This is a genomic window from Streptomyces zingiberis, assembly GCF_012034935.1.
GTDB classification, from domain to species: Bacteria; Actinomycetota; Actinomycetes; order Streptomycetales; family Streptomycetaceae; genus Streptomyces; species Streptomyces zingiberis.
The window spans coordinates 57672-115342 of record NZ_JAATEN010000020.1 but is presented as its reverse complement, the minus strand read 5'-3'; the positions used below and the strand labels follow the sequence as shown (position 1 = coordinate 115342).

The window sequence follows — 57671 nt, the reverse complement described above, 5'->3', positions numbered from 1 at the left end:
TTCCGCCCCGGTGGTGGCGTCGGTGAGGACGTGGAGTTCGCTCGGCGTGCCGTCCTCCTGGTGCCCGCCGGTGACGGTCTCCCAGGCGAGGACGGGCTCGCCGGACCCGGCCCAGACCACCTTGCGCGGGGTCTCCCCGGCGGTGACCCGGGGCCCGGCCTCCCGCTCGGCGGTGGTGAGCGCCTGTTTCCGGGCGGTGGCGGCGGTGATCCGGGCGCGGGTGGTCGCCACGGTGACGGTGTGGCGGGTGGCCCGGGTGACGCCCTCGTGGCGGCCGTCCGCGGCGCGGTGGACGACGAGATCGCCGCCGAGGACGGGCAGGCCGTCGTAGGTGCGCTCGTAGCGGGTGTGCGTGGTGCCGTCACGGTCGCGGGTGACGTCCCGGGCGGCCAGCCGCTCGCGCGCGCCGAGGCCGAGAACCTCGGCGGTGCGGTCGCGGGTGGAGTCGGCCTCGCGGAGCAGCCCGGCCCGTTCACCCGGGGTGAGGGGGGCCGGGAGGGCGCCCCGGCCGGGGCGGGGCGGTGGCGCGGCGGAGGCCGGACCGGCCGCCTGGAGGCCGCCGCCGAGCAGCGCGGCGGTGACGATCAGCACCCCGGCGGCGGTTCCCCGGCGGGCGGGGCGCCCGGGGGGACGGCCGGTGGCGCGGGGGACGGAGCCGGCTGCGGCTCCGCGGAGGGAACCGCGGAGGGAACCGGAGGTGAAGCGGTGCAGGGAACGGCGTAGGGAACGGTGCGCGGACCGGCGTGCGGAACGGGGGTCGGGTCTCACACGGACTCCTTCGGCTGCGGCCGCCCCCGGGGTGCGGGGCGGCCGGGGAACCGGCGTGACGGGGTGGACCTGCCGGTGGGGACACGGCGGTACGCGACGGTGCGTACCGCCTCGGTGGGGAGGGGCCCGGGGCGGGCGGGGCCGGAGCGGGGAGGCGGGGAGGGGCGCCGAGCGGGCTGCTGACAGGTTCCCAGCCGGGGGTGCGCCTGTCAGGGTCGCGTCAAGTAAATGGCCGAATCCCGTCCGGAGAACGGGTACCCTCCTGCCGTTTATCGGACGGCCGGTGGGTCGCGGACGGCGCGGGGCAGCCGGGCGGGGCCGGGCCGGACCGCCACCGCCGGATGCGCCGGGGGACGGGCCGGCCCGGCCGTCACAGCACGCCGAGTTCCCTCATCCGTCCCGCGAACGACGGGGCGTCACGGCCTGACCAGCGCGGATCGTAGTAGGGGTACGTCTCCTGGTCGTAGACGAAATCCTGGCCGAGGAACTGCGCGATGTACCGGCGCGCCGCCGCGCGTTCCTCCGGGCCTTCCGGGACGGCGACGAACGACGTGGTCCAGCTGAACCGCGCGCGGCCGTGGACGCTGCCGTGCCAGATGTGCGGGTCGAAGACGACCACGTCGCGGGGTCCGAGCGAGGGGACGAAGCCGGGCCAGCGGCGTTCCTCGCCGAGTTCGTGGAACTCCCCGTCGACGGCCATCTCCTCCCGGTAGCCGGCCAGTCGCTCCGCGAGGTCTCCCCGGTGGGAGCCGGGGAGGAACTGGAGCGTGCCGTCGGCCGCGCACAACTCGTCCCGGTAGACGACACACTTGACCGCCCGCAGGTGCGGCTCGGCGGTGTCCTGGTGCCAGGGCGAGGCGTTGCTGAGGTAGGTCCCCTTCGGGGGTTTGACGAGCGCGTCGGCGCCCAGCAGCTGTTCGGCGATGTCCCGCAGCGGAGACGCGTTGACGAGCGCGCAGCTCACGGGCGTCGTCACGGGGTTCATCAAGGGCAGGAAGTAACTCGTGACCCCGTCCACGGGGGCGCCGGTCCGCGCCGCGGGCTCCGGTTCCCGGCACACCTGGGGGTACTGGCCGGTGAGGCTCTCCACCACCTCGCGGAAGAGCCGGCCCGACTGCTCGGGCGTGAAGAAGCCCCGCACGACGACGAAGCCGAACGAGTCGAAGAACGCGGTCTGTTCGGAATCCAGCAGGCCCATGACGCGATGGCACTCCCCTCACACCAGTGCTCGGACTGCGGTTCGGCTGCCGAACCGCGAGGATCAGAGCTTCTCGACGATCAGCTGGTAGTCGCGGTGGATCTCGCGGAACCGCCCGGGAACGGTCCGCAGGAAGGTCTCGATGCCCAGCCTCGGGCGTTCGCTCTCGGTCTCCATCAGGTTCCAGTCGTAGTCGTCGAAGATGACCAGGCCGCCGGGGTCCACCAGTGACCAGGCCAGCGCCGCGTCGCGGTAGACGTCGGCGGCGTGGTGGCTGCCGTCCACGTAGACGACCTCGAAGCGGCGGGCGGCGATGCCCAGGAGCGGCAGCACACTCCCCGACGTTCCCCTGATCTTCTCCAACCGGTGTGCGAACCCCGCCGTGTTGGCGTCGAAGCGCCGCTCCACGTCGCCGACCGAGGGGGCCAGCGAGGCGTTCTCGTGGTGCTCGACGCTGCCCTCGAAGGTGTCGACGCACGTCAGCGAGGACTCCGCGAGGAAGTGGAGGAAGAAGAGCGCGGAACGCCCCTCCCAGGAGCCGATCTCCAGCACCCGCACGGGCCGGTGGCGGTAGGCGCCGAGGACGTCCGTCCAGACGGGAAAGTGGCTCGTCGTCCAGTCGGAGGAGAACACGCAGCCCTCGTACCAGCGGGCGATGTCGGCCTCGGTCACCGCCGCGGAGGTCCGTTCCGTCATGCTCCCCCTTTTCGTCGGATTACCCGGCATGTGCCTCGCGTTCCCTCGCTCCGCCGCGCGCTTTCCCCTCCATGCCCCCTCGCGGTCCCCCTCGCGGATTCCTCGGATTTCGCCCGCCTTTCCCGCTCAGCCGGCCGGGGACCGGCGGAACCACTCGATGGTGCGGCGCAGTCCGTCCGTGACGCCCACCGCCGGGGACCAGCCGAGTTCCCGGCGCGCCTTGGCGATGTCGGGGCGCCGGCAACGGGGGTCGTCGACGGGGAGATCGATGAATCTGAGAGGGGAGGAGGAGCCGGCGAGCGACTTCACCCGCCGGGCCAGGGTGTCGATGCGGTACTCCTCCGGGTTGCCGAGGTTCACCGGGCCGACGAGGGGGGAGCGGAGCATGGCGGCGATCCCCTCGACCAGGTCGTCGACGTAGCAGAAGGACCGGGTCTGACTGCCGTCGCCGGCGATGGTGATCGGGGTTCCGGCCAGGGCCTGGGTGATGAACGTGGGAACGGCCCGGCCGTCGCCGTGCCGCATCCGCGGGCCGTAGGTGTTGAAGATGCGCACGATGGCGACGTCGACGCCGTGGTGCTGGTGGTAGGCCATGGCCAGCGCCTCGGAGAAGCGCTTGGACTCGTCGTAGACGCTCCGTGGCCCGATCGGGTTGACGCAGCCCCAGTAGCTCTCCGGCTGCGGGTGGATCTGCGGATCGCCGTACACCTCGCTGGTGGAGGCGAGCAGCAGCCGCGCGCCCTTGCGGCGCGCCAGCTCCAGGGTGTTCCAGGTGCCCTGGGAACCGACGCGCATGGTGGCCAGCGGCCTGCTCAGATAGTCGGCGGGGGAGGCGGGCGAGGCCAGGTGCAGCACGGCGTCGACCGGCCCCTCCACGTCGCACTCCTCGGAGACGTCCGTCGTCCGCAGCGAGAGCCTGCCGTGGTCGGCGAACTCCAGGTTCCGCTTGGAGCCCGAGGAGAAGTCGTCCAGGCAGACCACCTCGGCGCCCGCGTGGAGAAAATACTCGACCAGGTGGGAGCCGACGAATCCGGCGCCGCCCGTGATGACGACGCGTCCGGGCACGGTCCCCGGGGGGCGGGGTACGTCCGTTGCCGCCACGTTCCCTCCTCAGCGAGTTTCCGACGATGCCCGTGCCACCGGGGGGTGGCCCGGCGCGGACCGGGAGGGCAGGCCCGGGCCGTGGCCGACCGTGGCCCGGACCAGCAGGTGGTCCATCCCGTCGGGGAACGACCGGTCCTCGACGCGGACGTGCTCGAAGCCGGCCAGCGCCAGCGCCGCCGTGACCTCCCGCGCGCGCCGGGGGTAGAGCCGGAGCCGGCGGAACCAGGTGCGGACCAGGCTGCCCGTGGCGTCCAGCTCCTCGTACCGGAAGATGCAGGCGAGCACCCCGGTCTCCGGCGTGTAGCGGGACTGTTCGCTGACGTACAGGGAGTGGTCGCCCAGATAGTCGTGGATGTCGTGCGCCCGGGTGAGCGCGCCCGTCGCCCCGGCGAGCGAGCCGAGATATCCGACGTCGAAGCGCGCCACGTCCAGCAGGATCTCCGTCTCCGGCTTGCTGATCCGCCGGCAGTTGGCGAACAGCTCGTCCAGCAGCGTGTCGTCCAGCAGGTGTGAGATCAGGTCGTACGGCATGACGATCGCGTCCGCCGGCCCGGTGTCCGGCAGTTCGGGCAGCGTGCACCGGTGCAGGGTGGCCCGCCCGTCCAGCTCCTCCTCGTCCAGCCGCTCCTGGAATCTGCGCAGCATCCCGGGGGAGCCGTCGACACCCACGACGCGATGGCCGAGCCGGGCGAACGGCAGCAGCACGTCGCCGATGCCGCAGCCGAGCTCCATCACGGTGGAACCGGGCGCCAGATCGCGCAGCTCGGAGAGGTACAGGGGGCCGACCCGGGGCGAGATGCCCATCTTCATCTCGTACAGCTCGGGGTCGTAGAACTCGTGCAGGCTCATCGTGGGCACTCCCAATCTCGCGCTGATGCCGGGCAGGCCGACGGTGCGGAACGGGCCGGCGCCCTACCGCAGGGCGCCGGGGACGGACGGCGGGGCGTCGCCGAACTCGCTGCTGGACATGCCGCCCAGCCGGTACCGCAGGGTGGCCCGCCGCGTGCAGCGCACCGGCACGTCCAGCGCCACCAGCTGCTCCAGCAGGATGTCGTCCTCACCGAGGCGCTCGGCGATCTCGCGCCGGGTGCGGGGGCGGCGGAAGGCCAGCAGACCCAGCAGCCGGCGGTCGAAGAGCCACTCACCCATATCGATCATCCCGGTGGGACCGCCGGGCAGCTCGAACGTCAAGCCGTCGCGGACCACCGGGTCCTCGCCCATCACGCCCGCCGCGCACAGCTCCCGGAAGCGCCGGTCCGCGTCGGGCCCCGGTGGTAACCAGGGGAAGCGGGTCACCGGCGTCGGCCGGCCCCCGGCGTCGACGAGGGTGCGCCAGGAGTGCACCGCGGGGCTGCCGGTGCCGACCGCGAGGCGGAGCAGGCTCGACAGATGGTCCTCCTCCCACTCGTTGTCGTCGTCGAGGAACGCCACGAAGTCGCCCGTGGTCCCGCGCGCCGCCAGGTTGCGCAGCGCCGCGATGCGGTCGAACGGGTCGTCCCCCGCGGCGTCGGACCGGTCGATGCGGACCACCCGCGCGTCGAGCGTCGCGGGAACGGCGGGGGCGGGGGCCGTTCCGTCGATCCACACGGTGGTGCGGATCCGGGCGGTCACATCCTGCTTGGTGACGCTGTTCAGCGCGGCGTCGAGGGTGGGACGCGTGCCCCGGGTGATGACGACGACGTCGATCACGGGCGGCTCGGCCTCCGAGGCCGTGTCCTCCGCCGCCGGGAGCGGCCGGGCCCGCGCCGTCCCGGGCCGGCCCAGCGCGGCGGCCAGCCGCTCGACCCGCTCCGGCGGGGCGAGGAAGAGCTGGTGCGGTACGACCACACCGGTCGTGTGCCAGGCCCGGGAGTGCGGAACGGGCGGCGGGGTGTCGAGCGCGAGTGCCGCGAACTGCTTCACCGTGGCCGGCCGGTAGAGCGGCCCCTCGGGGACCGGCGGGTAGACGCGGTCCAGCGCGGCGCCCGTGCGGGCGTGCACGTCCCGGAGCACGTCCTGCGGCGGGCGCCCGTCGGGAACGCGCAGCGCCAGTCCGTAGAAGGTGCCGCCTCCGAGCACCCCCTCGTCCGCCGCGACCTCCCAGCCCTGGGCCGTCATGAGCGAACGGAAGAGCGCCGCCCGTTCGGCGCGGACCGCCGCCTGGCGGGGGAACCTGGCCAGCTGGTCGAGGAGCAGCGCGGCCGAGGTCTCCGGCAGCGCGTGGTTGGCGCCGTGGAGCAGAAACGCCGGCTCCAGCTCGCCGGCCGCCTCCGGCGCGGGTAATCGGGTCCGTCGGCGCGAGTCCATCACCAGGGAGTCCAGCCGTGCGGCGAGCTCCGGATCGTCGGTGAGGACCGCGCCGCCCTCCGCACAGGTGATGATCTTCGTGGCCTGGAGGCTCATGATCGAAATGTCGCCGAGCCCGCCGAGGCGCCGCCCGCGCGCGTCCGTGCCGAACTGGCTGTGGGACACGTCCTCGATGATCGGCACGCCGGGCCAGACGGCCCTGGCGCGGGCCACGTCGAACGCCTGGGCGTAGAGATGGATGCCCAGCACGGCGCTCGGGGCGGCGGCGAGCCCGGCCGGATCGCCGCAGGGGGAGTCCTCGTCCGCGTCGAAGTAGACGGGGCGGGCGCCCACCCGGAAGACGGCGGTCGCGCAACTCACCCACGTGGTGGCGGGCATCGCCACGGTGTCGCCCGGGCCGATGCCGAGCGCGTGCAGCGCCACGACGATGGCGCTGGAACCGTTGGTCGTCAGCACGGCGTGCGCGCGTCCGGACAGGGCGGCCAGCTCGCTCGCGGCGCGTTCGTTGTCCGAGGACCAGACGGAGCGGGCGCCGCTCACCGCCAGCCGGCCGCTGAGCAACGGACGGGCCAGCGCGCGCACCGACCGTTCGTCGGTCTCGGGCCACTCGGGCCAGGCGGCGCCGGCGTGCGGTGCGGGACTTCCTTCGACAGGCACGGTGACTCCCTCTCCTGGGTCAGGACTGGTGAGGCGGGTGCGAGACCACGGTGAGCGGCAGGGAGCGCCGCGCCGCGCCGGGGGAGGGCGGGCGCGGCGTGCCCTCACCGCTGACGGCGGGGCAGTTCGCCGGCGTCAGCCGCACCACGTGGCTCTCGTAGCCGGGATGGGTCTCGGGGTCGAAGTCCACGTACCTGTTGCGGTAGCACCAGTTGCACTCCTCGAAGCGTTCCGAGAGGCCCTCCTCCCAGGCCGCGTGCTCCGCGCGCAGCCGCCGGTAGGAGGGGCCGTTCCAGATCTCCTCGAACGAGGCGGTCCTGAGGTCGCCCAGCAGATAGCTCTCGCCGGGCTGGCCGATGAGGTGATCGCAGAAACCCACCTTGCCCGCGTAGTTGAAGTAGCAGTACATCCACGGGTGGGTGCAGGTCTTGGCGGTGTGCTCGGTGAGCGCCCACGCCTCGTCGAGCGCCGCGTCGATCCGCACCTCCGTCCCGGTCTCCTCGGCCACCCGCGCGGTCTCCGCGAGGGAGGCGGCGAGCCGGTCCCGGTGGAATCGGAGGTTGTCCGGATCGTCGTGGCCCAGCGTCACGGGGTTCAGATGGACGCGGAATCCGAGGCGCCCGGCCAGCGTGACGATCTGGCTCAGCTCCTCCAGCGCGGCCTCCTGCACGACCACGTTGAGGTGCACGTTGTCCGTGCCGACGCCGCTGGCGCGGCCCTCGTCCGCCAGGATTTCGAGATTCCGGACGATGGTCCGGAATTTCGCGCCGCTGCGGAGGGTTTCGAAGGTCTTCTCCTCGCCCGCGTCGAACGAGACGGCGATGAGGGCCCGGTTGCGGACCAGATGGCGCCACATCTCCTCGTTCGGCACGGACAGGTTCGTCACGATCCGCACGCGGCAGCCGTAACTCAGCGTCCGGTCGACGAACTCGGGAAAACGCTTGAGGATGGTGCTCTCACCCCAGCCGCGAAGATCAACGATCTCCGCCGTCGGGAACAGTTCCTCGGCGATCTCCTCGAACAGTTCGAAACTCATGTTCTTCGACCGGTCGAACGGGCCGCCGGAACGGCACATGGGGCAGGAGAAGTTGCAGTTCTCGGTGAGTTCGACGAAGAGCGCGCGCGGTCGGCTGCGGAGCCGGGTACGTCCCTCTTCGAATTCCCTGAGGTTCTGGACACGGTTTTCTTCGCGGGTGAGCATGGCTGATCCCCGACCGTCGTTGTGGCGCGGAATGGTCGAACCGGCTGTGGCGCGAGCGCCGGTCAGTGCGTGATGCCCGAGAGGTGGGTGAGCGGCCAATCGGCCGGTTCCACCGTGAACGCGCGGCTCGCCCCGGCGGCGTTCGGCCCGCCCGCCGGCCGGTCCAGCGCGGTGAAACGGAACTGGTGGAACTCGCGGCGCAGCGCGATCGTGTGCGTCCAGAAGGGGGTGCCCGCCCCCTCCAGGGCCGCCGCCAGCTCCGGGTCCGGCACGGCCGGCGGCGCGGTGGCCACGTCGCTCAGCACGATGACGCGGCGCGCGCACCGCAGCGCCTCGTCGAGGACCCGGCACGCGGTGGCCTCGGGCAGCGCCCGCCAGTAGTCGGTGAGGACGGCCACGTCCGTCTGCCCGTCCTCGAACGGCAGCCGCGTGCCCAGCAGCCGGTAGGAGCGGCCCGGGGTCTCCTCGGCGGTGGGGCCGACCGTCAGCGACGGCGCGGGCAGGGTCTCCGGCCAGGCGTCGGCCGCGCCGATCAGCAGCGTGCTCTCCGCGCCGGCCAGGATCTCCGTCGCCCGGGGCAGCACGGGCAGGTGCGCGGTGTCGGCGGCCTCGGGGGCGAGGCGGTCGCGGAACGCGGTCAGCGCGGGCAGTGCCGCGCGGGCGTTCACGATGTCGAAGCTGCACACGGCCTCCACCTCCAGCGTGGGGTGGCGGCGGAGCAGGACGAGGTCGTTGCGCCGGTCCCGCAGCAACTCCGTGTGCCGGTCGCGGGGGTGCGGCTGGTGCAGCGCGCGGGAAGCCGGCAGGAAGACCGTCGGGAGCCCGGCCAGCGACAGGCGCAGGCCCAGCTCGACGTCCTCGACGCCCTTGACGTCGAAGCTCTCGTCGAAGCCGCCGATCGCCTCGAACGCGTCACGCGGGACGCTGACGTTGCAGGTCCAGAAGAAGGCCCAGTCGCTGGGCCGGGGCTCGGCGAGCAGCTCCGTCAGCGGGTCGTGCAGCAGGCCGATGGTGGCGGCCTTCGCGAAGACCTCGTCGGCCGACTCCCAGTTCCACTCGCCGCCGATCCGCAGATCCCAGGTCTCCGGGGTGAACTCCCTGCCGTGGGTGTAACCGGAGGCCGCCACCCGCCGCTCACGTTGCGTCGCGAGGTGGACGGCCAGCATGTCGGGATGGGCGAGACAGTCGACGTCGAGGAAGACCAGGAGGTCCGCGGTGGCCAGCCGGGCCCCCTGGTTCCTGGCCCCGGAGGCGCCCGAGGCCTTTTCGTTCCTGACCACCCGGAGGTTGAGCGAGGACAGGGCGGCGGCCGATTCCCGGACGAGTGCGCGGGCGTCCTCGCGAGAGCCGTCGTCGACGACGATGACCTCGAAGTCGGTGGTGGGGAGTGTCTGCTGGGTGAGACTCCGAAGCGTTCTGATGAGTTCTTCAGGTCGGTTATGCGCAGGTAACACAACAGAAATGTCGGTCACGAGGACATGGCTTCCTGTGGGGAGTAGGAAAGCATCGAACCGTTCAAAGTCGAAAATGAGCGTAGGCATGTGTTCGTCTCTTGGTCAAGAGCGGCCCAACAAGGCCACCGACGTGACGCCTGACGCCCTTTGCCCGAGTGGACCGCGGCCGCGTCCCCTTCGGGCAAAGGGCGTCAGGCGTCAGATCTTTGTCCGAAAATCGGCCGTCCGGCGTCCGGAGCGCTGCGCAATGCGGCCCTTGCCACGGCGGGATGAACGAGGAATTGACGTGCCGATTCGCGACGTCCGGAAGGCCGGATAAACAGCTGCTGACACGCCGCTCGGGCATGACCTATGGTGACGCGAATGGTGGATTCACAGCTGAATCTCGCAATCCCCGACTCTCGTGGCCCGAAGCGCTGTCTCCTGTGGATGACCGCCCGCCAGTGGCGCCGCGTGACCCTGGACACCGTCCTGGTCAGCGGCCAGATGGCTGGCCTCGCACTGATGCCCTACCTCCTGGCGCGCACCATCGACGACGGACTCGGCGCCGGGGACTCCGCGGCCTCCGGCGTGCTGCTCGGCTGGGTGGCCGCGCTGCTGGGCGTCGGGGTGCTCAACGCGTGGCTGGGCGTCCTCCGCCACCGCACGATGACCCGCATCCGCATGGACACCATCTACCGCACCGTGCACGCCGTCGTCGCCCACGCGATGCGCCTCGGCATCGCCCTGCCGCGCCGGGTCACCGTCGGCGAGGCCGTCACCATCGGTTTCGGCGATGCCGGGGTGATCGCCACCGTACCGGCGGTCATCGGCCCCGCGATCGGCGCCGTCTGCGCGTACGGGGTGGTCGCCGGGCTGATGTGGGCCGTCTCGCCGCCGCTCGCCGTCGTCGTCCTGCTCTGCGTCCCGCTGCTGGCCCTGCTGGTCGGCCCGCTGCTGCGGCGGCTCCAGGCCGTCGAGGCGACGTACCGGGAGCGGCAGGGCGCGCTCACCGCGCGGATCGGGGACCTCGTCGGCGGGCTGCGCGTCCTCAACGGGCTCGGCGGAAAGACGGTCTTCGCCGCCCGCTACCGGGAGGATTCGCGGAGGCTGCGCGCGGAAGGCTACCGCGTCGGCGCGGTGACCAGCTGGATCGGGGCACTCGGCGTGGGCCTGCCCACGCTCTTCCTCGCCGTGGTGATGTGGCTCGCCGCGCGGATGGCGGCCCAGGGGGACATCACCGTGGGCGAGCTGGTCGCCGTGTACGGGTACGCCACCGTCCTGGTGGTTCCGGTCTCCTCGCTGATCGGCGTCGGGGAGGACTACGCGCGCGGTCTCGTCGCCGCGGGCCGGCTGGTGCGCTTCCTGCGGCCGGCCCCGGGCGGGCCGGTGCCCGGGGACCGCGACCCGGCGCCGCCCGCCGAGCCGCCCGCCGGACCCGCCGTCCTGCACGACCCGGAGTCCGGCGTCACCCTCGCCCCCGGCGCGCTGACCGCGCTGGTCAGTGCCCGTCCGGCGGAGACGGCGGCCGTCGCCGAACGCCTGGGCCGGTGCACCGCCTCCGCCGCCACCTGGGGCGGGGTCCGCCTCGACGCGATCGCGCCGGACCGGGTCCGGGAACGGATCCTGCTCGCCGACAACGAGGCCGACCTCTTCGCCGGCACGCTGGCCGACGTCGTCGCCGGCGCCCGGGACGCGGACCCGCGGGCGGTGACCGCCGCCCTCGCCGCGGCCGCGGCCCGCGACGTCGCCGACGCGCTGCCGCACGGCCTGGATTCCTGGGTCGAGCCCCAGGGCCGCAACCTCTCCGGCGGCCAGCGGCAGCGCCTCCGGCTGGCGCGGGCGCTGCGGGCCGAGCCCGAGGTGCTGCTGGCCGTCGAGCCCACCTCGGCGGTCGACGCGCACACCGAGGCCGCGATCGCCGACCGGCTGCGCGCCGCCCGCGCCGGCCGCACCACCGCCGTCACCACCTCCTCGCCGCTGCTGCTGGACCGGGCGGACACCGTGCACTTCCTGGTGGACGGCCGGGTCGCCGCCACCGGCGGCCACCGCCGCCTCCTCGCCGAACACCCCGGCTACCGCCGGCTCGTCGTCCGGGAGGCGGACGGTACGGGCGGCGGTACGGGCAGGGGCACGGGCGGCAGTGCGGGCAGGGGCACGGGCGGCAGTACCCACGCCCACGAGGCGACCGGCCCCGCCACCCCGGAGACCGTCCGATGACCGCCCCCCGGCAGCCGGGCGACGGCCGGCTGCCCGTCGCCACACCCGCGGAGGTACGCCGCGCGGCCGTCGGCCTGATCCGCCGCGACCGCGTCACGTTCACCGCCGTGATCGTGCTCAACACGCTGGCCGCCGGAGCCGGTCTCGCCGGGCCGTGGCTGCTCGGCGGCATCATCGACGAGGTCGGCTCGGGGGCCGGGCCGGCCGGCGTCGAACGGCTGGCGCTGGCCATGCCCGTCTTCGCGCTGGCGCAGATCCTCCTGGGCCGCCAGGCCCGTCACCTCGGGCACCGGTTCGGCGAACGGACCTCCGCCCACATCCGGGAGCGCTTCGTCGAACGCGTACTCGCGCTCCCCGCCTCCACCGTCGAACGGGCCGGCGTGGGCGACCTGACGACGCGCGGCACGACCGATGTGGCCGCGGTCGGCCACACCCTGCGCGACATCGGCCCCGAGATGTTCGTCGCGGCGGCCCAGGCGCTGCTCATCCTCGTCGCGGTCTTCGTCGTCCACCCGCTGCTCGGCCTGATCGGGGTGGCCGGGCTCGCGGGTATCCGGTTCGCCGTGCGCTGGTACCTGCGGCGGGCGCGCGCCGCCTATCTCGCCGAGGGCGCGGCGACCTCCGCCCTGGCGGAGCAGCTATCCGCCACCGTCGCGGGGGCCCGCACCATCGAGACGCTGTCCCTGGGCCGGCGCCGCCTGGACGTCTGCCGGGACGCCGTCGCGACGAGCCGGCGTACCCGGGAACGCACCCTCTTCCTGCGCAGCGTGCTCTTCCCCGCCGTGGACGTCTCCTACGTCCTGCCCGTCGCCGGGGTGCTGCTGCTCGGCGGCGCGCTGCACGGGCGCGGCCTGGTGAGCCTGGGCTCCGTGGTCGCCGTCGCCCTCTATCTGCGGCAGCTGGCCCAGCCGCTGGACGTGATCCTCCAGCGGCTGGAGCAGTTGCAGAGCAGCGGCGCCTCGTTCGCCAGGGTCGAAGGGGTCGGCGCCCTCCCGCCGGAGCGGCGGGGCGGGTCGCCCGTGCCCGCCGACGACCGGATCGACGTGGTCGGCGCGCGCTTCGCCTACGAGGGTGGCGGCGACGTGCTGCACGGTGTCGACCTCGCGGTGCGGCCCGGTGAACGGCTGGCCGTCGTCGGCCGTTCCGGCGCCGGGAAATCGACGCTCGGCCGGCTGCTGGCCGGCATCGACGTGCCGCGCTCGGGCACCGTCGCCGTGGGTGGGGTGCCGATCGCGGAGCTGGACCCCGGCCGGCTGCGGCGCCAGGTCGTGCTCCTCACCCAGGAGCACCACGTCTTCCTGGGCACCGTCCGGGACAACCTGCGGATCGCCGCCGAGTCCGCCGACGACGCCCGGCTGTACGCGGCTCTCGCCGCCGTCGGCGCGGACTGGGTCCGGGAGCTGCCGCACGGCCTGGACACGGGGCTGGGCGCCGGCGGGTACCGGGCCGACACCGCGCAGGCCCAGCAACTGGCCCTGGCGCGCGTGGTGCTGGCCGACCCGCACACCGTGATCCTCGACGAGGCGACCGCGCTGCTCGACCCGCACACCGCCCGCCACACCGAGCGCGCCCTCGCCGCCGTCCTGGAGGGGCGTACCGTCATCGCCATCGCGCACCGGCTGCACACCGCGCACGACGCGGACCGGGTGGTGCTGATGGAGAACGGACGGGTGGCCGAACTCGGCACCCACGCCGAGCGGATGGCCGCCGGCGGCGCCTACGCGGCGCTCTGGCACTCCTGGCACGGCGGCCCGCGTGACGCACGCGACGCACGCGACACACGGGACACGCGGGACACGCGGGACGATGTGGCCTCGCCACCGGAACCCGCGCGGCATGACCGCGTGCCACGTGACGACGCGCGACCCGTGCGCCACGACACCGCGTGCCCCGGTGCGCGATGAGCACCCCCGTACGCCTCGGAGAGCCCAGGGGCCCCGGTCCGTTCAAGTCCGGTCCGTTCAAGTCCGGCCCGTTCACAGCCCGTTCCGGCGCAGCCCGTTCCGGCACAGCCCGGCCGGGCACCGCCCGTTCCACAGAAAAGGGGAGTCACGGCCATGCGCGTGAACTTCGCGGAGTCCGCCGACCATCTCGCGGCCCTCTACGGACTCGGTCCGGGGCCCTGGACGCTGAAGTCCGTCGCGCGCGGCGCGACCGGGCGGGTGTGGCGGCTGTCGGGGGAGGGCCCGGACTGGGCGGTCAAGGAACTGCTCTTCGGTTTCGACGCCGGGCAGGTGCGTGACGAGGCGGCGCTCCGCGACGCCGCCGCGGCGCGCGGCGTCCTCGCGCCCCGCTTCCTGACGAGCCGCGACGGCAGCCACACCCCGGCGCTGCCACCGGAGTTCGGCCCCGGCCATGTGAAGCTCTACGAGTGGGTGGAGGGCGTCCCGGTGGACGCCACCGCCCCCGAGGTCCTGGACTGGGTGGGCGCCACCCTGGCCCGGATCCACCTGGCCGGGGTCGCCGCCAGGGAGGCCCCCGACGACTGGTACCAGCGGGCCCCCGAAACCGGCGACTGGACACGGCTGCTGGCCGACGCCCGCGCCGCCGGGGCCTCCTGGGCAGGGGAACTCGCGGCGTTCGTCGAGGGTGCGGTCCCCTCCCTCGCCGCGCACATCGAACCGGCCGCCGAGGACGAGCTGCTGGTCTCCCACCGCGACCTCCAGCCGCAGAACGTCCTGCGGGACGCGCGTGGCCCGGTGCTGCTCGACTGGGACGACACCGGGCCGACCACCGCCGAACGCGAGCTGGCGAGCGTGCTCCACATGTGGTCGGGCCGGCAGCGCCCGCGCGCCGACGCCGCCCGCCGGCTGTGGCGTTCCTACCGGGACGCCGGCGGGCCGGGCCGGGTGCGTGACCTGGACTCGTTCTCCGCGTTCCTCGCCGGCACCCTCAACTTCCTGTACGTGCAGGCGCGTGACGCGGTCGACCCCGGACTGGGCCGGCAGCAGCGTTCGTTCGCCGACGCCCAGGTGCCCGCGTTCCTGCCGGAGATGCCGCGCGCCGAGACCCTCTCCCGGCTCGTCGAGGCGGTCGACATCCCGTGACGGCCCGTGTCCTCCCTTGACCTCCCCTGACGCCCCCGGACACCCCCGGGTGCGCCCGCGGGCCGGCCCCGCTACGGTGCGCGGCCGGCCCGCGGGACGGTGCCCCGGCGCCGGTGCCCCGGGGCAGCGGCCCGGGGCCGGCGATCCGGCGTCAGCGATCCGGCGTCAGCGTGACCACACCGTCCGCGGCGGTCACCGGAGCGCCGTAGCCCTCGGGGCCGGCCAGCACCGCGTGCCAGGCGCCCGGCGCGTTCTCCGCGCGTATGGTGACGGTCCCGCCCTCGCGGGTGGTGCGGAAGGCCGCCTCCGGGGCGCCGTCCTCCGGACCCGGGACACGGGTCAGGACGGTCTCGCCGTCGGCCGGGGCGTGGACGCGCAGGGTCACCCCGTCGGCCCACGGGTAGGCGGGGGCGTCGTCCCGGCCGCCGAACGGGATGACGGAGCCGGGGCGCGCGAAGAGCGGCAGGCTCTCGAAGCCGTACCGCTCGCGCCGCCAGCCGGGGCCCTCGACCTGGCGGCCGGTCAGCAGATGTGTCCAGGTGCCGGCCGGCAGGTAGTACTCGACGGTGCCGTCCTCGGAGAAGACCGGCGCGACCAGCAGGTCGTCCCCGAGCATGTACTGCCGGTCCAGGGTGGCGCAGGCCGGGTCGTCCGGGAACTCCAGCACCATCGCCCGCATCACCGGGGTGCCGTGCGCGGCGGCCTGCCGGGCGGCGCGGTAGAGATAGGGCATCAGCCGGTGCTTGAGCCGGGTGAAGTCCCGGGTGACCTCGACCGCTTCGTCGCCGTAGTCCCACGGCACGCGGTAGGTGACAGAGCCGTGCAGCCGGCTGTGCGAGGACAGCAGCCCGAACTGCACCCACCGCTTGAAGACCGCGCGGTGCGGGGTGTTCTGGAACCCGCCGATGTCATGGCTCCAGAAGCCGAAGCCGGAGAGCCCGAGCGAGAGGCCGCCGCGCAGCGACTCGGCCATCGCGGAGAACGTCGAGTCGCAGTCCCCGCCCCAGTGCACGGGGAACTGCTGGCCCCCGGCGGTGGCGCAGCGCGCGAAGAGCACCGCCTCGTCGGCGCCGCGCGCCTCGGCGAGGACGTCGAAGACCACCTGGTTGTACAGCTGCGTGTAGTAGTTGTGCATCCGCTCGGGGTCGGAGCCGTCGTGCCACACCACGTCGGTCGGGATCCGCTCGCCGAAGTCGGTCTTGAAAGCGTCCACGCCCTGGTCGGTCAGCGCCCGCAGCTTCCCGGCGAACCACTCCCTGGCGTCCGGGTTGGTGAAGTCCACCAGCCCCATGCCCGCCTGCCACCTGTCCCACTGCCACACGTCGCCGTTGTCCCTGCGGACCAGGTATCCCGCGCGCATCGCCTCGGCGAAGAGCGGGGACCGCTGGCCGATGTAGGGGTTGATCCACACGGAGATCCGCAGGCCCCGCTCCCTGAGCCGGCGGAGCATCCCCTCCGGGTCCGGGAAGACCTCCGGGTCCCAGGTGAAGTCGCACCACTGGTACGCCTTCATCCAGAAGCAGTCGAAGTGGAAGACCCCGAGCGGGATGTCGCGTTCGGCCATCCCGCGCACGAAGCGGGTGACGGTGGCCTCGTCGTAGTCGGTGGTGAAGGAGGTGGACAGCCACAGTCCGAACGACCACGCGGGCGGCAGCGCCGGGCGCCCGGTCAGCGCGGTGTAGCGGTCGAGGATCTCCTTCGGCGTCGGGCCGTGGATGACCAGGTACTCCAGCGTCTGGTCCGCCACGCGGAACCGCACCTGCCCCACGTCCTGGGAGCCCACCTCGTAGCGGACCTGCCCGGGATGGTTGACGAAGACGCCGTAGCCGCGGTTGGTCAGGTAGAAGGGGACGTTCTTGTACGCCTGGTCGGTGGCCGTCCCGCCGTCCGCCTGCCAGACCTCCACCGTCTGCCCGTTCCTGGTGAACGGAGTGAAGCGCTCGCCGAGGCCGTAGACCAGCTCGCCGACGCCCAGGGAGAGCTGTGCCACCGAGTGGTGGCGCTCCCCGCCGGCCTCGGAGAAGCCGGTGCCCAGCCCTTCCGCGGCCGTCAGCCTCCGCCCGTCCGAGAGGAACTCCAGCCGCCACGGCCCCGAGGTGTCGACCCGCAGATCTAAGGAACCGCTGCTCAGCTCCACCACCGTGCCGTCGCGCCGGGTCTTCGGCACATGGCCGGGCTGCCCGGCGAGCGCGAACTCCGGACCGCGCGGCAGACGCCCGGCGTGGTGCGTCATCCGCACGGCGATCACTCCCTCGGCGGGGGAGGAGCACTCCACCGTGAGCAGCGCGGAGTCGATGGTGCTGTCCCGGCTGCCCACGTGCTGGACGGCGGAGTACAACGTCAGCCGGTCCTCGTCCACCACGGCGTCCGCGACCTCGGCCACATATACGTCGTCGGTGCGCTCGCGGAGCAGCCAGTGGCTGTCTGAGTTCTTCACGGGTTCTCCTTCTCATCGGAGCAGGGGAATCAGGGAAGCGACGCGAGAACTTCCCTGGAAGAGCCGGAGTATTATGGGACGGCGAGAGCGCCTTTCGGGCGGCGCGTGGCGTTGACCATATCTCCTGTCCGCTCCGCTGAGAAGCGGTCATTCGGGCAACTCGGGTAGGACCGGAGGGCGTTCGGCGGCGCGATAATTCTTCGCTCATCGCCGTGAGGGGCGTGTTCGGTTCCCGCGGTGGCGGACGCGGGGCGCACCGGCGAGATGTCCGGCGGAAATACCTGCCGGGTGCTGATTACCGCCGTCCCAGCCGGGTAACTTGCCAGCGAACCGCCCGGTCATGCGCCGATTCTTTTCCGGGCCCGTTCGGGGAATTCGGGCGAGGGCTTGCCGGAGCGGAATGGTCAAGGGCGCGTGCGCGTGGGCCGGCGCGGGGGTCCCGTCCCGGCCTTCGGCCGGCCGTCGCCGCGGGGCGGACGGGCCGCCGGCCGTCCCGGCCGCGGGGACCCGGTGCGTGGGGCGGGGTGCGTGGGGCGGGATGGGTGGGGCCCGGTGCCTGGGGCCCCGGTTCGTGAGGCCCTGGCGCGTGGGGCTCGCCCCGCTCCTCGGCGGCCCCACCCGGCCCGGCGGCCGGGCACCCGGCCGCCGCCCGCGTGGCCCGGGGTGCCGGTTCCGTGCCCGGGGCGCGCCGTCGCCGCTGCTCCCGCCGGGCGCGATCTGCCGGCCACGGCCACGGCCGCCGCCACGTTGTCCGGCGTGACCCCGGTAGGGGGTTCACGCCTGCCGCTGCCCCCGCCGCCCTCCTCCGCCCTCGTCGTCCGTCCGGTCCTGCCCCCGGCCCCGCACCGTCCCGTCCTGCCCGCGCCCGTGGGCCTGGGCGGGGCGTGGGGCATTTCGCCCGCCGTCATTCCGTGCCCGTGCCAGCTTTTTTCGGCCGGTATTATCCGTGGTAGGGTGAACTCCTCGGTGCTGTCGGTTTCTTCTCGGTTTGGATGGCTGTGGTTCCTGATATCAGGCTCGATGTTGCGGTAACGGACTCCATTCACCTGGAGGGTATTTCCGGAGCGGCCGAGCGGCTTCTCCAGGAGTGCCACGACATCGGGAAGCCCACCCTTCCGTCGATCTCTCTCACCTATCCCGACTCCGTCACCGCCCGCCTGGAAGGCCCCCTGCGCCCCCTGGCCGAACTCCGCCTGTACTCGGCGTTCTCGGTCGTCCTCGGCCCCTGGGAGGGGGGCGATCCCGGTCACGCCGAAGCCGTCGAGGCCCTGCGCGCCTCCCGGGCGGATGGCGTCATCGGACTTCTGGCGGAGGGGGACGAGCCGATCCGTTTTCGTATTGACGCGCTGCCCGACAGGGCCACACTCCGCAGCGCGATCGAATCCGGACTGCAATGGCGGAACGCTCCCCGCGACTGGCAGATCAATATCGTCCGCCGTGGGAAGCTGCTGCTCGCCCAGATCGGTGCGCTCTATTTCTCCCGGCGTTTCCCGGAAATGCGGCGCATTCCCGCGTCCACCAATCCGGTGGTCGCCGCCCTCCTCGTGCGGCTGCTCAAACCGCGCGACGGCGACGTCGTGTGGGACCCGTTCTGCGGCGCCGGCACCCTGCTCGTCGAGGCCGCCCACACCGGACAGGACCTGACCCTGATCGGTTCCGACGTCTCCGCCGACGCGCTCCGGGCCGCCCGGGGCAACGCCCCCCTCTTCCCCACCGGCACCCTGCTGCGCGCCGACGCCGCCGCGCTGCCCGCCCGGGACCGCGCGGTCGACCGCGTCCTGGCCAACCTCCCCTTCGGCAAGCGGGTCGGCTCGCACGCCACCAACCAGCGGCTCTACCCCCGGTTCCTCGGCGAGCTGGAGCGCGTGCTGTCCACCGAGGGCCGCGCCGTGCTGCTCACCGAGGACAAGCGGCTCCTGCGCGCCTCCGTCGAGGCCACCCGTAACGTGCGCCTGCTGCGCGAGGTCACCGTCTCCACCGGCGGCCTGCACCCCGGTGTCTTCGTGGTCGAACGCACCCGCGCCGCCCGCCGCCGGCAGAAGCCGCGCACCCGCGGCGGCTCGTAGGCACCGCCCGGTCCACCGCCGCGCCCCGGCGCCCACTGCCCCGGCGCCCACCGCCGGGGCGCCGCCGGTCAGGCCAGGCTCTCGCGCCAGGCGCGGTGCAGTTCCGCGAAGCGGCCGCCGCCCCCGATGAGGTCCTCCGGGGTGCCGTCCTCGACGACGCGCCCGCCGGACATGACCAGGACCCGGTCCGCGATCTCCACTGTGGACAGCCGGTGCGCGATCACCACCGCCGTCCGGCCGCGGAGCACCGTGTGCATGGCCCGCTGCACGGCCCGCTCGCCGGGGACGTCCAGCGAGGAGGTCGCCTCGTCCAGGATCAGTACCGCCGGGTCGGCCAGCAGCGCGCGGGCGAAGGCCACCAGTTGCCGCTGCCCGGCGGAGATCCTGCCGCCCCGCTTGCGCACATCGGTGTCGTAACCGTCGGGCAGCGCGGCGATGAAGTCGTGGGCGCCGATGGCCCGGGCGGCGCGCTCCACGTCGGCGCGGGACGCGTCCGGGCGGCCGAGGGCGATGTTCTCGGCGACCGTGCCGGAGAAGAGGAACGCCTCCTGCGTCACCATCACCACACCGCGCCGCAGCTCCGCCGCGCTCAGCTCGCGCAGGTCGACACCGTCGAGCAGAACGCGTCCTGCCGTCGGGTCGTAGAACCGGGCGAGCAGCTTCGCCAGGGTGGACTTGCCGGCGCCGGTGGTGCCGACGACGGCGGTCGTCGTGCCGGCGGCGAGGGTGAGGCCGAACGGCGGCAGCACCTCGCCACCGCCGCGGTAGGAGAAGCGCACGTCCTCGAAGACGACCTCCCGTCCGGGGTGGCCCTCCGGGCGGGCGGGCAGCTCCCGCGGCCGCTCCGGTTCCGGGACGGAGGGGCGCTGCGCCAGCAGACCGGCGATCTTCAGCAGGGAGGCCGCGGCCGACTGGTAGGAGTTGAGGAACATCCCCAGCCGGTCGATCGGGTCGTAGAGCCGCCGCAGATAGAGCACGGAGGCGGCGAGCACGCCCAGCGCCAGCCCGCCGGTGGCCACCCGGTAGGCGCCCCACAGCACGATGGCCGCCACGACGGTGTTGGCCACCAGCCGGGAGGAGACCACGTAGCGGGCCATCTCCAGGATGGCGTCCCCGTTGACCCGCTCGTGGCGCCGGTTGAGGGTGCGGAACTCCGCTTCGTTGGCGGCCTCACGGCGGAACGCCTGCACGGGGCGGATGCCGTTCATCGTCTCGGCGAACTTCACCACCACGGCGGCGATGGCGGTGGAGCGCTTGCCGTACACCAGCTCCGAACGGCGCCGGAAACGGCGGATCAGCAGATACAGCGGGTAGAAGGAGAGCACCGCGGCGGTCCCCAGGCCCCAGTCGAGCCAGAGCAGCAGCACGGCGATGTAGAACACCGACAGCGCGACGCTCAGCAGCTCCTCCAGCCCTTCGTTCAGCAGTTCCCGCAGCGACTCCACATCGGTGGTCGCGCGGGAGATCAGCCGGCCGGAGGTGTAGCGCTCGTGGAAGTCCAGGCTGAGCGCCTGCGCGTGGCGGAAGATCCGGCCCCGCAGGTCCAGCAGGACGTCCTGGCTGATCCGGGCGGAGAGCAGCACGAAGGCGTACTGGAAACCGCCGGACACCAGCGAGCACAGCAGATAGGCCAGCCCGACGGCCAGCAGCGGGCCCGTGTCCCCGGCGCGGAGCGCGGGCACGGCCCGGTCGATGGCGAGCGCGACGAGCAGGGGCCCCGCCTGCACCGCCGCCTCTTTGACGACCAGCAGGACCGCCGCCACGGCCACCCGGCCACGGCTGGGCCGCAGCAGCGAGCGGAGCAGGCTCTGCGAGGCGCCGCGGGGCGCGGGGAGGGAGTCCTGGTCGAAAGTGTCGGAGGCATCCACAGCATCGACGGCATCGGCAGCGTCGGGGGCGCCGGAAGCGTCGGAGGGCACGGAGGAACCGGAGGGCGCGGAGGAACCGGAGGGGGTGAACGGGCCGGCGGAGGCGGGCCCGCCGGGCGGAGCGGCCGCGTCGGGCGCGGCGGGTCCGCCGGACGGGCCGGGGGTGCCCGGGGCCGTGGAGTCGCCCGGGGTGGGTGCCGGGGAAACCGTTGCGGTGCCGGTGCCGGGCGCGGCGGGGGCGCCGGGGCCCGGGGTGGTGCCGTCGCCGGGACGTTCGGGTTCACCGGCGGGGCGTCCGGTGGCCGGGGCGGTCATCGCGCGCTGCCTCCTTCCGCGAGGGATGAGTCCTGAGCCGGATCGGGGGCCGGGCACGCGTCCGGGGCCGTGAGCGAGACGGCGGCCGCGTCCGGAACCGGGCCGGGGGCCGGGTGTGCATCGGGAGCCGGCGGTGCGCCGGGTTCCTGTGCCGGGTGCCGTTCGGGAGCTGACGGTGCGCCGGACATCAGCGTGCGGTACTCGGGGTTCCGGCCGAGCAGCTCCTGGTGCGTACCGACGGCGGCGATACGGCCCTCCGAGAGCAGAGCCACCCGGTCGGCGAGGAGCACCGTGGAGGGGCGGTGGGCGACGACGAGCGCGGTGGTGGTGGCCAGAACGCGCCGCAGCGCCCGCTCGACCAGCGCCTCGGTGTGGACATCCAGCGCGGAGAGCGGATCGTCCAGCACCAGGAAGCGCGGGCGGCCGACGACCGCGCGGGCCAGGGCGAGCCGCTGGCGCTGCCCGCCGGAGAGGCTCAGTCCCTGTTCGCCGACCTGGGTGCCCACCCCGTACGGCAGCTCGTGGACGAAGCCCGCCTGCGCGATCTCCAGGGCGCGGTGCAGCTCCCGCTCGCCGGTGCCCTCCGCGCCCATCAGGACGTTCTCGCCGACGGTGGCGGAGAAGAGCGTCGGGTCCTCGAAGGCGACGGCGATCAGCTCACGCAGCCGGGGACGGGAGAGGTGGGTGATGTCCGTGCCGTCGAGTGTGATGCGCCCGCGCGTCACCTCGTAGAGCCGGGGCACCAGGGCGGTGAGCGTGGTCTTGCCGCTGCCGGTGGTGCCGACGAGGGCCATCGTCTCGCCCGGGCGGATGTGCAGGTCGACCCCGCGGAGGGTGGCGGGGGCGTCCGGCGGGGTGTCCGGGTAGCGGAACTCGACCCCTTCGAAGCGGAGTCCGCCGGTGGTCGCCGGGGCGGGCGCGACGGACAGGGGGGACGGCGTGGACGGCATCGGAGCGGGGGCGGGCGGAATCGTGCCGGATGCCGGGGCGGACGGGGGCGCGGCGCCGGACGCGGGCCGGTGTGCGGACGAGGCCGGGGCGGGCGGGGAGCCCGGGGGCCGCGCTGCGGTCCCGTGCTCCGCCGGGCCCCTGGCCTCCGCCGGGCCGCCGCCCTTGACGGGGCCCCCGTTCTCCCTCCGGTCCCCGTGCGCCCCCGTGGCCCCCGGGGTCTCCTCGGGCAGCGGCGCGTCCACCACCTCGAAGTGGCGTTCCGTGGCCGTCGCGGAGTCCTGGCTCATCGCCAGCAGGAAGCCGATGGACTCCACCGGCCAGCGCAGGGCCAGCGCCGTGGAGAGGAACGCCACCAGGGTGCCGGCCGACAGGGTGCCCTCGGCGACCTGGACGGAGCCCAGCAGCAGCGCCGCGCCCAGCGCCAGTTCGGGCAGGGTCACGATGACGGTCAGCAGACCGGCGAGGAGACGCGCCTTGCGCAGTTCCGTGCCGCGCAGCCGCCGGCTCAGCTCGCGGAAGGCGCGCGCCTGGCTGCGGTGGCGGCCGAAGCCCTTGACGACGCGGATGCCGAGCACGCCCTCCTCGACGACCGTCGTCAGATCACCCACCTGGTCGCGCGCTCTGCGGGCGACCACCGAGTACCGGCTCTCGAACAGTGAGCAGAGCACGACCAGCGGCGCCACGGGGGCCAGCAGCACCAGCCCCAGCATCCACTGCTGACTCAGCAGGATCGCGCAGCCCACCAGGATCGTCACCCCGTTGACCAGCAGGAACGTCAGCGGGAAGGCGAGGAACATCCGGAGCAGCTGAAGATCGGTGGTGGCCCGGGAGAGCAGCTGGCCGGAGGGCCAGCGGTCGTGGAAGGCCACCGGCAGACGCTGAAGCCGGCTGTAGAGGGAGGCGCGCATGGCGGCCTCCACCCCGGCCAGCGGGCGGGCCACCAGCCAGCGCCGCAGCCCGAACAGCCCCGCCTCCACCACTCCGAGGAGCAGCAGCATCACCCCACCCAGCCAGACCCCGCCCGGGTCCCCGGCCGCGACCGGCCCGTCCACCATCCACTTGAGTACCAGCGGGATCACCAGTCCGGTGCAGGAGGCCACGACGGCGACACCGGCGGCCGTGAACAGCCGCGCCCGGACCGGCCGGACATACGGCCAGAGCCGCAGCAGGGTGCGGGCGGTGGATCTGCGGGGCGTGGGGGTGGTGGGAGTCGGCATCGAGGCCGAGCCTACGGGCGGGCACCGACAGGGCTCACCCCGTTTTCGGTCATGGCGGCCCTGGTAGGGCCGTCCGGGGTACCCGCGAGGCGCCGGGCACGCCCACCGGCGCCGGCACCCACCGGGGCGCTGCCGGCACGGGGTTCCGTCACCGGGGCGCTCCCGGCACGGCTCGCTTCCGTCCCCGGGGTGTTCCCGTCACGGGTCGCTTCCCTCACCGGTGGCGCCGCCGTCACCGCGCCGTCCCCGGGTCCCCGGTCCCGGCTCCGGGGAGCACGCGCAGCAGCTGCACGGAGCGGGCGGGCAGGACGAGTTCCGTGCCGGCCGGGAGGGTGCCGCCCGGTGGTTCCGCCTGCTCCTCGCGGGCGGTGTCCAGCAGGTGTTCGTACCCCTGGGCCCAGGGTGGGCCGGGGAGGGTGAACGGCAGGGGCTCGTGGTGGGCGTGGAAGACGGCGAGGAAGCTGTCGTCCGTCACGGGCCGGCCCCGTCCGTCCCGGCCGGGGATGTCCCGCCCGGAGAGGTACATGCCGAGGGTGGCGGACGGCGCGTGCCAGTCCTCCTCGGCCGTCTCGCGGCCGTCCGGGGTGAACCAGGCCAGGTCGCGGAGCCCACCGGGACGGCGCGGCCCGCCGGTGAAGTACGTGCCGGCGCGCAGCACGGGATGGCGCCGGCGGAGCGCCGTCAGCCGGGCGGTCAGCGCGTGGAGGGCGCGCCGGCCGGGGTCGGCGGTCAGGGACCAGTCGACCCAGCCGGTCTCGTTGTCCTGGCAGTAGGCGTTGTTGTTGCCGCCCTGGGTCCGGCCCATCTCGTCACCGGCGGTCAGCATCGGCACGCCGGCGGAGAGCAGCAGGGTGGACATCAGGTTGCGGAGCTGCCGGCGGCGGAGGGCGGTGACCGCCGGGTCGTCCGTCTCGCCCTCGGCGCCGCAGTTCCAGGAGCGGTTGTCGTCGGAGCCGTCGCGGTTCTCCTCGCCGTTGGCCTCGTTGTGCTTGCGCTCGTAGGAGACGAGGTCGCGCAGGGTGAAACCGTCGTGCGCGGTGACGAAGTTGACCGATGCCCAGGGGCGCCGGCCGCCGGCGGCGTAGCGGTCGCTGGAGCCGGAGAGGCGGTAGCCGAGGTCGTGGAGGCTGGGCAGCGCGCCGCGCCAGTAGTCCCGCACGGTGTCCCGGAAGCGGTCGTTCCACTCCGACCAGGGCGGGGGGAAGGCCCCGGCCCGGTAGCCGCCGGGGCCCAGGTCCCAGGGCTCGGCGATCAGTTTGACACCGCGCAGCACCGGGTCCTGGGCGACGGCCGCGAGGAACGGGGAGGCGGGGTCCGCGGGGTCTCCGGGGCCTGCGGGGTGCGCGGGCTGCGCCGGGCCGTCGTGGGCGGCGCGGGTCAGGGCGGTCGCGAGGTCGAACCGGAAGCCGTCCACGCCCATCTCCGTCACCCAGTACCGCAGGGAGTCGGTGATCAGCCGGAGCGCGGGGGGCCGCGCGGCGTGGACGGTGTTGCCGCAGCCGGTGACGTCGGCGTGGTGGCGCGGGTCGGGGCCGAGGCGGTAGTGGGCGCGGTTGTCGATGCCGCGCAGGGAGAACGTGGGCCCGAGGTGGTTCCCCTCCGCGGTGTGGTTGTACACGACGTCGAGGATCACCTCGATGCCCGCCTCGTGCAGCGCGTGGACCATCCGCCGGAACTCGTCCACCTGTTCGCCGCGGGTGCCGGACGCGGAGTAACCGGCGTGCGGCGCGAACCAGCCGATGGAGTTGTAGCCCCAGTAGTTGCGCAGCCCGCGGCGGAGCAGATGCTCCTCGTGCGCGAACTGATGGACGGGCAGCAGTTCGACGGCGGTGATGCCGAGCCCGGTCAGATGCTCGATCGCCGCGGGGTGGGCGAGCCCCGCGAAGGTGCCGCGCAGCCGCTCCGGCACCCCGGGGTGGCGCCGGGTGAAGCCCCGGACGTGCAGCTCGTAGAGGACGGTGTCGGACCAGGGGGTGCCGGGGCGGTTGGCACCGGGCCGCGCCCCGCCGGCCGGTCCGCCGGCGACGACCACTCCCTTGGGCACGTACGGCGCGGAGTCGCGGTCGTCCCGCACGGTGTCGGCCGCGTGGAGTTCGGGCCAGTCGCGGACGTGCCCGTGGACGGCGGGCGGCAGCCGGCCGTCGCCGTCCGGGGGCGGTGAACCGCCGGTGGACGGGTCGGACCCGGCGGGCGGCGGGAGGAACTCCCCGTCCACGGCCCGGGCGCAGGGGTCCAGCAGCAGCTTGGCCGGGTTCCAGCGGGCGCCGGTCCACGGGTCCCAGCGGCCGTGCACCCGGTACCCGTACCGGCTCCCCGGGAGCACGCCGGGGACGAAACCGTGCCAGGTGCCGTCGGTGAACTCGGGCAGCGGGTGGCGCGTCTCGCGGCCGTCCTCGTCGAAGAGACAGAGCTCCACGGCCTCCGCGCCGCCCGCCCAGAGGGCGAAGGAGGTGCCGGCGGTGCCGTCCGGGGCGGTGTGGAACCGGGCGCCCGGCGGCTCGGGCGCGCCCGGCCGGACGGCCCCGCCGGAGGGGCCCGGGAGCCAGGAGGGCTCCACCGCGGTGGACGGCACCACCCCGTCCACCGCGGGCGTACGGTGCTCCGGCTCGGCTGAGCTCGACACGTGACGGCCTCCGGGGGCTCGCGGGGTGCCCCGCCGCGTCCGCGCCGCGGCGGCCTTCCGTGCATATGTTCCCCCTGGGCGGGCCGCCCTCACGTCCGCCGGGCACGGGACCGGCCGGCGCCGGCCGCGGCACGTCCGCGGGAGCGGTGGAGTTCGGCGGGCCGGGGAGCGGCCGTGTGCGGGCGCCGGGCCCGGCGGACGGGCACGGGCTCCGCGCTCCGGTCACAGGCAGGGCACGCCACGGGCATTGGGACGGATCCGTGACACCCGGGGGGATCACCGCGTGATCGCCGTGTGGTTATCTGATCGGCGAGCGCGTCTCGGGCGCGCGGGGGACGCGGGGGACCGCGGGGCCGCGGGCGGGACCGCGGGGGACGACCGGGGAGAGCCGCGGAGCCCGGGTGGGCGGCGGCTGGGCGAGGGGAGACGGCTGTGGCGAGGCGGCGGATCACGGGGGCGCTGGCGGCGGGACTGCTGGTGCTGACCGTCGGCGCGTGCGGGGAGAACGAACGGCAGGACATGGGGAACGGCGGCGCGACGGCCGCGGTGGCCACCGGGCCCTCGCGTGCCGAGGTCACGATCGCCCCGGAGGACGGGGCCGGGGACGTGGTGACCGACGGCGCCCTCAAGGTGACAGCGGAGCGCGGGCGGCTGACGTCCGTCACGGTCCGGGACGCCGGGGGCGCCGAGATCCCCGGGAAGATCAGCGCGGACGGTGCCCGCTGGAAGCCGGCCGGCCATCTCCGCTCCGACACCGAGTACACCGTGGACGCGGTGGCCGAGGACGCCGAGGGGCGGGAGGCCGAGGAACGGTCCTCCTTCACCACCTTCGTCCCGGAGACCACCTTCATCGGCCACTTCACCCCGGAGGACGGCTCGACGGTCGGCGTCGGCATGCCGGTGTCGCTCCGCTTCGACCACGGCATCACCGAACCGGAGGCCGTGGAGCGCGCCATCGAGGTCACCGCGGAGCCGTCCGTGGAGATCGAGGGCCACTGGTTCGGGAACGACCGGCTGGACTTCCGCCCCGAGAAGTACTGGGCCAAGGGCACGAAGGTGACGCTCAAGCTGAACCTGGACGGCGTCGAGGGCCGGCCCGGCGTCTACGGCGAGCAGACACGGACGGTCCGGTTCACGGTGGGCCGCAGCCAGGTCAGCACCGTGGACGCGAAGAGCAAGAAGATGACCGTCGAGCGGGACGGCAAGGTGATCAAGACACTGCCGATCACCGCCGGAGCGCCCGCCACGCCCACCTACAACGGGCAGATGGTGATCAGTGAGAAGCACAAGATGACCCGGATGGACGGCGCCACGGTCGGATTCGACGGTGAGTACGACATCGAGGATGTCTCCCACGCGATGCGGCTCTCCACCTCCGGCACCTTCATCCACGGCAACTACTGGGCGGGCGGGGCCACCTTCGGCTCCGCGAACGTCAGCCACGGCTGCGTCGGGCTCCGTGACGCGCGCGGCGGCGGCGATCCGTCCACCCCCGCGGCCTGGTTCTACGACGGCTCGATGGTCGGCGACGTCGTGATCGTCAAGAACTCCGAGGACCGGACGATCCAGCCGGACAACGGCCTCAACGGCTGGAACATGGACTGGGAGAAGTGGAAGGCGCCGCAGTAGGAGCGTGAGGTCTCCGGCCGGGAGGCGGGCCCGGCCGGGAGGCGGGGCCGGGCGGGGCACGGACCCGGCCCCGCTGTGACCAACCGCACCGGGCCCGCCCCCGTGAACGGCCGCTAACCTGCGGGCATGACTGTGAATCTTGAGGTCGCCGAGGGCGTCGCCACCGTCCGTCTGGACCGCCCGCCGATGAACGCCCTGGACATCGCCACCCAGGACCGGCTGCTGGAGATCGCCGCGGAACTCACCGACCGCGACGACGTCCGCGCCGTCGTCATCTGGGGCGGGGAGAAGGTGTTCGCGGCCGGGGCGGACATCAAAGAGATGCGGGCCATGGACCACGCGGCGATGGTCAAGCGGTCCAAGGCGCTCCAGGACTCCTTCACCGCGATCGCCCGCATCCCCAAGCCCGTGGTCGCCGCCGTCACCGGTTACGCGCTCGGCGGCGGCTGCGAACTGGCGCTCTGCGCCGACATCCGCGTCGCCGCCGACAACGCCAAGCTCGGCCAGCCCGAGATCCTGCTCGGGCTGATCCCCGGCGCGGGCGGCACCCAGCGGCTCGCCCGGCTGATCGGCCCGTCGAAGGCCAAGGACCTGATCTTCACGGGCCGGCAGGTGAAGGCCGGGGAGGCGCTGGCGCTGGGACTGGTGGACCAGGTGGTGCCCGCCGCCGAGGTCTACGCGACGGCGCACGCCTGGGCCGCCCGGCTCGCCAAGGGGCCCGCCATCGCGCTGCGTGCCGCGAAGGAGTCCGTGGACGCCGGTCTGGAGACGGACATCGACACCGGACTGGCCGTCGAGCGCACCTGGTTCGCCGGGCTGTTCGCCACCGAGGACCGTGAGCGGGGCATGCGCAGCTTCGTCGAGGAGGGACCGGGAAAGGCGGAGTTCCTCTGATGCCGCCCGGATGAGGCCCGGTTTCGGTGCGCGGGCCGGCCCTGTTCGGACCGGAGACGGCGGGGCGCGAGCCGTCCGCTTCCGCCTCGTCGGGACGGGCGACCGCCTCCTGCGCAGGCGGGATACGACGTCTTCGGTAGGGCCGGAGTGCGTGAAGTCGCCCTGTTCGCGTAGGTGATTGGCGGGTCGGGTGATCCTTCTGCGTCATTCACCTGCTACCGGCCCGTAAGGATGGCCCGTCGCCAATCATGTGGGGCATGGCGGGCCTGGGGAGCGAGGAGTGGCAGCCGCGGCGCGCCGGTGCGGCCGCGGCCGCCCGGTGGGCGCCGGGCACGGGCCGCGGCGCGGGCCGCGCCCCCGGGGAGGAACGGACGCGGACGGCGCTGCGGCTGTCCGGAGATCCCGCGGCGGAGGAGGTCGTCCTGGCGTCCCGGCCGGAGTCGGCGGCCCGCGCCCGGCGGCTGGCCGAAGCCGTGGTGGTGGGGGAGTGGGGGCTCTCCCCGCGGCTCGCGGAGGACGTGGTGCTGCTCGTCTCCGAACTGGTCGGCAACGCCGTCCGGCACACCGGTGCCCGCACCTTCGGGTTACGGATGCGCCTCGGTCGCTGCCGGATCCGCGTCGAACTGCGGGACCCGTCCCGTGGGCTGCCCTGTCTGATGCCGGTCCGCGAGCTGGACGAGAACGGGCGGGGGCTGTTCCTCGTGGACACCCTCGCCGACCGCTGGGGCGTGGACCTGTGGCCGGTCGGCAAGACGACCTGGTTCGAACTGCGGATCCCGGAACGCCGAGGCGGGCCCCGGGAAGCCGCGCCCGGCCCGGAACGCCCGGCCCGGAACTCCCGGCCCGCCGGGACGGGCGGGGGCCGGAAGCCGGTGACGGACCGGCGGACCGCCCCGTCCCGGCCGGGCCACGACCCCGGCATCGGCCATGACGCCGGGACCGAGGACGACTCCGGGAACGGCCCGTGAACCGGCCCGGCCCGGTGTGCACCGTGGCCCGCCGTGGTGGCGCGAGAAGCCCCCGTCCGTCCCGCGCCGGGCGGGTGGACGGGGGCTGTGGTCGCGCTGTGCCGTGGTGGCCGGGAGGGCCGGGATACGGGAGTTGCTGTGGCCGTGGGATCCGAAGGGGTGTGACCGCCACGGCCCATCTCCGAGCGACGGCCCGGGTCGAGGGGTCGCTGGGACGACTATGGCAGAGGGCGCACCGGCGTTCAAAAAGACATAGCGGGACCAGAGGGGAGAACCCCCGCCCGACCGCCGTGAATCCGTGGTGAGCTGTGCCACGGAGGCCGGGCGGCGGCGCGGGGACGGCCCCGGACGGCCGCGGGTCAGCGGCGGCCCCGGTGCTGCGTACCGGCCCGGCGGCGGCGGTCGTTGCAGAGCAGGCACTTGCCGTACCCGGGCGGCAGCGGGTCCTCCGCGTCGCCGTAGAGAGGATCGACGGCACCTCGCGGATGGTGCGGACAGCCGGTCGCCCCGTGCTCGCCCCTGAGAGCCGTGGCGGAGTGCAGCGCCCGCCGCAGGGCGTCGACCAGTTCCTCCGTCTGCGAGGCGGAGAGCGCCGCCGGATCCAGGCCGAAGGCGATGTCCTGGGCGGTGCTGAGCGCGGCCCGGAGGTCGCGCAGGTCTGCGTAGCTCATGACGACGACCCTAAGGGCTGCCCCTGACGGCGGAGGCTCCGGCGGCCGGACGGGGGGCCGGTGTGCCGGGTGGCCGGGGGCCGGCCGGGCGGGGCGTCCGCTTGCGGGGGGCTTTCCCGGAATTCTCCGTTCTCCTGTCGAGTGGTGCAGTGGGCCTCCCTTACCAGTCGTTTCTCCCGGCGCTTCAGTTCCCGGCGGCGGCGATTTTTTTCGGCTTTCTTCGCGCGGGAAATCGCCGTGGCCGGATGTGCCGCGTAGATCGCGGTTCGTGGGAGGCTTCAGGCCAGGTGGGGAGGGGTGCGGACGGGGAATGAGGTCCGGCCGGTGGTGAAATTCCGGAACGCATCCCCGTCTTCCGCGGCCCGGAATCCATCGCTATTCTTTGGCGCGATGCGCGGGGTCGACAGCTTCGCCGCTGACCGCTCGTCGCCGGCGGCCGGCCGGCGGGCCAGAGGGAAACCGGAGTGGTGAGATGGCAGAGGCTCTTGAACCCGTGACGCGTCCCCCGGGGCAGGTGAGACCGGACCGCGCCCGTTTCGACTGGGCCGCTCTCCGCGCCGATCTGCGGGGCGCGATACCCGATGCCTCGCTGGCCCTGGTGATCACCGGGCTGATCTACTGGCTGCTCTACGTCCGCGTGGAGAACGGCACCTCCGCGACGATCAAGATCATGCCGATGCTCGCGGACGCCGACACGTTCTGGATGTACTGGATGTGCCAGGCGTTCGGCTGGTCGGCGATGCTGTGGGCCTACATCACGGTCGTGTTCGGCCTGATGCGCTCCGGGCCGCGGCCCCGCCTGCGTTGGCTGCCCGCGGCACGGCTGGAGAAGTGGCACCGCACCACCAGTCTGACCACCATCGGGCTGATGTTCATGCACGCGTTCTTCTTCTTCACCGACCAGATCAGGGACAACCGGACCCGCTGGTCGTTCGGGCGCAGCGTGTGGACCGCGTTCGTCGACTCCTTCGTGCCCGGTGGTTACGCCACCGGCACCGGCCGCGTCGCCATCTTCATCGGCCTGCTCGCCCTCTATCTGGCCATCCCCCTGGGCCTCGCCTTCTATCTGCGGCACCGGACCGGTTCCCGGACCTGGCTGGCGCTGCACCGGTTCGTCATCGTCGTCTACGTGCTCAGCGCCTGGCACACGCTGCTCTACAGCAGCCAGGGCTGGTACGACGGTTCCTTCCGCACCATGCTGTGGGCGCTGCAGATCCCGCTCGCCGCCCTGCTCCTCGCCCGTCTGATGGCACCGGCCCGCCCAGGTGAACGCCTCCGGGCACGAGGGAAGGGGAACCGCGACCACGCGCTGCCCTTCAGCGCGCGGCTGTTCGCCCGGATCGTGGTGGTGGCCATCCTGCTGGGGCTGGTGGCGGTCCTCGTCACCGGTGTGGACGGCGGGCGATCCCCCGGCGGGGCCTCCGTCCCGCCCTGGCCCGAGAAGTGGGTGATCTGGGCCGGCCTGCTGCTGTTCACGCTCGCCGTCGCCGCTGTCGTCCTCCGCCTCCGGCGCCTGCGGCCCGGCAACGGAACCACCGCGCGGAGCGCGGCACCGGCGGAGGAGACGGCCGGCCCCGCGGCGGAGGCCACCCCTTCGGGGGCCCCGCCGGCGAACGGGCCGGGAGGCCCGGGGGAGGGCCCCGCCGCCCCGGCGGAACAGCAGGCCGACAGCCCGGCCGACCGGCGCTGACGCCGCTCCGGCGCGGGGGTGACGGCGCCGGCCGGCGGGCACGCGTCCGCCGGCCGGCGCGCGCCGGGGCGCGTCCCTCCACCGGTGGCCGGAGCCGCCGCGACCCGCCCGCCCGGGTGTGGCGGTCCCTCAGCGGCGCCCAGCGGGCCCTGCTGGCCGGCGGGTTGCTCGTCAACATCGGTACGTTCGCGGTCTACCCGTACCTCGCGGTCCTGCTGCGCGAGCGACTCGGCGCGGGGATGGCGCAGGTCGGTCTGGTGCTCGGGGCGGCCACGCTGGTGCAGTTCGCCGGCGCGCCCTTCACCGCGGCGTTCGCCGAACGCGTCGGCCTGAAACGCGCCCTGACCCTCGCCACCTGCCTGTACGGCCTCGGTGCCCTCGCCTACCTGGGCGGGGTGGCCAAGCCCGCGCTGATGGTGGCCGGGCTGTTCCTCAGCTGTGGCGCCGGGGCCCTCTACTCGCCCGCGTACCGCGGGTATCTGGTGCACTCGGCGACCGCCGGGCAGCGCCCGGGGGTGCTGTCCGCGGGCAACGCCGCCGGCCATCTCGGGATCGCGCTCGGCCCGGTGGCCGGGGCGCTGTTCCTCCACCGGCCGGCGCTGCTCTTCACCCTGAGCGCCGCCCTCTACGCCGTGCTGACCGCCGGCCACCTGCTGCTGCGGCCCGAGCGACCGGAGCGGCCCGACGGTGGCGGGCGGGCCGCCGAACCGTTCCGGCGGGTGCTGCGCGGCCTGGCGAGCCTGCCGTTCACGGTGACCGTCGTCACCCACTACCTGTACACGCAGTTCTACCAGTACCTGGCGGTGTTCACCGAGGGGCGGCTGGCCACGGCCGTCCACGGCCTGATCATGATGGGGTACTCGCTGGGGCTGGCGGTCTTCCAGCCGCTGCTGGCGCGCCGGACCGGAGCGGCCCGCTACCCGGTGGCGATGGCGGTGGGCTTCGGCTGCATGGCGGCCGGCATGGCGGCGTTCGCCACCGGCCGGGCGGCGGGGGTGGCAGCCGGCGCCGTGGCGCTGAGCGCCGGGACCGCCGTGCTGTTCCTGAAGAACGACCTGGAGGCGCTGGCGCTCTCGGACCGGTCGGCCACGGTCACCTTCGGCCGGCAACGGCTGGCGGTCGGTGTGGGCACCTCCCTCGGCGGGCTGATCGGTGGCGCGCTGTACGGGTGGTTCGAACGGGTGGAACTGCTGCCCGGGTTCTGGCTGGCGCTCGCCGTCCAGTGCCTGCTGCTCCCGCCGCTGGTGCTCGTGGTGGCGCGCCGGACGGGCCGGGCGGGCCGGGCGCGCCGGGCGGATCCGCCGCGCCGGGCGGGGCCGGTCACGCCGGCCGGCCCGGCGGTGAACGGCCCCGGGCGCGGTGGGGATCCACCACCGCCGCCCTGAGCCTCGGGGCGTCCGCGGGCCTGGCCGGACGAGGGGTCGGCGCCGCCCGCGTGCCCGGAGTGCCCTCGTCCCCGGGGTGCCTTCACGGTCGCCCCGTCCGTCGGTCGGGGGCCCGCTCCTTCCGCGCCCTTTCCGTCGCCGCGCCCGGCCTTCCGCGCCCGGCGGCCTCCCGCGCCCTGCCCTGTGCTCCGCCGCCGCGCCCGCCTCTGCGCCGGACTCCGCCCCCGCGGGACCACCGTTCGGTGGGACGTGAAGGCGGGACGTGGGGGCGGGATGCGGAGGCGGGATGCGGAGGCGGGGCGTGGTCAGGAGGCGGCGGGTGTCTCGGGCTTCTCGTACACGGTGACGTAGTCCCCCTCGCCGCGGAACGGCTCCCGGCGCCAGCCGCCCCACCGGCCGCGGAGTTCGAGCCCCGCCAGCCGGGCCATCAGGTCGAGTTCGGCGGGCCAGGCGTACCGCATGAACGCCGGTGCCAGCCGGATGCCCTGGTCGCTGATCAGCACGTGGTGGCCGCTGAGACGCTGCTCGACGGGGTCGTGACGGACGGCGGTGAGCCGGACGTGGTCGAGACCCACGTGGTGCGCCTCCACCCGCTGGCCCCGCTGGTAACGGCCCACGTCCGGCATCGGGCACTCCAGTACGAACCGGCCGCCGGGGAGCAGGCGCCGGGCGGCGTTCGCGAAGCAGCGCACCTGCTCGTCCTGGGTCATCAGGAAGAAGAACGTGGAGAACACCACGAACACCATGGCGAACCGGGCGTCGGTGTCCGGGGCGACGTCCGCCATGTCGCCGATGGTGACCGGGATGCGCCCGCCTCCGGGCTTGGCGCGCATCCGGGCCACCATGGCCTCCGACGCGTCGACACCGTGCAGGTCGACGCCGCGCGCGGCCAGCGGGATCGTCACCCGGCCGGTGCCCACGGCCAGTTCGAGCACCGGCCCGGCGGGCCCGTCCTCGATCAGCTCGCCGAGGAACCGCACCGCGTCCGTGGGGTCGAGGTCGTGCCACTCGTCGTAGACGTCGGCGTTGAGTTCGCCGTAGGTCTCCGGTCCGTAAGGCTCCATGCGGGTCCTCCCCGAAGGTCGGTTCAGCGGCCGGAACGCGGTACGGGCCGGGCGCCGCGGCGGCGCCCCGGCCCTGGTGCTGCCCGGGGTGGTGCGGGGTCGCGCGGTGCGGGGCGGTACGGGTGGCCCGGGGTTGTGCGGTGCCGGTACGGGTGGTGCGGGGCGGCGGGCGCTCGTCCGTGCCACGGCGGCCGGGCCCGGGTACGGACGGCGTGCGGGGACGGCCGGAGCCGGCGCACGGTACGCCACCGGGACCGGCCCGGTACGCGGCGGGGCCACGCCCCGTACGGCGCGCGCCTCACCCAACAGGTCGGCCGGCACGCCCGGGGAGTTCCCGCTCAGGCCACCGCCGGCGCGGTTCCGTACGAGGCCGCCAGGGCGCGCCGGGTCGGCCGGGCGGGACGGGCCCCGGCGCCGGGGCTTGGGCGCGAGGGGGACGGGCCCGGCCGCGCGCGTCACGCTCGCGGCGGCCCGGGCCGGTCCGTCAGCACTCGATGACGTTCACCGCCAGGCCGCCCCGGGCCGTCTCCTTGTACTTCACCTTCATGTCGGCGCCGGTGTCGCGCATGGTCTTGATGACCTTGTCGAGGGAGACGTGGTGCCGCCCGTCGCCGCGGAGCGCCATGCGGGCCGCCGTCACGGCCTTCACGGCGGCCATGCCGTTGCGCTCGATGCACGGGATCTGGACGAGTCCGCCCACCGGGTCGCAGGTCAGGCCCAGGTTGTGCTCCATGCCGATCTCCGCGGCGTTCTCCACCTGCTCCGGGCTGCCGCCCAGTACCTCGGCGAGTCCGCCCGCCGCCATCGAGCAGGCCGAGCCGACCTCGCCCTGGCAGCCGACCTCCGCGCCGGAGATGGAGGCGTTCTCCTTGAAGAGCATGCCGATCGCCCCGGCGGCCAGCAGGAACCGGACGACCCCCTCGTCGTCGGCGCCGGGCAGGAAGTGGGTGTAGTAGTGGAGGACGGCCGGGATGATGCCGGCGGCGCCGTTGGTCGGGGCGGTGACCACGCGCCCGCCCGCCGCGTTCTCCTCGTTGACCGCCATCGCGTAGAGGGTGATCCACTCCATGGCGCGGCCCGCCGCGTCGCCCTCGGCGCGGAGCTGCCGGGCGGAGTTCGCCGCGCGGCGGCGGACCTTCAGCCCGCCGGGGAGGATGCCCTCCCGGGAGAGCCCGCGGGCGACGCACTCGCGCATCACGCGCCAGATCTCCAGCAGCCCGGCGCGGATCTCCTCCTCGCTCCGCCACGCCTTCTCGTTCTCCAGCATCAGCGCCGAGATCGACAGGCCCGTCTCACGGGAGAGACGCAGCAGCTCGTCACCGGTGCGGAAGGGGTACTTCAGTACGGCGTCGTCGGGCTTGACGCGGTCCGCGCCGACGGCGTCCTCGTCCACGACGAAGCCGCCGCCGACCGAGTAGTACGTCTTGGCCAGCAGGGTGGTGCCGTCCGCGGCCGTGGCGGTCACCGTCATGCCGTTGGCGTGGTACGGGAGGGAGCGGCGGCGGTGCAGGACGAGGTCGGTGGCCGGGTCGAAGGGGATCTCGTGCGCGTCGCCGCCGCCGTCCTCGGCGGCGAGGAGCCGCAGCCGGCCGGTGGCACGGATGCGCTCGGCCTCCTCCTCGGCGCGTTCCACGTCCACGGTGCGCGGCGCGTGGCCCTCCAGGCCCAGCAGGACGGCCTTGGGCGTGCCGTGGCCGTGGCCGGTGGCGCCGAGGGAGCCGAAGAGTTCGGCGCGGAGGGTGGCGGTGGCGTCGAGCAGCCCTTCGCGCCGCAGCCGGAGGGCGAACATGCGTGCGGCCCGCATCGGGCCCACGGTGTGGGAACTGGACGGCCCGATGCCGACCGAGAAGAGGTCGAAGACGGAAACGGCCACGGTGTGGACCCCCGGATCACCCCGCGGTGGCGGGGAACAGGCCGCCGGCGGCGCGGAGGGTGGTGGCCGCGGGCGGGACGGGCGATGGAACGGACGGGAACGGAGAGCGGGCCGGTGCGGAGGGGAGGGGAGGGAGGGGCCGGCCGGAGGAGGCGGGCCGGGCGGGGCCGTCGGTCCCGTGCGGCGGCGTGCGGTGGGCCGCCGCACGGAGCGATGCCGGGAGGGCGCCGGGAACGGTGAGACCAGGGAGGGAACCGGAGCCGCCGGAACCGCCGGAACCGCCGGTAAGGCAGGGAACACCGCTGCCGGCAGCTTCAGCGTACCTACGGGGCGGAAGCCGGGCATTCCGGGGCGGCCTCTCCGCTCCGCACGCCGCACGCCGCACACCACACACCGCGCGGTGATGCGGAGGCGGCGGCGGAGCGGAGAGGAACGCGGACACCGGGGGCGGAGAGGCGCGGGGCGGACGCGGGCGCGCACGTGGCGTGCCGTCCGCCGGCCCGGGTCACTCCGGCCCGGGCCACCCCGCGCCGGTCGTCCCGGCCCGCCGGTCATCCGCGCGGTCCCGCCGCCGCTCCTGTCGGTCACCCCGGCCGCCGGTCACCCCGGCCGCCGGTCATCCCGGCCCCGTGGTCACTTCAGCCCGGGGTACAGCGGGTGCTTCGCGGCCAGGGCCGAGACGCGGTCGCGCAGCGCCGCGAGGTCCTGGCCCGGCTTCAGCGCCTCGGCGATGATGTCGGCGACCTCGCGGAAGTCCTCCTCCTGGAAGCCGCGGGTGGCCAGCGCCGGGGTGCCGATCCGCAGCCCCGAGGTGACCATCGGCGGGCGCGGGTCGTTCGGGACGGCGTTGCGGTTGACGGTGATCCCGACCTCGTGCAGCCGGTCCTCCGCCTGCTGCCCGTCGAGCTCGGAGTCGCGCAGGTCCACCAGGACGAGGTGGACGTCCGTGCCGCCGGAGACGACCGCGACGCCCGCCTCGGCGACGTCGGACGCGGTGAGCCGCTCGGCGAGGATCCGGGCGCCGGCCAGGGTGCGCCGCTGGCGCTCCTTGAACTCCTCGCTCGCCGCGACCTTGAAGGAGACGGCCTTGGCCGCGATGACGTGCTCCAGCGGGCCGCCCTGCTGGCCGGGGAAGACCGCGGAGTTGATCTTCTTGGCGAGGTCGGCCGTGGAGAGGATCACTCCGCCGCGCGGGCCGCCCAGCGTCTTGTGCGTGGTGGTGGTGACGATGTGCGCGTGCGGCACCGGGGAGGGGTGCAGCCCCGCGGCGACCAGGCCGGCGAAGTGGGCCATGTCGACCATCAGATAGGCGCCGACCTCGTCGGCGATCCGGCGGAAGGCGGCGAAGTCGAGCTGCCGGGCGTAGGCGGACCAGCCCGCGATGATCAGCTTGGGCCGCTCCTCCCGGGCGAGCCGCTCGACCTGCTCCATGTCGACCCGGCCGGTCTCGGCACCCACCTCGTAGGCGGCGACCTTGTAGAGCTTGCCGGAGAAGTTGATCTTCATGCCGTGGGTGAGGTGGCCGCCGTGCGCCAGGCTCAGGCCCAGGATGGTGTCGCCCGGACTGAGTACCGCGGCCATGGCGGCGGCGTTGGCCTGGGCGCCGGAGTGCGGCTGCACGTTGGCCGCCTCGGCCCCGAACAGCTCCTTGATCCGGTCGATGGCCAGCCGCTCGATCACGTCGACGTGCTCGCAGCCGCCGTAGTACCGGCGGCCCGGGTACCCCTCGGCGTACTTGTTGGTCAGGACCGACCCCTGGGCCTCCAACACCGCGACCGGCGCGAAGTTCTCCGAGGCGATCATCTCCAGGGTGGACTGCTGGCGGTGGAGCTCGGCGTCGACGGCGGCGGCGACATCCGGGTCCACGTCGTGCAGGGAATCGTTGAGAAGCGACATCAGGTCTTCCCGTTCGGTGGCGGTGAGGTGAGGGCGGTGAGGGAGGTGCGGGCGGTGGGGACGGCGGGCCGAGGGGCGGACGGGCCGGGGCCCGGGCGGCGTCAGCCGCCGGCGAAGGCCGCGTACTCGTCGGCGGAGAGCAGCTCCGGCTCCCCGGCGCTGTCGTCGGTCCGCACCTTGAACAGCCAGCCGCCCTCGTACGGGGCGGAGTTCACCAGCGCGGGATCGTCCACGACGTCCTGGTTGACCTCGGTGATCTCGCCGGAGACCGGCGCGTACAGGTCGCTGACGGACTTGGTCGACTCCAGCTCGCCGCAGGGTTCACCCGCGGTCACCGTGGCACCGACCTCCGGGAGCTGGACGTAGACCACGTCGCCGAGGGCCTCGGCCGCGTGGGCGGTGATGCCCACGGTGGACACGCCCTCCTCGGCGGCGGACAGCCACTCGTGCTCCTTGCTGTAGCGCAGCTGCTGGGGGTTGCTCATGGGCTGATTCTCCTGGATGTGGTGGCCTGCTCGTGGTCGGGTCTTGAGACGTGGGACGGGTGCGGGGGACGGGGCCGCCCGGGACACGGTGGCGGGCGGCGGCGGGACGGAGGCGCGCCACCGGCGAACCGGCGGCGCGAACCTCAGCGCTCCCGCCGGTAGAAGGGCAGCGCCACGACCTCGTACGGCTCGTGGGAGCCGCGGATGTCCACGGCCACGCCGGGCGTGCCGGGCGCGGCGTACGCCGGGTCGACGTACGCCATGGCGATCGGCCGGCCGAGGGTCGGCGAGGGCGCGCCGGAGGTCACCTCGCCGATGACCGCGCCGCTGCCCGCGTCCACCACGGCGTATCCGGCGCGCGGCACCCGGCGGCCCTCCGCGACGAGGCCGGCCAGCTTGCGCGGCGGGGCCTCGGCGGCGCGGGCCGCGGCGGCCTCCAGCGCCTCCCGGCCGACGAAATCCACCGGGGTGCCCGGGGTGGTGGCGGTGTCGGCGCGGTCGGTGCCGCCGGCCGCCGCCTTGTCGAACTTCACCACCCGGCCGAGGCCCGCGTCGAAGGGGGTGAGCGCCGTGGACAGCTCGTGCCCGTAGAGGGGCATCCCGGCCTCCAGCCGGAGGGTGTCCCGGCAGGAGAGGCCGCAGGGGGTGAGACCGGCCTCGCGGCCCGCCTCGGTCAGCGCCCGCCACAGCCGCTCCGCGTCGCCGGGGGCCGTGAAGAGCTCGAAGCCGTCCTCGCCGGTGTAACCGGTGCGGGCGATCAGCGCGGGGACGCCGGCGACGGTGCCGGGCAGCCCGGCGTAGTAGCGGAGGCCGGCCAGGTCGGCGTCGGTGAGCCCGGCGAGGATGGAGGCCGACTCGGGGCCCTGCACGGCGATCAGCGCGTAGTTCTCGCGGTCGTCGGTGACGGTGGCGTCGAAGCCCGCCGCGCGCTCGGTCAGCGCGTCCAGCACCACCTGCGCGTTGGCGGCGTTCGCCACCACCAGGTACCGGTCCTCGGCGAGCCGGTAGACGATGAGGTCGTCGAGGATGCCGCCGCTCTCCGCGCAGATCATGGTGTAGCGGGCGCGGCCCGGGGCGAGCGCGGCGAGGCTGCCCACCAGGGCGTGGTTCAGCGCCTGTCCGGCCTGCGGGCCCGTCACGGTGATCTCGCCCATGTGGGAGAGGTCGAAGAGGCCGGCGCGGGTGCGGACCGCGGTGTGCTCGTCCCGTTCGCTGCCGTAGCGCAGCGGCATCTCCCAGCCGGCGAAGTCGGTCATCACGGCGCCGAGCGAGCGGTGCAGGGCGTCGAGCGGGGTGCGGCGGGGGGCGTCGGTCATGGCGTGGGCTCCCGGACGAAGGTGGCGGACTCTGCGGCTCCGCGCTGGACGGCTGTGCGGCGGCGGGGCCGGCGCGCGATCGGCGACGGCCGCGGTGACACAGTCTCCCCATCTGTCATGGAACCTGAGAGCTTCGCCACGGCCCGGCGGATCCGGCGCCCGGTCTTCCCGGGCGGACCACCGGCCGTGACTTGCACCTTGGGTGGGGACACGCGGCGGTGTCCCGCTTTCCAGATGTGCCTCGTCCGCGCGGTACGGGGCCTGAGAGATTCAAGGGAGAGCTTGCTCCTTCGGCGCCCCGGCGGGACCGGCCACGGGCCGGGCACCGGGAACTCTCCCGCGCGGATTCGAACGGCGTATGCAGTTGGCGCGGTCATCATCGCACGGGAACCCCGGGAGGGGGCCGGGCTGTGCGCAGCGGCACATCCGCCGCCGGCGGGGCGGGCCCCGGCCGGCGCCCGGGGCGGGCCGGCCTGCCGCGGCGGGGGCGGCGCACCGGCGTACGGGGGACGGGCGCCCCGCCGGATTCCTCCGCGGGGAGAGGCCGCCGGCTTCCCGGTCGCGGAAGCCGGCGGCCGGGAGCCGGGGAAGCTGCGGCCCCGGGGCCCCCGGGGCAGTCCGGGGCGGTCCGGCGACCCCGGGGAGGTGCCAGGGGGTGCGGTCCGGGACTCCCGTGAGCATCCGGGTGCTGTGGGCTGTGCTGTGGGCTGTGCTGTGGGCTGTGCTGAGGGCTGTGCCGCGGGGTGCCGGCGGGTTCGGCGGGCGCCGTGCGCGAGGCGGCCGGCCGTGTGGCCGCGCGAGCGGGGGCCGCCGCGGAACTCTTGGGCCGGTCGGCGGCGTTGTCACGTCTCGTTGTTCTTGTCACGCTGGCCGCACGGTCCGCGGGCGACCGTACGGAGGGGGACATCACGGTGCAGGGGCAGGGGACGTCCGCGGTCACATCCGGGGCCGCGTCGGAGCGGGAGGTGCCGGGGGAGCGGCCGGGCGCGGAGCGCGGGGCGGCCGTGCCGGTGCCGGCGGGTGTCGCGGTGCCGGTGGGGTCCGGGCCCGTGGCGGCCGGGGGCCCGGCGGCGTGCCCGGAGGCGCCGGGCGCGGCTCCGGTCCCGCAGATCCCCCTGCTCCCGGTCTCCGTCCCGCCGCACCCCGCCGGGCCGGCCGCCGCCGCGCCGGTTCCGGCGGCGCACGCCTCCCCGGGGCCGGTGGCCGCCGTGCCGTGTTCCGTTCCGCCGGTCTCCGTCCCGGCGGGCGGCATCGCCCCGGACGCTCCACCGTCCGGGGCCCGGCCGCCCGGTCCGCGGGTACCCCCGCAGCGGGGGGCCCGGTCGCGGCGGACGGACACCGGAACCCCGGCGGCCGCGGCGCGCATGGATCTGCGGGGCAGGCCCGCGCCCGCCGCGCTGTGCTACCCCGCCGGGGACGTCCTCGTCGTCTCCGGCCTCCCCGGCAGCGGCAAGTCCACCCTGATCCGCCGGGCCGTGACGGTGTCCGACATCCACGGCGGCCCCGTGTACCGCGTGGATTCCCAGGACTCCCGGGACCGGTGGCGGCACCGGCTGCCCGCCGGGCTGCCCTACGCCCTCTACCGGCCGCTGGTCCGCCTCGCCCACTACCGGGGGCTGCGGCGCGCGCTGCGCTCCGGGGCGAGCGTCGTCGTCCACGACTGCGGCACGCTCACCTGGGTGCGGCACTGGCTGGCGCGGGACGCCCGGCGCCGGGGCCGCGGCCTCCATCTGGCGCTGCTGGACGTCTCCCCGGAGGCCGCGCTGGCCGGGCAGGTCTCGCGCGGGCGGGGCGTCTCCGGCTACGCCTTCGGGCGCCATCTGCGGGCGGTGGCGCGGCTCGTCGCCGACGCGGAGGCCGGGCACACGCCCCCCGGGTGCGCCTCCGTGGTGCTGCTGGACCGCGCCTCGGCGAGCACCCTGGACGCCATCGGCTTCGGCTGACGCGCTCCCACCCCGGGCCCCGGGCCCCGCTGACGCGCGCCCGCCTGGCGCGAGACCCGGCCGGCGCGAGAACCGGCGGGCGGAGGCGTGGATCCGGCCGTCGGCCACCGCCATCGACCAGGCGACCTCGCGGGTCTTGAACCCGGCCCGCCTCTGGGGCGTCCGCCCGTCTCCGTGGGCGGGCCGCGCCGACGTGCCGTCCGGCGGTTGCGCCCACCCGTCGGCGTGACGGGGGCGGCCGTCGGCGCCCCGGCCTGCCGGGGCCGTAACCGCCTGCCGGGCGTCGGCGTATCCGCCGGCCGGGGCCGCATCCGCCTGCCCCGCTCACCAGGACCCCCGCCCTGCCTCCGTCGTGCCCGGGCGCCGTGGCCGGGAGTGCGCCCCGGCGAGTGGTGCCCGTCCGGTACCGGCCGGCGCCGGCCCGGGGAAATCCGTACCGCACGGCCCCTGGCCGGACGGGGGTGTCCTGGCGTTAGTGTTCTTCTCCCGGGTCTGCCGATGACGCCGTCCGCCGCCGCCCGGCGCGGGACGGCGCCTCCGGCGTACGCGCGGTCCGGCCCGCACGGGCGCGCGGCCCCGGGTGCGGCGTCCACGCCCAGGGCGCCGCGTACGACACGTGGTGGGACGGCGTTGGACGGCATGAGCATCGACGGCACGAGCATCCCGGAGCAGCACGAGCACCTCCTGGCCCCCGCCGGGCCCTCCGGCGGTGTGCCCGGCGGCTTCCCGAGCAACGAGCTGGAGGAGGTGCTCGCCGCCTCACTCGGGGTGCCGGGTGCCGGCGCCCGGCTGATCGAGGTGCTCGGCCGCAGCCGGGTGTGGGTGCCGCTGCCGAACGGTGGCGGGCCCTCCAGCCGCGAGCTGGACCTGCCGACGATGGACGTGAACGGCCTCGCCTGCGTCCCCGTGTACAGCTCCGAACAGGAGTTCCTGCGGGCCGTCGGGGCGCACATGCCGTGCACCGTCGCGCCCGCGCGGGAGTTCGCCCGGGGGCTGCCGCCCCAGCTGGGCATCGCCGTCAACCCGGAGGGCACCGTCGGGGTCCCGCTGCCCCCGCCCGCCGTGGCCGAGCTGTGCCGCACCGGCCGCGGGCCGGCCCCCGAGGGGGCCCCTTCCGGTGGCCGGGTGCGGCTCTTCGAGCCCGACTGGCAGGAGGAGCCGGTCGACTTCCTGGCCTCCGCCGCGGGGGAGTTCTCCACCACCGGGGTGGTGCGCACCGCCCGCCGGGCGCTGGCCAGCGTCGAGGCCGGCCCGCCCGCCCTCTTCGTCGGGGTGGAACTCACCCGCTGCGAACCCGAGGACCGCGCCCTGGTGCTGGACGCGCTCGGCCGGGCGCTCGGCGCCGTCCCCGTGCCCTGGCCCGTCCAGCTCGTGCTGCTGGACGTGGCGCACGACCCGGTGGGCGACTGGATGCGGGACCGGCTGCGCCCCTTCCACACCGCGGAGAGCTGACCCGGGACGGCCGGTGGCGCCGGCCGGCGCCCGGTGGCGCGGGTGTGCGACACCCGGACGGCGGACAGTGCGGCGGGCGCCACCGCATCCGGTCCGTAAGCTGGTTGGATGGCCGTGGGGCGCGGTCAGGCGCACTCCGGCGGCGCGGATCCACGACGAAGGGGCGGAACCAGGTGAGCTCGGGCGGGGACAGGGAGCAGGTCGAGCAGCTGCTGCCGCAGGTGACGCCCGGCCGCTACGACGCCTACGAGGCGCTGCTGCGGGCCCTGGCGGACGGCCAGGTGTGGATGCTGCTGTGGCACGGGCACCCGGGTGCGCCCGACGCCCAGTACGGCAACATGGAGGTCGACGGCTACGGCTACGCCCCCTGTGTGACCTCCGCGCAGGAGCTGGCGGCCAGCGGCTGGAACCGGGCGCACGAGGTCGTGGGCGGCCGGGAGATCGCGGCCGCGCTCTTCCCGGACCGCTGGGGCCTGTGGCTCAACCCGCACGCCCCCGGCGGCGGGGTCGGCATCCCGTGGGCGGATCTGCGCCGGATCGCCGCCGGGCTGGACCGGCTGCCGGCCGGGCCGCTGCGGATCAGCGAACCGGCCGTGGAGATCCCGCAGTTCTACGCCCTGCTCACGCAGAACGCCCACCGCACCCCGGCGGTGCGGGCGCTCCGCCGTGCCTGGGTGCAGCCCTCGGTCGGCGTTCCCTACCTCGCCATCGGCCTGGAACTCTACGACAACGGCCCGCAGGCCGTGGAGTCGGTGCGGCAGATGATGGCGCAGTCCATCGGCGCCGTTCCCGACGGGCTGCCGGTGTCCACGGTCGCCCTGTCCGACGAGTACGACCCGGTGGCGCTGTGGATGCGGGCGGGCTCCCGCCCGTTCTTCGACCGCGAGGGCTACGCGGCGGGGGTCCCCGGCCCGGGGGAGGGCGCCCCGGGGTACGGGTATCCGCCGCCGCACGGGATGCTGCCGGGCGCGGCGTCGCACTGAGCACCCCTCCGGAACACCTTCCGGGACATCCCTCCGAAGCACCCCTCCGCACAGGTCTGCCGAGGCGGGGGCCGCCGCCGGCGGGCCCGCGGGGCGGCCTTCCGTGGCGCGGCTCCGCGCCCGGGGCGGCCCCGCACGGAACCGTCCCCGGCGCGGGACGCCACCCCGTTCCGCCGGCCCCTCGTGCCCTTCCGCGTTGCGCGGGCACATTCCCGCTCCCTCCTGGTGCCCTTTCGGGCCATCCGTTCCTGCCCCGCCGGTGCTCTCCCCTCCCCGCGGCCGCCTCCGCGGGTCCCGGCAACCGGAGCGCCGGGGTCCGTGGCGCCCCGGCGCACGGGAGCCTCTTCCCAGGTCCGCGGTACCCGGCACCACCCCGGGGGCGCCGCGTCAACCGGACTTCTTCAGGGAATGTCCGAAATATGCGCTGTCCGGGTCTCAGGTAGGTATCACCGCTATGCGGATTGTTCTCCAACGGGGATGGTCGTCTGTAGTGTTCGGGCGGTCAGCGCCCTCTCAAACACCGTTCTTTCCTGGGGTAAGCATGCGAATAAGAAAGTCCGGAGCCGCCCGCGCGGTTGTGGTCACCTTGGCAACGGGTCTGGTCCTGGCCGGCTGTGCCAGCGAGCGTGACTCGGGCAAGAGCGGAGAGGCGGGCGACACCTTCATCTTCGGCGCCGCCGGCGACCCCTCCTCCCTGGACCCCGCCCTGGCGAGCGACGGCGAGACCTTCCGGGTGACCCGGCAGGCGTTCGAGGCCCTCATCGAGCACGAGCCGGGCGGCTCCAAGCTCGTCGGCGGTCTCGCGAAGTCGTGGGAGGCCAGCGAGGACGGCACCGAGTGGACCTTCAAGCTCCGTGACGGGGTGAAGTTCCACGACGGCGAGAAGCTCACCGCCGAGGCCGTCTGCGCCAACTACGACTACTGGTTCAACTGGACCGGGACGTACCAGAACAGCGGTGTCTCGTACTACTGGCAGACCATCATGGGTGGTTTCAAGAAGAACGAGGACAAGGAGACGCCCGAGGCGAACTACGTCTCCTGCACCGCCGAGGACGAGCTGACCCCGGTCATCAAGGTGAAGGAGGCGACCGCCAACCTCCCCGGCGGCTTCTCCCTCCAGGCGCTCGCCATCCACTCCCCGAAGGCCATCAAGGCCTACGCGAAGGAGGAGGCCACCGGCGAGGGTGACGCGATCAGCTACCCCAAGTACAGCCAGGAGGCGGGGACGGTCGCGGGCACGGGCCCGTTCAAGATCTCGAAGTGGAGCAAGGGCAACAAGGAAGTCACCCTTGAGCGCTTCGACGACTACTGGGGCAAGAAGGCCGGCGTCGAGAAGCTGGTCTTCCGCACCATCGACACCGAGGACGGCCGCCGCCAGGCGCTCCAGAGCGGTGACATCCAGGGCTACGACCTGGTCGCGCCGGCGGATGTGAAGACGCTGGAGAAGGACGGCTTCCAGGTCCCGACCCGCGACGTCTTCAACATCTTCTACCTGGGCTTCAACCAGGAGGCCGAGAAGCTCCTCCGGAAGAAGGAGGTCCGGCAGGCCGTCGCGCACGCGATCGACCGGGAGAACCTCGTCAAGACGCAGCTCCCCGAGGGCGGCGTCGTGGCGACCCAGTTCATGCCGGACACCGTGGCCGGTTTCTCGGACCAGGTGAAGACCTACGACTACGACCCGGAGAAGGCGAAGGACCTCCTCGCCGATGCCGGTGAGAAGTCGCCGACCATCGAGGTCTGCTACCCCACCGAGGTCACCCGCCCGTACATGCCGGCCCCCGCCGACATGTTCGAGCTGATGAAGGCCGACCTGGAGAAGATCGGCGTCAAGGTCAAGCCGCGGGCCATGAAGTGGAACCCGGACTACATCGACTCGCTGCAGAACGGCAAGTGCGGGATGTACCTGTTCGGCTGGACCGGTGACTTCAACGATGGCTACAACTTCATCGGCACCTGGTTCGGCGGCTACGACAAGCAGTGGGGCTTCAAGGACAAGAAGGTCTTCGACGCCCTGAAGGCCGCCTCCGCCGAGCCCGACGCGGAGAAGCGCACCGAGCTGTACAAGAAGGCCAACGAGGTCGTCATGGACTTCCTCCCCGGTGTGCCGATCTCCTCGTCCCCGCCGGCGATCGCCTTCGCCAAGGACGTCAACCCGCCCAAGGTCTCCCCGCTGACGCAGGAGAACTTCGGCGAGGTCTCCTTCAAGTAACACCGCACCGCAGGCAAGGTCCGCCCGGCCACACCAGCACCTCCGTGGCCGGGCGGACCGGTTCCTGCACCAATCGGCAACATGACCAGAAAGGGGTAGCGCGGGGTGTTGCGTCTCGTCGTACGCAGACTTCTGCAGCTCATACCCACCTTGCTCGGCCTGTCCGTCCTGCTGTTCCTCTGGCTGCACAAGCTGCCCGGCGGCCCCGCGGCCGCCATGCTCGGGGAACGCGCCACCGCGGCGGACAGGATCCGGATCGAGCGGGCCCTCGGGCTGGACCAGCCCCTGTGGGTGCAGTACGGCCGCTTCCTGAAGCGGCTGGGAGAGCTGGACCTCGGTACCTCCACCCAGACCGGGCAGCCGGTGTGGGAGGAATTCGTCCAGCGGTTCCCCGCCACGGTCGAGCTCAGCGTGTTCGCCATGCTGCTCGCCATCGCGGTCGGCATCCCGCTCGGCTACTTCGCCGCCCGGCGGCGCGGTGGCTGGCTGGACGTCTCCGCCGTGTCCGGCTCGCTGCTCGGTATCTGCATCCCGGTCTTCTTCCTCGCCTTCATCCTCAAGGCGATCTTCGCCGTCAACCTCGGCTGGTTCCCCAGCTTCGGCCGGCAGACCACCGGTCTCAACGCCACCGAGGTGACCGGCTTCTACGTGCTGGACGGCCTGCTCACGGGTGAGCTGGACGCCGCCTGGGACGCCCTCGTCCACCTGGTGCTGCCCGCCATGGCGCTGGCGTCCATCCCGCTGGCGATCATCGTCCGCATGACCCGGGCCAGCGTCCTGGAGGTGCTCGGCGAGGACTACGTGCGCACCGCCGAGTCCAAGGGCCTCCACCGGCGTGTGGTCCGCGGCCGGCACGTGCTGCGTAACGCGCTGCTGCCGGTGGTCACCGTCATCGGCCTGCTGACCGGCAGCCTGCTCTCCGGAGCCGTGCTCACCGAATCGGTGTTCGCCTTCGGCGGCATCGGCTCCTTCCTGCGCACCGCGATCGACGCCCGGGACTACCCGGTCCTCGTGGGCTTCATCATGTTCATCGCGCTGGCCTACGTGGTCCTCAACCTGCTGGTGGACCTCGCCTACAACCTCATCGACCCGAGAGTGCGGGTGCACTGATGAGCACCAAGACCGACAAGATCGACCGGCTCGCGGAGCTCACCGCACAGACCGAGACCTCCACCGGGCACAGCCTCGCGTACGAGGCGTTCCGCCGGCTGCGGGCCAGCAAGATGGCCGTCATCGGGGCCTGCATCATCGCCGTCTTCGTGGTCCTCGCCGTGCTCGGCCCGTGGATCGCGCCGTACTCCCCGACCGCCCAGGCCTGGCGCGGTGAGGTCCTTCCCGCGCAGAGCGTGTTCGTCGGGCCGCGCGGGGAGAACTGGCTGGGCCTGGACCACCTCGGCCGGGACGAGTTCTCCCGGATGCTGGTCGGCGCCCGGCAGACGCTGCTGGTCGGCGTGGTCTCCACGCTGCTCGGCTTCACCGTCGGCTGTCTCATCGGGGTCGGCGCGGGCGCCGCGGCCACCCTCGGCGGCCGTCTGGGGCGCCGGATCGACACCGTCGTCATGCGCTTCATCGACATGCTGCTGGCGCTGCCCTCGCTGCTGCTGGCGGTCAGTGTCGCCGCGGTGCTCGGGCAGAGCCTCACCACCGTCATGATCGCCGTCGGTGTGGTGCAGATCCCGATCTTCGCCCGCCTGCTGCGCGGCGCGATGCTCGCCCAGGGCGGCTCCGACTACGTGCTCGCCTCCCAGGCGCTCGGGGTGCGCAAGCGGCGGATCGTGCTCGGCCACATCGTGCCCAACTCGCTGAGCCCGGTGATCGTGCAGGCCACCCTGAGCCTGGCCACCGCCATCATCGAGGCCGCCGCGCTCTCCTACCTGGGCCTCGGCAACCCCGACGCGGCCGTGCCCGAGTGGGGCGTCATGCTCGCCCAGGCGCAGCGGTTCTTCGACGCCGCGCCCATGCTCGCGGTCTACCCCTCGGTGGGCATCATCATCACGGCCCTCGGCTTCACACTCCTCGGCGAGGCGATGCGCGAGGCCCTCGACCCGAAACTGCGGAGCTGATCACATGCCGCTCCTTTCCGTGGACGAACTGACCGTCACCTTCACCGCGCGCGGACGCCGCGACGTGCGGGCCGTGTCGGGTGTGTCCTTCTCCGTCGACCAGGGCGAGGTGGTCGGGCTCGTCGGTGAGTCCGGCTGTGGCAAGAGCGTCACCTCGCTCGCGCTGATGGGCCTCTTGCCGAAGCGGGGGGTGACCGTCGGCGGGCGCGCCGAGTTCGACGGCACCGACCTCTTCGGGCTCGGCGACGCCAAGCTGCGCGAGATGCGCGGCTCCCAGCTCGCGATGATTTTCCAGGATCCGCTCTCCTCGCTGAACCCGGTCGTCCCCATCGGCGTCCAGGTCACCGAGATCCTCTCCCGCCACCGCGGGCTCAAGGGCGAGGCGGCCCGGAAGGAGGCCGCCCACCTGCTGGACCGGGTCGGCATCCCCGACCCCCGCCGGCGGCTGAAGGAGTACCCGCACCAGCTCTCCGGCGGTATGCGGCAGCGGGCGCTCATCGCCATGGCGGTGGCCTGCGCGCCGCGGCTGCTCATCGCCGACGAGCCGACCACCGCGCTGGACGTCACCATCCAGGCGCAGATCCTGGAGCTCCTCAAGGAACTGGTGGACGAGGAGGGCACCGCCCTGCTGATGATCACCCATGACCTCGGGGTGGTCGCCGGCCTCTGCGACCAGGTCAACGTGCTCTACGCGGGGAAGACCGTGGAGTCGGCGGGGCGGCGCGAGCTGTTCGCCTCGCCCACCCACCCGTACGCCAACGGGCTGCTCGGCTCCATCCCCCGCCTCGACGCCCCGCGCGGCGAGCCGCTGCGGCCCGTCCGCGGCTCCATCAACGACCAGATCGCCTGGGCCGACGGCTGCGCCTTCGCGCCGCGCTGCGACCACTACACCCTGGAGTGCCTGCAGGGCACTCCCGAGCTGACCGAGCCGCGTACGCCCGGGCACCAGGTGCGGTGTGTCAACCCGGTGCTGAGCCCGGTGGGCGCGGGGGACGTGGCGGTCATCGAGGCGCCGCACATCGTGACCGGACTGGAGACCGGACTGGAGACCGGGCCGGAGACGGGACCGGAGGCCGGGCCGGGCACGGAGCAGCCCGCTCCCGGGGCCGTCACGGCCGTCGCCGCCGCGGCCCCCGCGACCGGGGAGCCGTCGGGTGAAGCCGGGACGGTCCCCACCGTGGAACCGGCCGGGAAGCCCGCCCCCGGGGCGGACGTGACCACGGCGGGCGGGGCCGCGCCCCGTACCGTGACCCAGGCGCGCGACGGCGAGGAGCCCGGCGGGGAGCCCGCCGCTCCGTCCGCCGCCGGCGAGGAACCGACGGAGGCCGGATCATGAGCCTGCTGAACCTGGACGGGGTGAAGGTCCACTTCCCCCTGAAGAAGGGCGTCCTCTTCGACCGCACGGTCGGGCACGTCTACGCCGTCGACGGCGTCACGCTCGCCGTCGAGGCCGGCCGGACGTACGGCCTCGTCGGCGAGTCCGGCTGCGGCAAGACGACGCTGGGCCGGGCCGTGCTGCGGCTGGTGGACATCACCGACGGCAGCGTCGTCCTGGACGGCACCGACCTCGCCTCGCTCCCCGACGAGGAGATGCGGAAGATGCGCCGCCGGGTCCAGATGGTCTTCCAGGACCCGCTGGGCAGCCTCGACCCCCGGCAGAACATCGAGTCGCTCCTCTCCGAGGGCATGGCCGCGCACGGCATCGGCGCGGACCGTGAGGAGCGCCGGACCCGCATCAAGGAGATCCTGGCGAAGGTCGGCCTGCCCGCCAACGCGCTCTCCCGCTACCCGCACGAGTTCTCCGGCGGGCAGCGGCAGCGCATCGGCATCGCGCGGGCGCTGGTGCTGGAACCGGACGTGATCATCTGCGACGAGCCGGTCTCCGCGCTGGACGTCTCCATCCAGGCCCAGGTCATCAACCTGCTGGAGGAACTCCAGGAGTCGATGGGCCTGACCTATCTGGTCATCGCCCACGACCTGGCCGTGGTACGCCACATCTCCGACGTCATCGGCGTCATGTACCTCGGCTCGCTGGTGGAGGAGGCGCCGAGCGACTCGCTCTACGCCGAGCCGCTGCACCCGTACACCAAGGCGCTGATGTCGGCGGTGCCGATCCCCGACCCCGTGGTCGAGGACACCCGGGAGCGCATCCTGCTCACCGGTGACCTGCCCTCGCCGGCCTCGCCCCCCGCGGGCTGCCGCTTCCACACCCGCTGCCCGTGGAAGCAGGAGACCAAGTGCGACACCGAGCGGCCTGAGCTGCGGGACCTCGGCGGCGGCCACAAGGTGGCCTGCCACTACGCCGCGGAGATCGCGGCCGGCACGGTCCGCCGCACCGCCGGTGAGGCGATCGAGCCGGTGGCGGCCACGGAGGCCGCCGTCTGACGGCGGGCCACCGCCCGGCGGTGCTGCCGCCCACCCGGTGACGTGCCGGCCCCGGCCCCGGTCCCGCTGAGGGGCCGGGGCCGGGGCGCGTCGCGGCGGAGGCCCGCCCGGCCGGGGCCCGGGCTCGTGGCCGGGACGGGCGCCGCCGGAGCGGCCGGTGCCGCGGGGCCCAGGGCGCTTCGCGCCGGGGCGTGCCGTGGCGCCCGCGCCCGCGACGGTGCCCTCCCGGCGGGCGGCCCCCGGCGACCGGGGAGAATCGCCGGGTGCTCATCGACCTGTTCCCACCCACCGTGCTGCACGCCCTGGACATCGCGGGGATCTTCGTCTTCGCGATCTCCGGCGCGCTGCTCGCCGTGCGCAAGAACTTCGACGTGTTCGGCATCATGGTGCTCGCCGGGGCGACCGCGACCGGCGGCGGGCTGATCCGTGACCTGATCATCGGCGCCGTCCCGCCGGCGGCCTTCACCGACCTCGGCTATCTCGTCACCCCGGTGGTCGCCGCCGTGCTCGTGATGTTCCTCCATCCGGAGGTGGAGCGGATCAACCGCGCGGTGGGCGTCTTCGACGCGGCGGGCCTCGGCCTGTTCTGCGTCGTGGGCACCACCAAGGCGTTCGAGTACGGGCTCGGGCTGCCGTTCGCCGCCGTGCTCGGCGTGGTCACCGCCGCCGGCGGCGGGGTCGTCCGGGACGTCCTCGCCAACGAGGTGCCCTCGCTGCTCCGCTGGGACCGGGAGATCTACGCCGTTCCGGCGATCGTCGGGGCGTCGATGTGCGCCCTGCTCATCCAAGCCGACGCGCTCAACCCGGTGACCAGCGCCCTCTCCGCGGCCACCGCCTTCGTCCTGCGGCTGTGCGCGATCCGCTACGGCTGGCGCGCCCCCCGCGCCTGGCACCGCAGATCCGCGACGGCGGAGGAGCCGTAACCGCGCGCCGCGCGCCGCGCCGAAACGATCCGCTGTGGCTCCTGCCGGGTGCCGGGAATCGTCCCCCGCACCCAGTGGGAATAACTACGTGTGGTGATGTGGTGATACCGCGTGAGCGGTCCGCTCCTTGCGCCGGTCTGCCCGGGGCCTATTTTCTGTGCCAACATCGCAGAATGGGGAGTGTGACGAGTTGGCAGGACATAGGGGCCCGCCTGGGCGAGGCCAGGCGCGCGATCGGCCTGACTCAGGAGCAACTGGCCGAAAAGGTCGGATTGGACCCGCTGGCGGTCTCCCATATCGAGAGCGGCGCGAGCAGGGTGGGTGCCGTGGAGTTGACCCGTCTGGCTGATTCCCTTGAGTTGCCGGTTGACTACTTTCTGGTGAGTCCGCCTTCGGTTCTGTCGCACCGCATGCCGATGGAGGAGAACGAGTCCGACGCGACGAGGTCCGCCTTCCGTACGCAGGCCCTCCTCGGCTCGTGGCTGCGGGACGTCCGGCAACTGGTCGACCTCGGGTTCCTTCCCCGGCGCAAGCCCTGGACCTATCCGGAGAAGCGGGAGGGCGCGGGCGCTTATCTCGACTATCTCGACGCCGCGCGATGGGTGCGGGGGGAGCTGGGAAACCCGGATGACCCGCTGGGCCCCATGGTCGACGTGTGCGCCGAGGCCGGCCAGTGGCCTTTGGTGGCGCAGATCCCGGGCGACGGCGCTTCCCTGATTGATGGCGATATCGCGGTTTCGATCATCAGTGTGAGGGGTGAACCGGGAAGGCGCCGGGCGACGGCCGCCCATGAACTCGGGCACCTGGTGATGGGTGATGCCTATTCGAATGATCTCGGTGTGCATGTCTCGGTGGAGGAGCGGGAGCGCGCCATTGAACGGTTCGCCGCGGAACTCTTGCTTCCTGTGACTGCTATTCAGCGGAATTGGTCGTCGGGGAAAGAGCCGCGCGATCAGCTCATGACACTTGCGGCCCGGTACCGGGTCTCCTGGACCCTGGCGCTGGCCCAGGCCGAGAGGGCGCGCGTCATCGACATGCCGTCCCGGAACGCGCTCATGGCGCGGACGCCCACCCGGGCCGAGTTCTTGCAGGCGCTCGGCTGGACCCCGGAGCCGGACCTGCAGTCGATCAGGGTGGCTCCCGCTTACGCGACCGCCGTCCTCGATGCCCTGAAGGGCGGTAAAGTTACCCGGGCGCGGGCCGCTGAGATGCTGCACGGTCAGGTGGGCCAGGACGACCTGCCGTCGCAGAATGAGGTGGACCACTGACGTGTCCGGGAGTCGACAGCGAGGCCTCGTACTGGATGCGACCTTACTGAATCACGCCGCACGGGCCGACAGGATCGATCTGCTCGGCCATTACCTCAAAGATATTGAATGCTGGACCACGGCCACGGTCCAGGAGGAGTTGCGCGCCGGGTTGCCGGCGCACCCCGCGCTGCGGCGGGCGCTGGACGCCGATTGGCTCCTCATCGACCCGCTCGACACTCTCGAATCCCTTCAGGCATATGCCGGTTGGCAGCGCAGAGTGGGGGCCGGTGAGGGAAGGCACCGCGGTGAGGCGAGCGTTTTCGCCTGCGCGGAGTTGCGGAACGGCATAGCGGTCACCGATGACAGGGCGGCGAACCGCGTCGCCAAGACGTATGGGCTTGAGGCGCACGGGACGCTCTGGCTCCTGGCCCGTCTCGTCCGGGAGGGGGTCATCGTCGTGGCCGCCGCCGAGAATTTCATCGAGTCCCTCGTGGCGGAGGGTGCCAGGCTGCCGTGCCGGGGCAGCGACTTCGGCGCATGGTGCGCGAGGAACGGGATGGAGCTGACGTAGGCGTCCGGCGCGGCCGTTCCCCGTGGTGCGCTCCGGGAGGCCCGGAGGGGTGGGCGGCCCCGTGGTGTACCGGCAAGTAACTTGTGCGGTAGCGTGGTGGACCATGGCACAGGGAACCATCGGGAACAGTGAGTTCGACCGGGACACCGCGGTGACCCCGCTCGGCCCCGGACTGCACGAGGCGGAGCTCTCGCCGGGCTGGACGATCCTCGGCGCCGTCAACGGCGGCTATCTCCTCGCCCTGGTGGGCCGTGCCCTGGCCGGTGTGCTGCCGCACCCCGACCCCGTCACCGTCACCGCCCACTACCTCACCGCCTCGCGCCCCGGCCCCGCCCGGATACGCAGCGAGGTGGTGCGCGCCGGCCGTACTCTCTCCACCGGTCAGGCGTCCCTGACGCAGCTGGACGAGGACGGCCGCGAGGTGGAGCGGCTCCGCGTGCTCGCCGGGTACGGGGACCTCGACGCGCTGCCGGACGACGTCCGCACCACCGCGAAGCCGCCGCCCCTGCCGCCGTACGAGGAGTGCCCCGGCAGCCGGAACGCCGGCGGCGGGGGCGCGGGTGGCGGGGTGGCCGCGCTGCTCGGGTCCACCGAGATCGCCGGCCGGCTCGACGTCCGCCTCGACCCGGCGACGGCCGGCTGGGCGCTCGGGACGCCGTCCGGCAACGGTGAGATGCGGGGCTGGTTCGCCCTCGCCGACGGCCGCGAGGCCGACCCGCTCGCCCTGCTGCTGGCGGTGGACGCGCTGCCGCCGACCGCTTTCGAGATCGGCCTGAGCGGCTGGGTGCCCACCGTGGAGCTGACCGCGCACGTCCGCTGCCGCCCGGCGCCCGGCCCGCTGCGGGTGGCCGTCACGACCCGGAACCTGGCGGGTGGCCTGCTGGAGGAGGACGCCGAGATCTGGGACAGCCGGGACCGGCTCGTCGCCCAGTCCCGGCAGCTCGCGCGGGCCCGGCTCGGCTGACCCGTCCGCCGTCCCCCGGCGCGGGGGGCGCGGCCGGGCGCGGGCGCGCGGTCCCGGGCGGGCCGGGGTGCGGGGACCGGGGCGCCCTTCCGCGTGCGCCCCCCTCGTAGAATCGTGCCACCATGGCCTACTTCGACCACGCCGCCACCACGCCCATGCTTCCGGAGGCGGTGGCGGCGATGACCGCCCACGCCGCCGTCACCGGCAACGCCTCCTCCCTGCACGCGGCCGGGCGGCGGGCCCGGCGCACCGTCGAGGAGGCCCGGGAGTCGCTCGCGGAAGCCCTCGGGGCACGGCCCAGCGAGGTGGTCTTCACCTCGGGCGGCACGGAGTCGGACAACCTCGCGGTGAAGGGCCTCTACTGGGCCCGGCGGGACGCCGACCCGCGCCGCACGCGGGTCCTCGCCAGCCCCGTCGAGCACCACGCCGTGCTGGACGCGGTGGAGTGGCTGGCGGAACACGAGGGCGCGCGCGTCGAGTACCTGCCGGTGGACGCGGTGGGCCGGGTGGCCCCCGAGGCGCTGCGCGCGGCGCTGGAGCGGGACCCGGACGACGTCGCACTGGCCACGGTCATGTGGGCCAACAACGAGATCGGCACCGTCATGCCGGTCCGTGAACTGACGGCGGTGGCGGCCGAGTTCGGGGTGCCGGTACACGCCGACGCCGTCCAGGCGTTCGGCCAGCTGGAGGTGGACTTCGCCGCCTCCGGGCTGAGCGCGCTCACCGTCTCCGGGCACAAGATCGGCGGCCCGTACGGGATCGGCGCCCTGCTGCTCGGCCGGGACCAGGCGCCCGTGCCGCTGCTCCACGGCGGTGGCCAGGAGCGCCAGGTGCGCTCCGGCACCCTCGACGTGCCGGCGGTGGCCGCCTTCGCCGTGGCCGGCCGGCACGCCGCCGGGCACCGGGAGCGTTTCGCCCGCGAGACCGGCGCCCTGCGGGACGCGCTGGTGGCCGCCGTCCGCGAGGCGGTTCCGGACGCGATCCTCGGCGGCGACCCCGATCCGGCCGGGCGCCTCCCGGCCAACGCCCACTTCTCGTTCCCCGGCTGCGAGGGCGACTCCCTGCTGCTGCTCCTCGACGCCCAGGGCATCGAGTGCTCCACGGGCTCCGCCTGCACCGCCGGCGTCGCCCAGCCCAGCCATGTGGTGCTGGCCACCGGCGCGAGCCCGGAGCAGGCCCGCGGCACGCTCCGCTTCTCCCTGGGCCACACCTCCACCGAGGCCGAGGTGACCGCGCTCGCCACAGCGATCGGGCCGGCGGTGGAACGCGCCCGGCGGGCGGGGCTGAGCTGAGCTGAGGCGAGCCGAGGGGGAGCCGAACCTGGCGGCCGTCCCCGCCGGGTACGCCGCCGGGGCCGCGGCAGCCATCCCGCGCGTGGCTGTGCGTACGGGGGACGGGGGAGGCGCCGGGGGACGGGTGCGGGGAGGCTTCCGCCCGGCGGAGAGCCGCGGCGGGACGGTTCAGGGCGGCCCGTCGCCCCGTGCCTCCTCCTTGCGCCGCAGTTCCGGCAGGTCGCGGAGGCGGTCCAGGCCGTTCACCGACCGGGCCATGCGGGGATGGTGCGCCAGCCGTTCGCGGTGGCGGTCGAGGAACGCCCAGTACCCGGCCGTGAAGGGGCAGGCGCGCTCGCCCGTCCGCCGGTCGGGCCGGTAGGCGCAGCCGCCGCAGAGGTCGCTCATCCGGTTGATGTACGCGCCGCCGCAGAGGTACGGCTTGGTGGTGAGGCGGCCCCCGTCGGCGTACTGGGACATGCCGACGACGTTCGGCAGCATCACCCAGTCGTAGCCGTCGGCGAAGCTCCGGTGGAACCAGTCGGTGACGGCGCGCGGGTGCCAGCCGTGGAGCAGCGCCCAGTTGCCGAGGATCATCAGCCGCGGGATGTGGTGCGTCCAGCCGCGGTCACGGACGCCGGCGAGGGCGGTGGACAGGCAGCGGGCGGTGACGGCACCGGCGTCGAGCTCGTCGAACCAGCGGGGCAGCGGCTCGCGGTGGCCGAGCGCGTTCGCCCGCCGGTAGCCGTCCCCGAACCACCAGTAGAGGTGCCACATGTACTCCCGCCAGCCGGCGATCTGGCGGACGAATCCCTCGGCCGAGTTCAGCGGGGCGCTCCCCGTCCGGTAGGCGTCCTCGGCCGCCGCCACGCACTCGGCCGGGTCCAGCAGCCCCAGGTTGAGCGCGGGGGAGAGCAGGCTGTGGCTCATGGCCCAGTCGCCGGCGAGCACCGCGTCCTCCCAGGGGCCGAAGCTCCCCAGCCGCTCACCCGTGAAGCGCCGCAGGGCGCGCCGCGCCTCGGCGCGGGTGGCCGGGAAGAGGCGGGGGCCGTCGCGGCCGGTGAAGGAGACGGCGCCCTCGGCCTCCCAGCGGTCGAGGTCGCGGCGGACCTCCTCGTCGATCGCGTCCTCCCGGGGCCGGTACGGCGGAGGGACGGGGAGGGCCTCCCCGCGGGGCGGGGGCTCGCGGTTCTCCCGGTCGAGGTTCCAGCGGCCCCCGGCGGGCTCGTCGCCGTCCATCAGCAGCCGGTGACGGCGGCGGACGGCGCGGTAGAAGTCCTCCATGCGGAGCCGGCCGCCGGCGCGCCCCCTGTCTCCGTCCGCGCCGGCGCGCTCCGTGGTCGGGGCGCCGGTGCGGGCGCTGCTGCCGTCGCCGTCCCGTTCGCCCGCCCAGGCGGCGAAGTCCTCGGCGGGGACGAGGAAGCCGCGCGCGGGCAGGACGGTGACCTGCTCCAGGGAGCGGACGAACCGCAGTGCGGCGTGCGAGGTCGGGTGGTGGACCGTGACCGGCGCGTCGCCCACGGCCCGGGCCAGGCCCTCACGGTAGGTCTCGGCCCGGACATAGCGGACACGGTCGCCGAGTTCGGCGGCGCGGTGCCGCATGGCGCTCAGGACGAGATGCGCCTTGGCCCGGTGGAAGCGGCGGCGGCGGAACACCGAGCGGGACTCGATCATGACGATCTCGGTGCCGGTGCCGGTG

General features: G+C 74.1%; 39 protein-coding genes, 2 pseudogenes and 1 riboswitch (2 of these 42 cut by a window edge). Of the genes and pseudogenes, 22 read left to right on the top strand and 19 right to left on the bottom strand.

The genetic code is table 11. The features are described 5' to 3' along the window. The 8 genes from HCK00_RS21670 to HCK00_RS21635 all read right to left on the bottom strand — a co-directional run. Window positions 1-591, bottom strand: the 5' portion of a protein-coding gene (locus HCK00_RS21670; protein WP_311765421.1) for a M4 family metallopeptidase. Its footprint begins 1377 nt before the window's first position; 591 of the gene's 1968 nt are visible here — the first part of the coding sequence; its start codon is at window positions 589-591; its stop codon lies off the left edge, out of view. A 547-nt stretch (window positions 592-1138) separates the two neighbouring features. Next, entirely contained in the window at window positions 1139-1966 is an 828-nt protein-coding gene (locus tag HCK00_RS21665) for a phytanoyl-CoA dioxygenase family protein (RefSeq protein ID WP_168103697.1), read from the bottom strand. A gap of 63 nt (window positions 1967-2029) precedes the next feature. Beyond that, the gene (locus tag HCK00_RS21660) at window positions 2030-2662 is read right to left on the bottom strand and encodes a class I SAM-dependent methyltransferase (protein ID WP_168103696.1); all 633 of its coding nucleotides are present in this window, start codon (window positions 2660-2662) and stop codon (window positions 2030-2032) included. A gap of 126 nt (window positions 2663-2788) precedes the next feature. Further along, a complete protein-coding gene (locus HCK00_RS21655; protein WP_311765420.1) occupies window positions 2789-3763 on the bottom strand; it encodes a UDP-glucuronic acid decarboxylase family protein in 975 nt (324 codons plus the stop codon). 9 nt (window positions 3764-3772) lie between these two features. Further along, window positions 3773-4615 carry an SAM-dependent methyltransferase gene (locus tag HCK00_RS21650; protein ID WP_168103695.1) on the bottom strand — a complete coding sequence of 281 codons (843 nt, stop codon included), beginning with the start codon at window positions 4613-4615 and terminating at the stop codon, window positions 3773-3775. A gap of 63 nt (window positions 4616-4678) precedes the next feature. Continuing rightward, the gene (locus tag HCK00_RS21645) at window positions 4679-6709 is read right to left on the bottom strand and encodes a DegT/DnrJ/EryC1/StrS family aminotransferase (protein ID WP_168103694.1); all 2031 of its coding nucleotides are present in this window, start codon (window positions 6707-6709) and stop codon (window positions 4679-4681) included. 19 nt (window positions 6710-6728) lie between these two features. Beyond that, on the bottom strand, window positions 6729-7910 hold the full coding sequence (locus tag HCK00_RS21640; RefSeq protein WP_168103693.1) for a radical SAM protein: 1182 nt from the start codon (window positions 7908-7910) through the stop codon (window positions 6729-6731). 62 nt (window positions 7911-7972) lie between these two features. Next, window positions 7973-9364, bottom strand: coding sequence for a glycosyltransferase (locus tag HCK00_RS21635; protein WP_168103692.1), 1392 nt, complete (start codon window positions 9362-9364; stop codon window positions 7973-7975). A gap of 363 nt (window positions 9365-9727) precedes the next feature. On the opposite strand from HCK00_RS21635, the gene HCK00_RS21630 reads away from it, so the two are divergent. The 3 genes from HCK00_RS21630 (at window position 9728) to HCK00_RS21620 (ending at window position 14610) form a co-directional block, all read left to right on the top strand. Further along, a complete protein-coding gene (locus tag HCK00_RS21630; RefSeq protein WP_168103691.1) occupies window positions 9728-11563 on the top strand; it encodes an ABC transporter transmembrane domain-containing protein in 1836 nt (611 codons plus the stop codon). Continuing rightward, entirely contained in the window at window positions 11560-13467 is a 1908-nt protein-coding gene (locus HCK00_RS21625; RefSeq protein WP_168103690.1) for an ABC transporter ATP-binding protein, read from the top strand. The genes HCK00_RS21630 and HCK00_RS21625 overlap by 4 nt, the downstream gene beginning before the upstream one ends. A 153-nt stretch (window positions 13468-13620) precedes the next feature. Beyond that, entirely contained in the window at window positions 13621-14610 is a 990-nt protein-coding gene (locus HCK00_RS21620; protein ID WP_168103689.1) for a phosphotransferase enzyme family protein, read from the top strand. Between the two features lie 151 nt (window positions 14611-14761). Here the strand turns inward: HCK00_RS21620 and yicI are convergent, their stop codons facing one another. After that, window positions 14762-17047: an alpha-xylosidase gene (gene yicI, locus HCK00_RS21615; protein ID WP_168103688.1), complete on the bottom strand. Its 2286-nt coding sequence runs from the start codon at window positions 17045-17047 to the stop codon at window positions 14762-14764. A 992-nt stretch (window positions 17048-18039) separates the two neighbouring features. Here yicI and HCK00_RS21610 point away from each other — a divergent pair. Continuing rightward, window positions 18040-19113 carry a TRM11 family SAM-dependent methyltransferase gene (locus tag HCK00_RS21610; protein WP_168103687.1) on the top strand — a complete coding sequence of 358 codons (1074 nt, stop codon included), beginning with the start codon at window positions 18040-18042 and terminating at the stop codon, window positions 19111-19113. A 68-nt stretch (window positions 19114-19181) separates the two neighbouring features. On the opposite strand, the gene HCK00_RS21605 is transcribed toward HCK00_RS21610, so the two are convergent. The 3 genes from HCK00_RS21605 to glgX all read right to left on the bottom strand — a co-directional run bounded on the left by HCK00_RS21605 (window position 19182) and on the right by glgX (window position 26039). Next, the gene (locus tag HCK00_RS21605) at window positions 19182-21296 is read right to left on the bottom strand and encodes an ABC transporter ATP-binding protein (protein WP_240965916.1); all 2115 of its coding nucleotides are present in this window, start codon (window positions 21294-21296) and stop codon (window positions 19182-19184) included. After that, window positions 21293-23464: an ABC transporter ATP-binding protein gene (locus tag HCK00_RS21600; RefSeq protein ID WP_168103686.1), complete on the bottom strand. Its 2172-nt coding sequence runs from the start codon at window positions 23462-23464 to the stop codon at window positions 21293-21295. Before HCK00_RS21600 ends, HCK00_RS21605 begins: the two co-directional genes overlap by 4 nt. 232 nt (window positions 23465-23696) lie before the next feature. Next, window positions 23697-26039: a glycogen debranching protein GlgX gene (glgX, locus tag HCK00_RS21595; RefSeq protein WP_375781993.1), complete on the bottom strand. Its 2343-nt coding sequence runs from the start codon at window positions 26037-26039 to the stop codon at window positions 23697-23699. 480 nt (window positions 26040-26519) lie between these two features. Here glgX and HCK00_RS21590 point away from each other — a divergent pair, with 480 nt between their 5' ends. The 3 genes and pseudogenes from HCK00_RS21590 to HCK00_RS21580 all read left to right on the top strand — a co-directional run. Beyond that, window positions 26520-27716, top strand: coding sequence for a L,D-transpeptidase family protein (locus tag HCK00_RS21590; RefSeq protein WP_375781991.1), 1197 nt, complete (start codon window positions 26520-26522; stop codon window positions 27714-27716). Between the two features lie 126 nt (window positions 27717-27842). Next, window positions 27843-28610, top strand: a complete 768-nt coding sequence (locus tag HCK00_RS21585) for an enoyl-CoA hydratase/isomerase family protein (protein ID WP_168103684.1) — start codon at window positions 27843-27845, stop codon at window positions 28608-28610. 257 nt (window positions 28611-28867) lie between these two features. Next, window positions 28868-29395: pseudogene (locus tag HCK00_RS21580) on the top strand (ATP-binding protein); the annotation flags it as partial. Between the two features lie 542 nt (window positions 29396-29937). On the opposite strand, the gene HCK00_RS21575 reads toward HCK00_RS21580, so the two are convergent. Beyond that, window positions 29938-30249, bottom strand: a complete 312-nt coding sequence (locus HCK00_RS21575; RefSeq protein ID WP_168103682.1) for a hypothetical protein — start codon at window positions 30247-30249, stop codon at window positions 29938-29940. A 472-nt stretch (window positions 30250-30721) separates the two neighbouring features. On the opposite strand from HCK00_RS21575, the gene HCK00_RS21570 reads away from it, so the two are divergent. After that, window positions 30722-31939 carry a ferric reductase-like transmembrane domain-containing protein gene (locus tag HCK00_RS21570; protein ID WP_168103681.1) on the top strand — a complete coding sequence of 406 codons (1218 nt, stop codon included), beginning with the start codon at window positions 30722-30724 and terminating at the stop codon, window positions 31937-31939. 116 nt (window positions 31940-32055) lie between these two features. After that, on the top strand, window positions 32056-33324 hold the full coding sequence (locus tag HCK00_RS21565; protein ID WP_168103680.1) for an MFS transporter: 1269 nt from the start codon (window positions 32056-32058) through the stop codon (window positions 33322-33324). Window positions 33325-33629: 305 nt separating this feature from the next. On the opposite strand, the gene HCK00_RS21560 is transcribed toward HCK00_RS21565, so the two are convergent. The 5 genes from HCK00_RS21560 to gcvT all read right to left on the bottom strand — a co-directional run bounded on the left by HCK00_RS21560 (window position 33630) and on the right by gcvT (window position 39958). Beyond that, window positions 33630-34388, bottom strand: coding sequence for a class I SAM-dependent DNA methyltransferase (locus tag HCK00_RS21560; RefSeq protein ID WP_168103679.1), 759 nt, complete (start codon window positions 34386-34388; stop codon window positions 33630-33632). 484 nt (window positions 34389-34872) lie between these two features. Beyond that, on the bottom strand, window positions 34873-36261 hold the full coding sequence (locus tag HCK00_RS21555; protein WP_168103678.1) for an L-serine ammonia-lyase: 1389 nt from the start codon (window positions 36259-36261) through the stop codon (window positions 34873-34875). Between the two features lie 633 nt (window positions 36262-36894). Beyond that, the gene (glyA, locus tag HCK00_RS21550; protein WP_168103677.1) at window positions 36895-38157 is read right to left on the bottom strand and encodes a serine hydroxymethyltransferase; all 1263 of its coding nucleotides are present in this window, start codon (window positions 38155-38157) and stop codon (window positions 36895-36897) included. 101 nt (window positions 38158-38258) lie between these two features. Then, a complete protein-coding gene (gene gcvH / locus HCK00_RS21545) occupies window positions 38259-38642 on the bottom strand; it encodes a glycine cleavage system protein GcvH (RefSeq protein WP_168103676.1) in 384 nt (127 codons plus the stop codon). A gap of 143 nt (window positions 38643-38785) precedes the next feature. Then, window positions 38786-39958, bottom strand: a complete 1173-nt coding sequence (gcvT, locus tag HCK00_RS21540) for a glycine cleavage system aminomethyltransferase GcvT (protein WP_168103675.1) — start codon at window positions 39956-39958, stop codon at window positions 38786-38788. Window positions 39959-40198: 240 nt separating this feature from the next. Further along, window positions 40199-40308: riboswitch (glycine riboswitch) on the bottom strand. A gap of 900 nt (window positions 40309-41208) precedes the next feature. Here gcvT and HCK00_RS21535 point away from each other — a divergent pair. From HCK00_RS21535 to HCK00_RS21475, 13 genes and pseudogenes are all read left to right on the top strand, one after another. Then, the gene (locus HCK00_RS21535; protein WP_375781992.1) at window positions 41209-41901 is read left to right on the top strand and encodes an AAA family ATPase; all 693 of its coding nucleotides are present in this window, start codon (window positions 41209-41211) and stop codon (window positions 41899-41901) included. A gap of 639 nt (window positions 41902-42540) precedes the next feature. Next, window positions 42541-43353, top strand: coding sequence for an enhanced serine sensitivity protein SseB (locus HCK00_RS21530; RefSeq protein WP_168103674.1), 813 nt, complete (start codon window positions 42541-42543; stop codon window positions 43351-43353). Window positions 43354-43562: 209 nt separating this feature from the next. After that, the gene (locus tag HCK00_RS21525; protein ID WP_168103707.1) at window positions 43563-44336 is read left to right on the top strand and encodes an enhanced serine sensitivity protein SseB C-terminal domain-containing protein; all 774 of its coding nucleotides are present in this window, start codon (window positions 43563-43565) and stop codon (window positions 44334-44336) included. A gap of 541 nt (window positions 44337-44877) precedes the next feature. Next, window positions 44878-46545 (top strand): ABC transporter substrate-binding protein, encoded by a 1668-nt coding sequence (locus HCK00_RS21520; protein WP_168103673.1) that lies wholly within the window; start codon window positions 44878-44880, stop codon window positions 46543-46545. 105 nt (window positions 46546-46650) lie between these two features. After that, entirely contained in the window at window positions 46651-47655 is a 1005-nt protein-coding gene (locus HCK00_RS21515) for an ABC transporter permease (protein ID WP_168103672.1), read from the top strand. Continuing rightward, complete coding sequence (locus tag HCK00_RS21510) at window positions 47655-48608, top strand: ABC transporter permease (RefSeq protein WP_168103671.1); 954 nt, start codon at window positions 47655-47657, stop codon at window positions 48606-48608. The genes HCK00_RS21515 and HCK00_RS21510 overlap by 1 nt, the downstream gene beginning before the upstream one ends. Window positions 48609-48612: 4 nt before the next feature. Further along, window positions 48613-49581: pseudogene (locus HCK00_RS21505) on the top strand (ABC transporter ATP-binding protein); the annotation flags it as partial. A gap of 359 nt (window positions 49582-49940) precedes the next feature. Next, on the top strand, window positions 49941-50993 hold the full coding sequence (locus HCK00_RS21500; RefSeq protein ID WP_168103670.1) for an ABC transporter ATP-binding protein: 1053 nt from the start codon (window positions 49941-49943) through the stop codon (window positions 50991-50993). 263 nt (window positions 50994-51256) lie between these two features. Further along, window positions 51257-51916 carry a trimeric intracellular cation channel family protein gene (locus HCK00_RS21495; protein ID WP_168103669.1) on the top strand — a complete coding sequence of 220 codons (660 nt, stop codon included), beginning with the start codon at window positions 51257-51259 and terminating at the stop codon, window positions 51914-51916. A gap of 182 nt (window positions 51917-52098) precedes the next feature. Then, on the top strand, window positions 52099-53184 hold the full coding sequence (locus tag HCK00_RS21490) for a helix-turn-helix domain-containing protein (RefSeq protein WP_206320705.1): 1086 nt from the start codon (window positions 52099-52101) through the stop codon (window positions 53182-53184). Next, a complete protein-coding gene (locus tag HCK00_RS21485; protein ID WP_168103667.1) occupies window positions 53168-53737 on the top strand; it encodes a PIN domain-containing protein in 570 nt (189 codons plus the stop codon). The genes HCK00_RS21490 and HCK00_RS21485 overlap by 17 nt, the downstream gene beginning before the upstream one ends. A 103-nt stretch (window positions 53738-53840) precedes the next feature. Further along, the gene (locus tag HCK00_RS21480) at window positions 53841-54701 is read left to right on the top strand and encodes a thioesterase family protein (RefSeq protein ID WP_168103666.1); all 861 of its coding nucleotides are present in this window, start codon (window positions 53841-53843) and stop codon (window positions 54699-54701) included. A 122-nt stretch (window positions 54702-54823) separates the two neighbouring features. Beyond that, entirely contained in the window at window positions 54824-55993 is a 1170-nt protein-coding gene (locus tag HCK00_RS21475) for a cysteine desulfurase family protein (RefSeq protein ID WP_168103665.1), read from the top strand. A gap of 168 nt (window positions 55994-56161) precedes the next feature. Here the strand turns inward: HCK00_RS21475 and HCK00_RS21470 are convergent, their stop codons facing one another. Beyond that, window positions 56162-57671 carry the 3' portion of a cryptochrome/photolyase family protein gene (locus HCK00_RS21470; RefSeq protein WP_168103664.1) on the bottom strand. 155 nt of this gene lie beyond the right edge of the window, so 1510 of the gene's 1665 nt are visible here — the last part of the coding sequence; the start codon falls outside the window, past its right edge; it ends in the stop codon at window positions 56162-56164.

What these genes read in the sequence shown, in the direction of transcription:
- glyA (WP_168103677.1), bottom strand. Translation starts at nt 38,157, where the DNA reads ATGTCGCTTCTCAACGATTCCCTGCACGACGTGGACCCGGATGTCGCC.
- HCK00_RS21665 (WP_168103697.1), bottom strand. Translation starts at nt 1,966, where the DNA reads ATGGGCCTGCTGGATTCCGAACAGACCGCGTTCTTCGACTCGTTCGGC.
- HCK00_RS21480 (WP_168103666.1), top strand. Translation starts at nt 53,841, where the DNA reads ATGGCACAGGGAACCATCGGGAACAGTGAGTTCGACCGGGACACCGCG.
- HCK00_RS21485 (WP_168103667.1), top strand. Translation starts at nt 53,168, where the DNA reads ATGAGGTGGACCACTGACGTGTCCGGGAGTCGACAGCGAGGCCTCGTA.
- HCK00_RS21500 (WP_168103670.1), top strand. Translation starts at nt 49,941, where the DNA reads ATGAGCCTGCTGAACCTGGACGGGGTGAAGGTCCACTTCCCCCTGAAG.
- HCK00_RS21650 (WP_168103695.1), bottom strand. Translation starts at nt 4,615, where the DNA reads ATGAGCCTGCACGAGTTCTACGACCCCGAGCTGTACGAGATGAAGATG.
- HCK00_RS21620 (WP_168103689.1), top strand. Translation starts at nt 13,621, where the DNA reads ATGCGCGTGAACTTCGCGGAGTCCGCCGACCATCTCGCGGCCCTCTAC.
- HCK00_RS21585 (WP_168103684.1), top strand. Translation starts at nt 27,843, where the DNA reads ATGACTGTGAATCTTGAGGTCGCCGAGGGCGTCGCCACCGTCCGTCTG.
- HCK00_RS21640 (WP_168103693.1), bottom strand. Translation starts at nt 7,910, where the DNA reads ATGCTCACCCGCGAAGAAAACCGTGTCCAGAACCTCAGGGAATTCGAA.
- HCK00_RS21475 (WP_168103665.1), top strand. Translation starts at nt 54,824, where the DNA reads ATGGCCTACTTCGACCACGCCGCCACCACGCCCATGCTTCCGGAGGCG.
- HCK00_RS21570 (WP_168103681.1), top strand. Translation starts at nt 30,722, where the DNA reads ATGGCAGAGGCTCTTGAACCCGTGACGCGTCCCCCGGGGCAGGTGAGA.
- HCK00_RS21575 (WP_168103682.1), bottom strand. Translation starts at nt 30,249, where the DNA reads ATGAGCTACGCAGACCTGCGCGACCTCCGGGCCGCGCTCAGCACCGCC.
- HCK00_RS21530 (WP_168103674.1), top strand. Translation starts at nt 42,541, where the DNA reads ATGAGCATCGACGGCACGAGCATCCCGGAGCAGCACGAGCACCTCCTG.
- HCK00_RS21660 (WP_168103696.1), bottom strand. Translation starts at nt 2,662, where the DNA reads ATGACGGAACGGACCTCCGCGGCGGTGACCGAGGCCGACATCGCCCGC.
- HCK00_RS21630 (WP_168103691.1), top strand. Translation starts at nt 9,728, where the DNA reads ATGGTGGATTCACAGCTGAATCTCGCAATCCCCGACTCTCGTGGCCCG.
- gcvT (WP_168103675.1), bottom strand. Translation starts at nt 39,958, where the DNA reads ATGACCGACGCCCCCCGCCGCACCCCGCTCGACGCCCTGCACCGCTCG.
- HCK00_RS21600 (WP_168103686.1), bottom strand. Translation starts at nt 23,464, where the DNA reads ATGCCGACTCCCACCACCCCCACGCCCCGCAGATCCACCGCCCGCACC.
- HCK00_RS21560 (WP_168103679.1), bottom strand. Translation starts at nt 34,388, where the DNA reads ATGGAGCCTTACGGACCGGAGACCTACGGCGAACTCAACGCCGACGTC.
- HCK00_RS21610 (WP_168103687.1), top strand. Translation starts at nt 18,040, where the DNA reads ATGGCTGTGGTTCCTGATATCAGGCTCGATGTTGCGGTAACGGACTCC.
- gcvH (WP_168103676.1), bottom strand. Translation starts at nt 38,642, where the DNA reads ATGAGCAACCCCCAGCAGCTGCGCTACAGCAAGGAGCACGAGTGGCTG.
- HCK00_RS21510 (WP_168103671.1), top strand. Translation starts at nt 47,655, where the DNA reads ATGAGCACCAAGACCGACAAGATCGACCGGCTCGCGGAGCTCACCGCA.
- HCK00_RS21605 (WP_240965916.1), bottom strand. Translation starts at nt 21,296, where the DNA reads ATGACCGCCCCGGCCACCGGACGCCCCGCCGGTGAACCCGAACGTCCC.
- HCK00_RS21520 (WP_168103673.1), top strand. Translation starts at nt 44,878, where the DNA reads ATGCGAATAAGAAAGTCCGGAGCCGCCCGCGCGGTTGTGGTCACCTTG.
- HCK00_RS21625 (WP_168103690.1), top strand. Translation starts at nt 11,560, where the DNA reads ATGACCGCCCCCCGGCAGCCGGGCGACGGCCGGCTGCCCGTCGCCACA.